We start from the raw sequence: 45,168 nt of genomic DNA on the forward strand, positions 1-45,168 counted from the left end.
AGTGCTGCGCCTCGAGGTAGCCACCGAATTCACCCGCGAGGATTCAGGTGAACTGCACACAATCTGGGTCTTGGAAGACGCCACCTGTGTTGCAGGTTTCGGCGGTCTGACTTCTTGATACTCCAAAACACATGACAGGAAAAAGCACTTTGACGCTTTTTTGAAGTTTATTTTTCAGAGTGACGAATAACCCTTGGCGTACCGCTGTCGCACCGTTAAAGTCGGAAGTCGGGTCGCACCGAATGCGAGCCAAAAAACCCACCCCGCCCAATATTTCCGGGCCTTTCCCATCCTTCAGCGAAACGCGTCCTGACATTCCTCCCAGCCGATCCCGCTCTGCGCCGTTTGCGCTACGAGCCAGGGCAGTGCGATTTTCACCGCATCCTGCTTGGCGTTGAAGTTGATCACGCCATGGCGCCACAACAGCATCAAGGTCAGCGCCCGCTGGGCACTCTGTTCGGGCTTGAGGCGGTTGGTGCTGTCCTGAGGATCGATATCCCACAGCGCCACTTGCAGGCCCTGTGCCTGGAAGAATGATTGCGCATCGCCCCGGCGCTGGCCTTGGGGCGGGCGGAACAGCGGCACGAAATTCTCCGGCAGCTTGCCCTTGACCAGGTCGACACTGCGCCGCACCGAGTCTTGCCAATCCTGCCAATAGCTGTGAGAGCGAAACTCCCAGCCCTGCACACCGACGCATTGCCTGGAATAGAGGCTCTGCAGATCATTGACCGAGCGATCCGCCAGCCGCGCCTGGATATCCTTGCCGAGAACGAAGAACGTACCGTTCATGTTCGATTTTCGCAGGTATTCGGTCAGCCACGGGGTGTTATCCGGCGCGATATTGGCCCCGCTGTCGAAGGTCAGCAAGAACAGCCGGTCGTTCATCTGCTCGCCGTTGCGCTCGTAATCGCCGAAACGCTCGATTTCACTGCTGACCTGGGGAAACAGCGCCGCCTTGCGCAACAACTCGTCCCGATAGTGGGTGTGGAAGATCCGGCTCGGCTCGGCCCACTTGATGTAGTAGGAATTATCATCGAGTTGGAACCTGCCCGCTTCTTCTCGCAGGGTCGCCATGTTTTCCACCAGATAGCAGAAGGAGGCATCCAATTCACAGCTTCGCTGGGCAAAGTTGTAACTCGATAGCAGACGCTGCCACAGCCGTGTGCGCAGCGCGTCGACCGCCGCCATATTGACCGAGCGCAGCCCAAGGTACTGCTTGAGCGCCACTTCATCCATGGCATCGACGTCCAGCAATACCCGGGCGAACATCAGGATCTCGGCGCGCGAGGCAACATCGAACAGCGTCGGATTGGTGAGTTGCTCAGGCCAGGTGCTGCGGTCCAAGGTGGCGACGTCGTTGGGTGCGGCGATCGCAGCGAAACTCAACAACCAGGCTGACAATAGAAGGGCGATACGCAAAGGGGATGTCTCCATAACGAAACCCGCGCGGCATGATAGCTGATCCTTCTTGGAGAACCTGCCTTTGTGGCGAGGGAGCTTGCTTGCTCGCCACAAAGGCACCACCACCATCCATCCCCTATCACCCCAATAGCTGGAGTCCACCCGGACAACCCCCTAGAATCGCCGCACCCTCAAAGGAGACGTCTGCATGCTGATGGTGATTTCCCCCGCCAAGACCCTCGATTTCGAAACACCGCCGGCCATCGAGCGCTTCACCCTGCCGCAATACCTTGACCACTCCCAGGAGCTGGTCGAGCAACTACGCGAACTTTCGCCGGCCCAGATCAGCGAACTGATGCACGTTTCCGACAAGATCGGCGGCCTCAACGCAGCACGGTTCGGCAGTTGGAACCCGGCGTTCACCCCCGCCAACGCCAAACAGGCATTGCTGGCCTTCAAAGGCGACGTCTATACCGGCCTCGATGCGCAAAGCCTCGGTGACGCCGATTTCGATTTCGCCCAACAGCACCTGCGCATGCTGTCCGGTTTATATGGCCTGCTGCGTCCCCTGGACCTGATGCAACCTTATCGCCTGGAGATGGGCACGAAACTGGCCAATGCCCGGGGCAAGGATCTTTACGCCTTCTGGGGCACCCGCATCAGCGAATGGTTGAACAAAGCCTTGGCCGAACAGGGTGACGACGTGTTGTTGAACCTCGCCTCCAATGAATACTTCTCGGCGGTTAAACGCAGTGTCCTGAAGGCACGGGTGATCGATACCGAATTCAAGGACCTCAAGAACGGCCAGTACAAGATCATCAGCTTCTACGCGAAAAAAGCCCGGGGCCTGATGAGCCGATTTGTCATCGAACAACGCATTAATAATCCCACTGCACTAAGGGAGTTTGATGTGCAGGGTTATCGCTACAACCCCGAACAATCCACCCCGGAAAAACTGGTCTTCTTGCGCGACCACGCCCCGCAATAACGCAATACCTCTTTCAGGCCCCGATAAGGGGCCTCGATCACTTCGCTGGATGTCATCCCGATTCCCCTCCCTACTTGCCACTTTCTTGGCGCCAATAAAACAAACACACACCGCGCTAACTTTTCTTTCACTCGACAAATGTCAGATTTTTCCGTAGTGGCACGGAAATTTTTCATCAGTAGTGGCACAAAACTATCTACCCCCCTCAACTCCCCGAAACTAAAGGCTAAAAACGTGAGTGCTATCACTATGAGGGCAGTGCCATCTAGGCAGATATTTCGAAAAATTTCGAAAATGGCGATGAGCGGATCGGAACTATGTCAAAACGCACGGCTCATACCACCCGTAACGATTCTCGCCGAGGATGTACGAGATAACTTACGTGGCACGTCGTCCGGAGTAACAGAGTTGTAACGACAACTTAGCGAAACGGTCGTCTAATTGGATCCACCCTGAAGGACGGGAGATAATGCACCATTAGTATCCCCTACAAGGCCAAGGCCGCGCCCCTATTAACGTGCTCCCCCGAGCACACAAGCTTCTGATTTTGTGGGCTTTTTGCCAGGAGTCTGAAGTGAAGGATCTTTTGCACCGACGTCCCGCCAACGAGGACTGGCTGCATAACAGGGCAGGTCATAACAACTAGGCCGCTTTGCGCACAACTTGAGTGCAATTATTTAGACACTCGGAACTTTGTATGCCTGCACACGGCACTGTGGCGCCTGCATTCCACACTTCCGAGTGCACGATGACCGCTGAACACTATTAACTCCGGCCATTTAATGGCGTGAAAACAGAGGTAAATGCGATGCGCATTAGCATATTTGGTTTGGGTTACGTCGGTGCAGTATGTGCCGGTTGCCTGTCTGCACGGGGCCATGACGTAGTTGGCGTAGATGTCGCCAAAGACAAAATCGACATGATCAACGCGGGTAAATCCCCGATCGTTGAACCGGGTCTTGGCGAGCTGTTGGCGCAAGGCATTCAAACAGGTCGGTTGCGTGGTACTACCAACTTCGCCGAAGCAATTCGTGATACCGATCTGTCGATGATTTGCGTCGGCACGCCAAGTAAGAAGAATGGCGACCTGGAACTGAACTACATCGAAGCAGTGTGCCGTGAAATCGGTTTTGTACTGCGCGAGAAGACCACCCGCCATACCATCGTGGTCCGCAGTACCGTACTGCCAGGCACCGTGGCCAACGTCGTTATCCCGATCCTCGAAGATTGCTCCGGCAAGAAAGCCGGCGTTGATTTCGGCGTTGCGGTAAACCCTGAGTTCCTGCGCGAAAGCACCGCGATCAAGGATTACGACCAGCCGCCAATGACCGTCATCGGCGAGTTCGACAAAGCCTCGGGCGACGTCCTGCAATCGCTGTACGAAGAACTCGATGCGCCGATCATCCGCAAGGACATCGCCGTCGCCGAGATGATCAAGTACACCTGCAACGTGTGGCACGCCACCAAGGTCACCTTCGCCAACGAGATCGGCAACATCGCCAAGGCTGTCGGCGTTGATGGCCGTGAAGTAATGGACGTGGTCTGCCAGGACAAGGCCCTGAACCTGTCCCAGTACTACATGCGCCCAGGCTTCGCCTTCGGCGGCTCGTGCCTGCCCAAGGACGTGCGCGCCCTGACCTACCGTGCAGGCTCCCTGGACGTGGAAGCACCGCTGCTGAACTCGCTGATGCGCAGCAACGAATCCCAGGTGCAGAACGCATTCAACATCGTATCCAGCCATGACAAGCGCAAAGTCGCCCTGCTGGGCCTGAGCTTCAAGGCCGGCACCGATGACCTGCGTGAGAGCCCGCTGGTAGAGCTGGCGGAAATGCTGATCGGCAAGGGCTACGACCTGCGCATCTACGACAGCAACGTCGAATACGCCCGTGTCCACGGTGCGAACAAGGATTACATCGAGTCGAAGATCCCTCACGTCTCGTCCTTGCTCAACTCCGACTTCGACGCGGTGATCGACAGCTCCGACATCATCATCCTCGGCAACCGCGACGAGAAGTTCCGCACGCTGACCGAGAACGTACCGGAAGGCAAGCAGGTCATCGACCTGGTTGGGTTCATGTCCAAGGCCACCTCTGCGAATGGCCGGACCGAAGGCATCTGCTGGTAAGTCTGTTAGCCGGCCGGGGCTCGCCCCGGCCGGCATTTCGCCTGCCTTAACCCATCGGGCCGCCCCCAGGGCCCGCCCGAGATAGAGACGGATGCAGATTATGCACAGGCTAAAGCACGGCCTGCTTCAGGCCGCCGGTTGGCTGTTTTACTTGAGTTTACTGATGGGCATCGCCACGGCGTTGCCCACGTCCACGTTCGACGCCGAATCCAAGGACTTCATCTTCCTGATCGGCGCCGTGGGCATCTGGCGTTACTCCATGGGAGCAACGCATTTCGTGCGCGGCATGATCTTCCTGTACATCGTCTACCCACACCTGCGCCGCAAGGTTCGCAAGTTGGGCAAGGCGGCGGACCCGTCCCATGTGTACCTGATGGTGACCAGCTTTCGCATCGATGCGCTGACCACCGCCCAGGTCTATGGCTCGGTAATTCGCGAAGCCATCGAGTGCGGGCTGCCCACCACCGTGGTCTGCTCCATCGTGGAAATGTCCGACGAGTTGCTGGTCAAGAGCCTCTGGGCCCGCATGAACCCGCCCGAGCACGTCAAGCTGGACTTCGTGCGCATCCCTGGCACCGGCAAGCGTGACGGCCTGGCCTACGGCTTTCGCGCCATCTCCCGCCACCTGCCAGACGATCGCGCGGTGGTCGCGGTGATCGATGGCGACACCGTCCTCGCCGAGGGCGTGGTGCGCAAGACCGTGCCGTGGTTCCAACTGTTCGGCAATGTCGGCGGCCTGACCACCAACGAATATTGCGAAGTACGCGGCGGCTACATCATGAGCGAGTGGCACAAGCTGCGTTTCGCCCAGCGTCACATCAACATGTGCTCCATGGCCCTGTCCAAGCGCGTGTTGACCATGACCGGACGCATGTCCGTATTCCGCGCGACCGTGGTCACCAACCCGGACTTCATCGCCGACGTGGAAAGCGACTCGCTGCAACACTGGCGCCTGGGCCGCTTCAAGTTCCTCACCGGCGATGACAAATCGAGTTGGTTCAGCCTGATGCGCCTGGGCTACGACACGTTCTACGTGCCAGACGCGGCCATCAACACGGTTGAGCATCCGCCGGAAAAAAGCTTCATCAAGGCGAGTCGCAAGTTGATGTTCCGTTGGTACGGCAACAACCTGCGGCAGAACTCCCGGGCCCTGGGCCTGGGTCTGCGGCGTCTGGGCCTGTTCACGTCGGTGGTGCTGTTCGACCAGCGCGTCTCGATGTGGACTTCGCTGCTGGGCTTGACCGTGGCGATCATCGCCAGCATCAAGTACGGCACCGCGTTCATCCTGGTGTACCTGCTGTGGATCGGCATCACGCGGCTGCTACTGACCCTGTTGCTGTCGTGCTCCGGACACCGGATCGGCCCGGCCTACCCGGCGATTCTCTATTACAACCAGATCGTCGGCGCGATGGTGAAGATCTATGTGTTCTTCCGCCTCGATCAACAGTCCTGGACCCGCCAGCCCACCCACCTGACCCGTGATCTCGCCAGCTTTCAACGTTGGTTCAACACCTGGTCGTCTCGGACCATGACCTTCTCCGCCGGCAGCATCTTTGTCGCCGTGCTGCTGACGATGGTCTGACCGAACTTGCCTGAATTAACTAGGAAATCGCCCCTATGAACACCGCCGTGAATGTCAACGTAGTGCATGAATCCGAAGCCCAACGCCAACACGCCCGGGTCAAAATCCCGGCCAAGTTGCGCTTCTTCGGCCCAGACCGTACGCCCATGGAAGTCAAGGTCCTGGACCTGTCGGCCGGTGGGCTGTGCTTCAACGCCGGCCAGATGCCGCTCAAGGTTGGCGAGACGTACAAGGCCCGCCTGCAGTTCGTGATCGACAACCTTGGCCTGGCCATGGACGTGGAGCTGCAAATCCGTTCCCACGACCGCCAGACCGGCCGCACCGGTTGCCAGTTCCAGAACCTGGAGCCGCGTGACATCTCGACACTGCGCCATATCATCACCTCGCACCTGGCCGGCGACATCGTAGGCGTCGGCGACGTGCTGGCGACGTTGCAACGCGACAACTTCACCAAGGCCCGCAAACAGAAAGATGACAACGGTGGCATGAGCGCCTTCGGCCGCCTGCGCGCCGTGACCTTCAGCCTGGGCATCTTCATTGTCGGCCTGGCGGCGTTCGGTTTCATCTTCAAGTCGGTATACGGCATGTACTTCGTCAGCCACGCCCAGGCCGGCATCGTCAACGTACCGGGCATGGCCATCACCATGCCGCGCGACGGCACCGTGCAGAGCCTGGTCAAGGCCGACGGCCTGGCCGCCAAAGGCGCTCCGCTGGCGACTTTCAGCACCAGCATGCTGGACGTACTCAAGGGTCACCTGGACGACAACCAGCTGCAGCCGGCCAAGGTTGAAGAGCTGTTCGGCAAGCAAATGACCGGCACCCTCACCTCGCCATGCGACTGCATCGTGGCCCAGCAACTGGTTTCCAACGGCCAGTACGCCAGCAAGGGCGACGTGATCTTCCAACTGGTTCCACGTGGCGCCGAAGCCAACGTTGAAGCGCGTTTCTCCTATCGCCAGTTCGGCGACGTGCGCCCAGGTACACCGGTCAGCTTCCAGGTGGCCGGCGAAGACACCACCCGTACCGGCAAGATCGTCAGCAGCACCAGCCTGAAAAGCGCCGACCTGTCTTCCGATATCCGCGTGCTGATCCAGCCCGACGAAGCCCTCGACAGCGCACTGGCCGGCCGTCCCGTGGAAGTCGTCAGCGATCGTGGCCCAAGCCTGAACTGGCTGATCGACAAAGCCATGGCCGTTGGTCTTTAAGTCGAGGATATGCCCGTGATCACTCCACAAAACAACAATGCGCCGCGTTCCCTGTGGGAGCGAGCTTGCTCGCGATGGGATCGACGCGGTCTGTCTGAGACTCCGAGCAGCCTGCATCGCGAGCAGGCTCGCTCCCACACAGGCTATGCGTTGTGTGCCTTGGCACTGGCCGTCAGCCTGGCCGGTTGCGCCGGCCTGCCCGACCAGCGCCTGGCCAACGAAGCCCTCAAGCGCGGCGACACGGCGTTGGCGCAGCAGAACTATCAGCAACTGGCAGATCTGGGCTACAGCGAGGCCCAGGTGGGCCTGGCCGATATCCAGGTGGACAGCCGCGACCCCGAGCAGATGAGAAAGGCCGAGGCGACCTACCGCGCCGCCGCCGATATCTCGCCGCGCGCCCAGGCTCGCCTGGGTCGCCTGCTGGTGGCCAAGCCCGGATCCACCGAGGCTGAAAGACACGAAGCCGAAGGCCTGTTGAAAAAAGCCTTCGCCAACGGTGAAGGCAATACCTTGATCCCGCTGGCGATGCTGTACCTGCAATACCCCCACAGCTTCCCGAACGTCAACGCCCAGCAGCAGATCAGCCAATGGCGCAGCGCCGGCTACCCGGAAGCCGGCCTGGCGCAGATCCTGCTCTACCGCACCCAGGGCACGTACGACCAGCACCTGGACGAAGTGGAAAAGGTCTGCAAGGCCGCCCTGGCGACCACCGATATCTGCTACGTCGAATTGGCCACGGTCTACCAGAAACGCGGCCAGCCGGAACAACAGGCCGAGCTGATCAAGCAGATGCAAGCCGGTCACGCCCGCGGTGTGGTCTCGGCCCAGCGTGTAGACAGCGTCGCCCGCGTCCTGGCCGATCAGAGCCTGGGCAAGACCGACGAGAAAACCGCCCAGTCGTTGCTCGAAGGCATCGCCCCCGGCTACCCCGCTTCCTGGGTCAGCCTGGCGCAGCTGCTTTACGATTTCCCCGAGCTGGGTGACGTCGACAAGATGATGCAGTACCTGGAAAACGGCCGCGCCGCCGACCAGCCGCGCGCCGAGCTGTTGCTGGGCAAGCTGTATTACGAAGGCAAGTGGGTGCCCGCCGACGCCAAGGTCGCCGAGGCGCACTTCCAGAAAGCCGTGGGCCGTGAAGTGGCGGCCGATTATTACCTCGGCCAGATCTATCGCCGTGGTTATCTGGGCCAGGTGTACTCGCAAAAGGCTCTGGACCACCTGCTCAAGGCCGCCCGCAACGGCCAGAACAGCGCCGACTACGCCATTGCCCAGCTGTTCTCCCAAGGCAAGGGCACCAAGCCCAACCCGGTCAACGCTTACGTGTTCAGCCAGTTGGCTAAGGCACAAAACACCCCGCAGGCCACCGAGCTTGCCCAGACCCTCGAAGCACAATTACCGCCGGAACAACTTGCACAAGCGCAACGCCTGCTACAACAAGAGCAGGCCATTCGCGGCGCCATGAGCCCCGATACGCTGGAACTGCAAGCCCTAAAAGAAGATGACGGCGAGGAACCTCTATGAAGCTTTTGAAGCTCAACCCTTTTGTACAGGCTGGTATTGGCCTGTCGTTTGCCCTGCTGTGGTCCTGCCCGACCCTGGCGGCGCTGACCGAAAGCAAGAATTTCGGCCTGGAAGTGAAGATCACCGGCCAGTCCGAAGATGACCGCGACCTCGGCACCCAGAGCGGTGGCGACGTCAACGGTATCGGCCTGGACCTGCGCCCTTGGATCTATGGCGAAAGCGGTAACTGGAGCGGCTACGCCATGGCCCAGGCCGTGACATCCACCGACATCATCGAGACCGACACGCTGCAGCAGTCGGATGACGCGCCCCAGCAAACCGACAGCGGTGATCGCGAAGCCGAAAAAAGCTACCTGGCAATGCGCGAATTCTGGATTGGCTACAGCGGCCTCACGCCTTATCCGGGCGAACTGTTGAAGTTCGGTCGCCAGCGCCTGCGCAACGACGACGGGCAATGGCGCGACACCAACATCGAAGCCCTGAACTGGACCTTCGACACCACCCTGCTGCGCGCCAACCTGGGCGTGGCCGAGCGTTTCAGCGAATACCGCACCGACCTCAAGGAACTGTCGCCCCAAGACGAGGATCGCCTGCACGTCTACGGTGACGTGGCGTACCAATGGATGCCAGGCCAATGGGCCGGGATCCGCGCGCACCACACCCATGACAACGGCAGCCTGGACTACCCGACCCCGGGCGAAGCCACCGACACCCTGGACAAGACCCAGAATGGTGACCTGACCTGGCTCGGCCTGGAAGCCAACAGCGATGCCTACAACTGGCGCAACACCAACACCGTCAATTACTGGGCAAGCATCACCGGCATGACCGGCGACCGCGACACCGTCAACCCGCTCGACGCCGACGGCACCCGCCCCGCGCAGCTCAAGCGCAGCGACGACGTTGACGGCTGGGCCACCGACCTGGGTATCCGCCTGCGTCTGGATCCGCAATGGCAAGTCGGTGCGGCCTACGCCCGCGCCAGCGAGGACTACGAGCAGAACGGCCTGCAGAGTAACCGCTCGAACTTCACCGGCACCCGCTCGCGCGTCCACCGTTTCGGCGAGGCCTTCCGTGGCGAAATGGCCAACACCCAGAGCGCCAGCCTGTTCGGCTCCTGGCAACTGCGCGACGAATACGACGCCAGCCTCGTGTACCACAAGTTCTGGCGCGTGGACGGCAACCAGGCGGTGGGCAGCAACGGCATCAATGCCGTGCAAAACAACACCGACGACGTGACCGGCGCCATCTTGTCCACCTCGACCCTGCCGCTGCGCGACGGCGAGAAGGACCTGGGCCAGGAAGTCGATCTGGTGGTCACCAAGTACTTCAAGCAAGGCCTGTTGCCGGCTGCGCTGAGTCAATCCATAGATGAGCCGTCGGCGCTGGTGCGCTTGCGTGGCGGCGTGTTCAAGCCAGGCGACGCCTACGGCAAAGAGGTCGATTCGTACATGCATCGTGCCTTTGTCGACGTGATCTGGCGCTTCTGATGCGAACGGCCATGGGAGTGCCCGATATGAACCGCTACCTCAGGAACAGCCAGGCGATGAAGGGTTCGATCAGCCTGTTGGCCGCAGCGATGCTGCTGGCCGGCTCATCGGCGTTCGCCAACGTTGAACCGGCGGTCAAGCCGGGCAACGTGGTCAAGGAGCTGCAACGAGCCAAGACCTACACCGTCAGCAGCGCGCCGACCGCGCCGCTGGAACTGGCCGCGCCAACCCTGCCCGACCTCAAGGGTTATACCGCCGAAGCGGTCGCGGCGAAGATTGTGCGCAGCAAGCCCGGCAAAGTCAGCGTGCGCCGGATGATGCAGGAAAACGCCTTGAAGGACTTCATCGGCGGCGACAACAAGATGGCCGAGTGGGTGGTGCGTCAGCACGGCATCCCGCAGGCCATCTTCATCGACGACGGTTACATGAACCTCAAGGACCTGGTCAAGAAAGTGCCCAAGCAGTACCTCAAGGAAACGTCGCCAGGGGTGTTCCTGGCGCGGATCCCGATTGTCGTGGGCGAAAAAGGCATCCTGGAAATCGACAAGCAGACCCAGGAACTGCGCCTGTCCCAGGAGGGCGGCTCGTTCCTGGTCAACGATGGGCACATGTTCATCCGCGACACCAAGGTCACCGGCTGGCGCGAAAAGGACAACGGCCCCGCCACGTTCCGTTCGCCCAACGAGTTCCGTCCGTTCCTGCTGTCCTGGGGTGGTACCGAGACCTACATCGTCAATACCAAGATGGCCAGCTTCGGCTACGCCAACAGTAAGTCGTACGGCGTGAGTATTTCCCAGTACACGCCGAACATGGCCAAGGTCCTCAAGCGCCCGGAACCGACCGGCTGGATCATCGGTTCCGAGTTCTCGGACATGTGGTACGGCTTCTACTGCTACGAAACGGAAGACTTTGTGATCAAGGGCAACACCTACAAAGACAACATCGTCTACGGCATCGACCCCCACGACCGTTCCCATCGGCTGATCATTGCCGACAACACCGTTTACGGAACCAAGAAGAAGCACGGGATCATTATTTCCCGTGAGGTCAATGACAGCTTCATCTTCAACAACCGCAGCTACGACAACAAGCTCTCGGGCGTGGTGATCGACCGCAACAGTGTGAACAACGTGATCGCCTACAACGAGATCTACAAGAACCACACCGACGGCATCACGCTTTATGAGAGTGGTGACAACCTGTTGTGGGGCAACAAGGTGATCAGCAACCAGCGCCACGGCATCCGGATTCGTAACAGCGTAAACATCCGACTGTACGAAAACCTGTCCATGGCCAACGGCCTGACGGGTCTGTATGGCCACATCAAAGACCTGTCCGACACCGACCGCGACATCAAGCTCGACCCGTTCGACACCGAGGTGTCGCTGATCGTGGTCGGCGGCGAACTGGCCGGCAACGGCAGCGGCCCGCTGTCCATCGACTCGCCGTTGAGCGTCGAGCTGTACCGCGTGTCCATGCTTGCGCCGACCAAATCCAGCGGCATCAGCTTCACGGGGATCCTGGGCGAACGCCAGGACGAAATCCTCGACCTGCTGGTGCGCCAGCAAAAAGCCGTGCTGATCGACCCTGTTGAAAGCCAGACCGAATTGCGGGACTGAGGAATGACCTTTATGAACCCACGCATGATCAAACTTCTGGGCCTGTCCGCCCTGACCGCCGGCATTCTCGCCGCCGCAAGCGGCGCGCGCGCCGATGAAGTCAAAGCACCGACCTTTACCGCCGAACCTTGCTGCAACCTGTGCCCGGCTGCCCATGACGCGAAAAACTACACCACGCGCTACCAGCAGAACTTCACCACGCTGGTCCAGGCCCAGGGCGATTGGCTGTTCCGTACCCAGGAAGACCTGCGCACGGAGTTCAACACCACGCCGGCCGGCTACAAGCGCATGCAGCAGTTGCACGATGCGTTCAAGAAAAAAGGCGTAGAACTGGTGCTTGTCTACCAGCCGACCCGGGGCCTGGTGAACCGCAACAAGCTCAACCCGCAGGAAAAGGCCGCCTTCGACTACGAGAAGGCGCTGACCAACTACAAAACCATGCTCGGCCGTTTCGCCCAGATGGGTTACGTGGTGCCGGACCTGTCGCCGCTGACCAACGAAAACCTGCCCGAAACCCTGCCGGCCCATGATTTCTACTTCCGTGGCGACCAGCACTGGACCCCGTACGGCGCCCAGCGCACGGCGAAGATCGTGGCCGAGAAGGTCAAGCAGATCCCGGCATTCGCTGACATTCCCAAGCGTGAATTCGAGACCAAGAAGTCCGGCCGCATGGGCAAGACCGGCACCCTGCACAACATGGCCGGGCAACTGTGTGGCACCAGCTATGCGATCCAGTACATGGACCAGTTCACCACCGAGCCCAAGGGCGAGGCGGGCGATGGCGACCTGTTCGGCGATGCGGGCGACCCGCAAATCACGCTGGTGGGCACCAGTCACAGCGGCAAGAACTACAACTTCGCCGGGTTCCTGCAAGAAGCCATCGGCGCCGACATCCTCAACGTAGCCTTCCCGGGCGGCGGTTTCGAGGGTGCGATGATCCAGTACCTGGGCAGCGAAGAGTTCCAGAAGAACCCACCGAAGATCCTCATCTGGGAATTCTCGCCGCTGTATCGCCTGGACCAGGAAACCATCTACCGCCAGATGATGGCGCTGCTGGACAACAACGGTTGCGAAGGCAAGCCGGCATTGATGAGCAGCAAAGCCAAGCTCAAGCCGGGCAAGAATGAATTGATGGTCAACAGCAAGAATATGGACCTGCGTAACGGCAGTCACCAGATCGATATCCGCTTCGCCGACACCTCGGTGAAAACCTTGCAAGCCACCCTCTGGTACATGAATGGGCGCCACGAGGACATCAAGATCGAAAAACCGAACACCTCCGAAACCGACGGACGTTTCGCCTTCCAATTGCGCACCGACGAAGACTGGGCCTCGCAGAACCTGCTGGCTGTCGAAGTCCAGGGACCCGAAGCCGGTAAAGAACCACTGCAAATCGAAGCGAAAGTCTGCAAACGCAATGCATCTCCGCAAGCCGAGCAACAAACGGCTCAAATCGGACAATGAGGTCTCGTCTCATGACCAGAACCATGCGCACCCGAACGTTGAAAACGCTGTTGGCTCCGTCCCTGCTGACCCTGGCGATGTTCGCCGGGGCCACGCAGGCCGCGGCGCCACTGCGCCCGCCACAGGGCTACTTCGCACCGATTGAAAAGGTCAAGGAAGGCGACGGCGGCAAGGGCTGCGAGGCAGTGCCGACGCCATACACGGGCTCGCTGCAGTTTCGCAGCAAATACGAGGGCTCCGACAAAGCTCGCGCAACGCTGAACCTGCAATCGGAAAAAGCCTTCCGCGACAGCACCGCCGACATCACCAGGATCGAGCGCGGCGTGAGCAAACAAGTCATGCAGTTCATGCGCGACGGTCGTCCCGAGCAGCTTGAATGCACGCTGAACTGGCTGACCGCCTGGGCCAAGGCCGATGCGCTGATGTCCAAGGACTTCAACCACACCGGCAAGTCCATGCGCAAATGGGCCTTGGGCAGCATGGCTTCGGCCTATGTGCGCCTGAAGTTCTCCGAGTCGCGCCCGCTGGCGAACCATCAAGAACAGGCGCAACTGATCGAAGCCTGGTTCAGCAAGATGGCCGACCAGGTGGTCAGCGATTGGGACAACCTGCCGCTGGAGAAAATCAACAACCATTCGTACTGGGCCGCCTGGTCGGTCATGGCCACGTCCGTGGCGACCAACCGTCGCGACCTGTTCGACTGGGCCGTCAAGGAATACAAGGTCGGCGCCAACCAGGTTGATGCCGAGGGCTATCTGCCCAACGAACTCAAGCGCAAGCAACGCGCCCTGTCCTACCACAACTACGCCCTGCCACCGCTGGCGATGATCGCCAGCTTCGCCCAGGTCAACGGCGTGGACCTGCGCCAGGAAAACAACGGTGCCCTCAAGCGACTGGGTGAACGAGTGCTCGCCGGGGTGAAAGACCCGGACATCTTCGAAGAGAAAAACGGCGAAGAACAGGACATGAAGGATCTGAAGATCGATTCGAAATTCGCCTGGCTCGAACCGTTCTGCAGCCTCTACACCTGCTCCGAGGACGTGCTGGAACGCAAGCACGAAATGCAACCGTTCAAGACCTTCCGCCTCGGCGGGGACCTGACCCGGGTGTATGACCCTTCGCGGGAGAAAGGCGAGAAAGGAAGCTGACACTGGTCTCCCTGCCTGAAAGGGAACCCTGTGGGAGCGAGCTTGCTCGCGATGACGGCGGCACATGCGACTGCGATGCAAGCTGAACCACTGCTATCGCGAGCAAGCTCGCTCCCACAAGGGAAAGTGGTCTGTTTCAAATGCAATGACCCCCCGGTTTTCATGGGGGGGTTTGGGGGGGCTCTGGCCCTTGACTGTTGATTCAACAAGGAGAGATCGGGATGGTATTTTCATCCAATGTGTTCCTGTTCCTGTTCCTGCCGATCTTTCTCGGCTTGTACTACCTGAGCGGGCAACGCTATCGCAACCTGCTGCTGCTCATCGCCAGCTATGTGTTCTATGCGTGGTGGCGCGTGGACTTCCTGGCCCTTTTCGCCGGTGTCACCCTGTGGAACTACTGGATCGGCCTGAAAGTCGGTGCCGCCGGCGTGCGCACCAAGCCGGCCCAGCGCTGGCTGCTGCTCGGCGTGGGCGTGGACTTGGCCATCCTGGGCTACTTCAAGTACGCCAACTTCGGCGTGGACAGCCTCAACGCGATCATCACCAGCTTCGGGCTCAACCCGTTCATCCTGACTCACGTGCTGCTGCCGATCGGCATCTCGTTCTACATTTTCGAGTCCATCAGCTACATCATCGACGTGTATCGCGGTGATACGCCGGCCACGCGCAACCTGATCGACTTCGCGGCATTCGTGGCGATCTTCCCGCACTTGATCGCAGGCCCCGTGCTGCGTTTCCGTGACCTGGCCGATCAGTTCAACAACCGCACCCATACGCTGGACAAATTCTCCGAAGGCTGCACGCGCTTCATGCAGGGCTTCATCAAGAAAGTCTTCATCGCCGATACCCTGGCGGTGGTGGCGGACCACTGCTTCGCTCTGCAGAACCCGACCACGGGCGATGCCTGGCTTGGCGCCCTGGCGTACACGGCGCAGCTGTACTTCGACTTCTCCGGCTACAGCGACATGGCCATCGGCCTGGGCCTGATGATGGGTTTCCGCTTCATGGAAAACTTCAAGCAGCCCTACATCAGCCAATCGATCACCGAGTTCTGGCGTCGCTGGCACATCAGCCTGTCGACCTGGCTTCGCGATTACCTCTACATCACCCTGGGCGGTAACCGCAAAGGCACGCTGATGACCTATCGCAACCTGTTCCTGACCATGCTGCTCGGTGGTCTGTGGCACGGCGCGAACATCACCTACGTGATCTGGGGCGCGTGGCACGGGATCTGGCTGGCGATCGAAAAAGCCGTGGGCATCGACACCAACCCGCGCAGCATCAACCCGATCCGCTGGGCACTGACGTTCCTGCTGGTGGTGATGGGCTGGGTGATCTTCCGCGCCGAGAACCTGCACGTCGCCGGCCGCATGTACGGCGCGATGTTCAGCTTCAACGACTGGTCGCTGTCGGAACTGACCCGCGCCAACCTCACCGGTTTGCAGATCGCCACGCTGGCGGTGGCCTACATCACCCTCGCCTTCTTCGGCCTGCGGGACTTCTACACCAACCGTCCGCCGGTCAAGGCCAAGCCTGAGGTGAGCGCCGAAGCCAATGGCCCGGCCACCGCGCAACCGGGGCTGATCAAAGCCGTACCGGGCGACAACCCGTCGACCATCCATGAACCCGGCTACACCGTGGGCGTCGAAGCCCAGGTGCAACCGGCCTACTGGACCGTGGACTGGTCACGCTATGTGATGCGCGCCCTGGTACTGCTGTTGTTCATCGCCTCGATTCTCAAACTGTCGGCGCAAAGCTTCTCGCCGTTCCTTTACTTCCAGTTCTGAGGGATCCGGACATGACCCGCTCATTACGCATCTTCTACGTCGCGCTGTTTATGTTGATCCTGACGGCGCTGGGTATCTGGTCGATGCGCAGCTTCCTAGGCTTCAGCACCAACCCCGATGCGACCGTGCTCAACGGTCGCTGGGCCAAGGCCGTGGAAACGCACTACGACGATGAATTCCCGATCAAGCGTCTGGGCACCAACATCTGGGCCGCGCTGGACTACAAGCTGTTCAACGAAGGCCGCAAGGGCGTGGTCCTGGGCCGCGACCAGTGGCTGTTCAGCGACGAAGAGTTCAACCCGATCGTCAACGAAGAGCAGAACCTGCAAGGCAACTACGCGCTGATCGAAGGCGTGCGCCAGAAGCTCAAGGAACAAGGCATCACCCTGGTCATGGCGATCGTGCCCGCCAAGGCCCGGCTGTATCCCGAGCACCTGGGTGAAGTGAAGCCGTCGAGCATCCACGCCAACCTGTACCAGGACTTCCACGCCCGCGTGGCGACGGACAAGATCCTCGCTCCTGATCTGCTCGGCCCGCTGCAACAGGCCAAGCAGAGCGGCCAGCAAGTGTTCCTGCGCACCGACACTCACTGGACGCCGGAAGGCGCGCAAATTGCCGCGGAACATCTGGCCAAAGCCATTGCCGAACGCACACCACTGAATGGCGAACCACAGCGTTTTATCACCGAGCCTGCGGAGAAGATCATCCACAAGGGCGACCTGCGTCAGTTCCTGCCGCTCGATCCCCTGTTCGAAAACCTGATGCCGGCCCAGGAGCCGCTGGTCAAGCGCAACACCCGCGAAGCCGACGACCAGCCGGCCAGCGATGACGCGTTGTTCGCCGATGCCCAGGTGCCCGTGGCCCTGATCGGCACCAGCTACAGCGCCAACCCCAACTGGAACTTCGTCGGTGCTCTCAAGCAAGCGCTGCACAGCGACGTCGTCAACTACGCCGAAGACGGCCATGGCCCGATTCTGCCGATGCTCAGCTACCTCAAGAGCGACGCCTTCAAGAACAGCCCGCCACAGGTGCTGATCTGGGAGTTTCCTGAACGTTATCTGCCCGTGAACAACGAGATCGGCGACGCCGATCCGCAATGGGTCGCCGAACTCAAGCAAGCCGGCACCCGCCAACAGAACGTAGCTGCTAACACACAATCCGAGACGCCCGACCGGGCGCAAAACTGAAAGAGAGGTCCATCATGACTTTCAACACTACTCCTCGTCGTCTCGCTGCTCGCTCCTTCAAGGCCGTTGCCCTGGTCGCCAGCATGAGCGCCCTTTCCTTCTCAGCCTTCGCCGGTGACTCGGCCCTGTATGGCCCTGTCGCGCCGAAAGGCTCGAGCTTCGTGCGGGTCTACAACGCCAGCAACGCCGAAGTCAGCGCCACCGTCGGCAGCACCAACATCAGCGACGTGGCCCCCTTGGCCAGCAGTGACTTCAGCTTCATGCCTGGCGGCGACTACAGCGCCAAGGTAGGGAGCCAGACCGTACCGGTTAAACTGGCCTCCGATCACTATTACACCCTGGTCAACAACGCCAGCGGCCAGCCACAACTGATCGAAGAACCACCGTTCAAGAACAAGCAGAAATCCCTGGTCCGCGTACAGAACCTCAGCGACAAGAAGCTGACCCTCAAGACCGCCGACGGCAAGACCGACGTGGTTAAGGAGGTAGCGGCCAAGGGCCGTGGCGAACGTGAAATCAACCCGGTGAAAGTGTCTCTGGCTCTGTACGAAGGCGACAAGAAAGTCGGCGATGTGAAGCCAGTAGCCCTTGAGCGCGGCGAAGCGGCCGTACTGTACGTGACGGGTTCCGGCAGCAGCCTGTCGCCGGTCTGGGTCAAGCGCCCGGTGTCCACCCGCTGATGAGTTTTTCTGACTGACGCTTCACCTGTGGGAACGAGCAAGCTCGCTCCCACAGGACACAGGTGTCATTCGGATACGGAACAAAAACAAGAGAGTGAAACGACAGAACGCAGTAGCTCTAAAACCATTTTTGCTTCAAAGGAGTAACAAACATGATTCCGGTGATCTTGTCAGGTGGTAGTGGCTCACGTCTTTGGCCGCTTTCGCGCAAGCAATTCCCTAAACAGTTCCTGGCCCTGACCGGCGAACACACCCTGTTCCAACAGACCCTCGAGCGCCTGGTGTTCGAAGGCATGGACACGCCGATCGTGGTCTGCAACAAAGAGCACCGTTTCATCGTCAACGAGCAGCTGTCCGCCCAGAATCTGGAAGCCCAGCGCATCCTGATGGAACCGTTCGGTCGCAACACCGCGCCGGCCGTGGCCCTGACCGCGATGATGCTGGTCAACGAAGGCCGCGACGAACTGATGCTGGTACTGCCGGCGGACCACGTCATCGAGGATCAGAAAGCCCTGCAACGCGCATTGGCCCTGGCCACCGTGGCGGCCGAGCGTGGCGAAATGGTGCTGTTCGGCGTCCCGGCCACCAAGCCGGAAACCGGCTACGGCTACATCAAGTCGACCAACGACGCCTTGCTGCCTGAAGGCGTGAGCCGCGTGTCCCACTTCGTCGAAAAACCCGACGTCAAGCGCGCTACCGAGTTCGTCCAAGCCGGCGGTTACTTCTGGAACAGCGGCATGTTCCTGTTCCGCGCCAGTCGCTTCCTCGAAGAGCTGAAGAAACACGATCCGGACATCTACGACACCTGCCTGCTGACCCTTGAGCGCAGCGAGCAGACCGCCGACACCATCACCTTCGACGACGCCACCTTCGCCTGCTGCCCAGACAACTCCATCGACTACGCGGTGATGGAAAAAACCCAGCGCGCCTGCGTGGTGCCGCTGTCGGCGGGCTGGAGCGACGTCGGTTGCTGGGCATCGCTGTGGGAAGTCAATGCCAAAGACACCAACGGCAACGTCACCAAGGGCGACGTCGTGGTCCAGGACAGCCGCAACTGCATGATCCACGGCAACGGCAAGCTGGTGTCGGTGATCGGGCTGGACAACATCGTCGTGGTCGAGACCAAGGACGCCATGATGATCGCCCACAAGGACAAGGTCCAAGGCGTCAAGCAACTGGTCAACACCCTCAATGCCCAGGGCCGCACCGAAACCCAGAACCACTGCGAGGTCTATCGTCCGTGGGGTTCCTATGACTCGGTGGACATGGGCGGTCGCTTCCAGGTCAAGCACATCTCGGTCAAGCCGGGCGCGTGCCTGTCGCTGCAGATGCACCACCATCGCGCCGAACACTGGATCGTGGTCAGCGGCACCGCCGAAGTGACCTGCGACGAGAACGTGTTCCTGCTGACCGAAAACCAGTCGACCTACATCCCGATCGCGTCGGTTCACCGCCTGCGCAACCCGGGCAAGATCCCGCTGGAAATCATCGAAGTGCAGTCTGGTAGCTACCTGGGCGAAGACGACATCGAGCGCTTCGAAGATATCTACGGTCGTTCCACCCCACTGGAGCGCGGCGTGTCGGTGAAGACTATCGCCCAATAAGATCAGCAACGACCAGCCAGACAAGAAGCCCTCATCCAGCCCACTGCGTCCCCTATCCGCAGTGGGTTGGGTGGGGGCTTTTTTTGCCTGGTCACATTCTCAGAGGTCTTTGATTCTGCTTCGCGAAGGTTTTCCATTTTGATAACGACGAAGCTGGTAAAGCGTTTAGTTTACCGGTTCGAAAATATGCATGTTTCAGTTCGTTAGAGGTTACATGACCAGAATCGATCATATATTTAGCCATATTGCCCCCCCAATGCATGAATTTTCCGCCCAAAATCTTTGTAAAATATCCCGTTTTATAAGTCGCCCCTGGAAATATTTCGGTGAAAACCTGATAAGCAAAATAATCAGTCACGTACTCATCATAATTACTATTTTCTTCGTTCAGATGAGCGTCATGTTGAAAACCAACATACGCATGCGAAGAATGATGCAAGCTTTCGTGAATAATGGTCGAGCGAATCTTACTCACATCCAGCTGACCATTTTCCGAATAATCTGGAGCGGTCACCCCCATATAAACAACCCCTTCCGGTGACGTCCATGCGGCCGGATTGACACTAAGGTTATCCTGATCAAACTGCATTGTTTCATTACCCGGAACCGCTCGGATCCGCGCGAACAGTTCCTCATGGGAAACGTCTTTTATTACGAGTGATCGCTCGGGAGAGCCGGACAATTTACTGATTGTTTGGGCAAGTAAAACAATGTCCACGTAGTCTTTTGTCTCCCATGAAACCGACGGAGTATTTCCTGGTAAGTTCGGAGGTGCCAACCCAATAGGTTCGAATACCTTCTCGACTAAATTAGGTACCGGCGTCGGTAGCAGAATGGGGCCTGCAAGTCCTGGTGGCGGGGGAGGAGGCCCCGGCGCAGAAGGCGGTTGGGGAATAAATGGCAGCGGCCTGAACGGCGGAGCACTGGGTATAAACGACGTTTTACTTCCTTTATCACTCGTCGCCTCTTCCTTTATGCGCCCATCCGTATCCACAAAAGTAAGCGGATTGTTTCCCACCATCGCGTATAGATTCAAACCGTCTATGCTCCCAGCCGGATCCGGATTCATCCACCGCTGCAGCCCAGGGCTGTAATAACGAAAACCATAATAATAAAGCCCCGTCGCATCCCGCTCCTTGCCCGAATAACGAACCGTCTTGTACCCCACCTCGATCGCATTTTCTCCCGCCAGATAAGCCGTCTCGCCAAAAGGATAAAAATGCTCACGGCTGATAATCCGCCCATCAAGGGCGACCTCCAGGCCGACCGAGCCCAGATGATCGGCAACGCTGAACCGGTAAGCGTCGTTGTCTCCGGTCGGCGGCGTACTTTCCCAATGCAGGACCCGAACCTCGCTGAGCCCGCCCTGGGCGACGATCACTTGCAATGCCTCGCCCGTGCCGCCGTCGGCACGCAGTTCCAGCCCCGGCAGATAACGCACCTCGGAGGCCAGCGTGCGGGTGCCGGTCTGCAAGGTGCGCAGCTTGCGGGCTCGTTGCCCGCCGCCGTCGTAGCGATACGTCTCGCTGTCGTTGAGCCCCGAGTCGCGCTCGATGGGCGTGACCGACCTCAACTGGTTGCGCAGATCCCAGGCCAGGAACCGACCGGCGTCCAGTTCCAGGCAATTGCCCCGTGCATCGAACGCGGCGGCGATTTCATCCTCGGTGGGCGGCACGCCGTTGCGGTAAGGCAGGCAGCGATTGCTGTGGCGAGCCGCTTTGATTTCCCGGCCATGCCTTTGGGCGCCGACGTGAGTCAGCTCCAACAGGTTGCCAGCCTCGTCGTAGCGGTAAGCCTGTCGGTAGTTGCTGACCGCCGCCGGGTCGTTGCGTCCTAGCGAGTCGGGGCCTTGGTTGACCGTTCCCGCCTCCCACCCCGTGGCTTCGATCAGTTGATAAAGACTGTCGTACGTGAAGTGGCTGATCGGATCGATGCGTTGGTTGGCGAAGTAGCGGATCGCCTGGGCCTGGTCTTCGATGCTCAGCACATTGCCCATGGGGTCGTAGTCGTAGCGCAAGTGTTGCAGCACCTGGTCGGCACGCTTGGCTTGGCGTTCGGACAAGCGTCCGTCCTCTGGGTCATACGTGAGTGAAGTCAGCACGCCGTTGCCGGCTGTTTCCTGCTCGATTTGTCCTTGGGCGTCGTAGCGAATGTCGCTCACCAACGCCTGCCAATCGTCTTGCCCCTCCAACAGCAATTGGCTGCCTGACAGCCGGCCATCGAGCGTAAGGCCTTGTCGGTGTCGATTGCCCCTGGCATCGACACGCTCCAGTACATCGCCCAACGGCCCAACGCGCCACGTCGAAACGGCGCCGTCTCCAGGCTCCAGCAGGTGCTCGCGATCGCCCTCGGCCTCCGGCCAATCGGGGAGAGCCGCATCGAGGATGAAGCGGCGATCCTGCATGAGGTTATGCCCGGTCAAGGCAAAGGATGCCAGCGACAAGGTGCCCGCCGTGTCGTCGTGGCGGATCAATTGCCCGTACTGGTTGTGGTCCTGATCGCCCTGGCCCGGATAGCCATACGTCAGGCGTTCGGTACACCGGCGCGGCTGCCCGCTGCCTTGTTCGAACACCGCCACGGGGCGAAGCAGTTCGTCATGGAGCAGGTCGCGCTGCGTCCCTCGGCTGTCCCAACCCAGCAGAACTTCACCGGCGAAACCCGGCAGATCGGCCTGCCGACCGGCATCAACGCTGTCTGCCCGCAGCGTCGTGCCGGACAGTGAATAAAGCATGGAGAGATTGGCGGGCGTCGATTCGTCGTTTTCCTGCAAGATCCATAAACGCGGATCCCACTGTTTCACCGCGTGCCCAGCCACGTCAAAGAGGCTGCGGTTGATGCGCCGCTGCGCGGGAGCAATCTCCTGGCTGCGGCAGTAGCCCACCGAGCGAACCGGCAAGCTTCGCGGGTCGACAGCGATTAACGTCGGCGTTCGATGATCCATGCCCATCAGTGGAGCTCCGCGTGTCCAGGCTATCGCAGCACATCTAACCAACGGTGGCTCAAGGCTGCCTACTGTCAGATATGACAGTCACGACCGACGGTATACGAAGAAGAACTCCCAGGCTGCCGAAATGCGTCAATGCGGACTTCATCGCCCGCGCAACCCCGGCAAGATCCCGCTGGAAATCATTGAAGTGCAGTCTGGTAGCTACCTGGGCGAAGACGACATCGAGCGCTTCGAAGATATCTACGGTCGTTCCACCCCACTGGAGCGCGGCGTGTCGGTGAAGACTATCGCCCAATAAGATCAGCAACGATCAGCCAGACAAGAAGCCCTCATCCAGCCCACTGCGTCCCCTATCCGCAGCGGGCTGGGTGGGGGCTTTTTTATGTTCCTGTCAATCAAGACGAACCCCAATATCATCCAGGGAAGGGAATCCATTCTTTAGTGCCTCTTTTCCGGTAAGAAACTATATAAGCGGCCGGAATTGGCGTGATGAAAGTGAGTTCTACTGTTACAGGCGGAATCATCGCAACAAAGTCGGCGTTCTCAAGCGAGTCATCGCTCATCAGAAGGCGAGCACTCAGCCGTCCTTTCGGTTTGAACTCAAACGGTTGTTGAAGACCTAAGGTCCGATTGTTGATCTCGCGCTCTTTTAGCCCAGGAATTTCCATTCGATACAGATAATTTCTGGTGTCGCCATACCCGCCAGAATCCTCGTCCATTCCCAAAGACACATAACCTGGGACCGGACTTCTTACATGTTCACTGGCGAGCGTATTGAAACCTTTGCTCACCACTGCGTTCCGAAAATCCTTCTTGATTTCCAGGCCTCGGTTATCTCTGGGATAAAAGCCGCCGGCTTTCAATATTTGTTCAGGAGAACGGTCATCGCCTCTCATTGCCAAAACTTTGCCGGACGGGGTAAGTGTTAGGGTATGCGGGCCGACCAGCATCTTTCCTCCCTCAATCGAGGGAGTTTGCGCAGCCTCATACATCTCTGCCGAACTGGTGCTTTCTAGTGGCGGTCTCACCGACCGCTCAGACACTAGCCCCAGCGTAAAGGGAGGCGGATTTTGTTTCGCCGTAAATGCGCGGTTCTCGGTCCCTCCCTTGGCAAGGGTCGTTGGAGCGTCTCGAGTCGTGCGGGCAGGTTCAAACAGACTTCTTATTTTACTGACATCTCCTCTGTTCTGCTTCTCAGGCATGAGCCCGTCACCGTCAACGAAAGTCACGGGAGTGTTTTTGACCATACGATACATATTCAAACCATCGACCGCGCCAGCCGGGTCCGGATTCAGCCAGCGCTGCAACCATGGGATGTAATAACGAAAGCCATAGTAATAAAGCCCCGTTGCATCCCGTTCCTTGCCCGAATAACGCACCGTCTTGTAACCCACCTCGATTGCATTTTCCCCAACCAGATACGCGGTTTCGCCAAACGGATAAAAATGCTCCTGGCTGATGATCCGCCCGTCCTCGGCCAGCTCCAGGCTCACCGAACCCAGATGATCGGCGACGCTGTATCGGTAGCAATCATTCTTCCCGGTGGGCGGCGTGCTTTCCCAATGCAACACCCGAACCTCGCTGAGCCCGCCCTGGGCGACGATCACTTGCAATGCCTCGCCCGTGCCGCTCTCGGCACGCAACTCCAGCCCCGGCAGATATCGCACCTCGGCAGCCAGCGTGCGGGTGCCAGTCTGCAAGGTGCGAAGTTTGCGCGCCCGTTGTCCGCCGCCGTCGTAGACATACGCTTCGCTGTCGTTGAGCCCCGAGTCGCGCTCGATGGGCATGATCGAATTCAGCTGATTACGCAGGTTCCAAGTCAGGAACCGGCCCGTGTCCAGCTCCAGGCAATTGCCCCGTGCATCGAACGCGGCGGCGATTTCATCCTCGGTGGGCGGCACGCCGTTGCGGTAAGGCAGGCAGCGATTGCTGTGGCGAGCCGCTTTGATTTCCCGGCCATGGCTTTGGGCGCCGACGTGAGTCAGCTCCAACAGGTTGCCAGCCTCGTCGTAGCGGTAGGCCTGTCGGTAATTGCTGACCGCCGCCGGGTCGCTGCGTCCTAGCGAGTCGGGGCCTTGGTTGACCGTTCCCGCCTCCCACCCCGTGGCTTCGATCAGTTGATAAAGACTGTCGTACGTGAAGCGGCTGATCGGATCGATGCGTTGGTTGGCGAAGTAGCGGATCGCCTGGGCCTGGTCTTCGATGCTCAGCACATTGCCCATCGGGTCGTAGTCGTAGCGCAAATGTTGCAGCACATGGTCGGCACGCATGGCTTGGCGTTCGGACAAGCGTCCGTCCTCTGGGTCATACGTGAGTGAAGTCAGCACGCCGTTGCCGGCTGTTTCCTGCTCGATTTGTCCTTGGGCGTCGTAGCGAATGTCGCTCACCAACGCCTGCCAATCGTCTTGCCCCTCCAACAGCAATTGGCTGCCTGACAGCCGGCCATCGAGCGTAAGGCCTTGCCGTTGTCGATTGCCCCTGGCGTCGACACGCTCCAGTACATCGCCCAACGGCCCAACGCGCCACGTCGAAACGGCGCCGTCTCCCGGCTCCAGCAGGTGCTCGCGATCGCCCTCGGCTTCCGGCCAATCGGGCAGAGCCGCATCGAGGATGAAGCGGCGATCCTGCATGAGGTTTTGCCCGGTCAAGGCAAAGGATGCCAGCGACAAGGTGCCCGCCATGTCGTCGTGGCGGATCAATTGCCCGTACTGGTTGTGGTCTTGATCGCCCTGGCCCGGATAGCCATACGTCAGGCGTTCGGTACACCGGCGCGGCTGCCCGCTGCCTTGCTCGAATACCGCGACAGGGCGAAGCGAGTCGTCATAACGAATATCGCGCTGTGTTCCTCGACTGTCCCACCCCAGTAGAACTTCACCGGCGAGACCCGACAGATCGGTTTGCCGGCCGGCATCGACGCTGTCTGCCTGCAGCGTAGTGCCGGACAGCGAATAAACCGCTGAAAGATTGGCGGGCGTCGATTCGCCCGTTTCCTGCAAGGCCCACAAGCGTGGATCCCACTGTTTCAACGTGTGCCCAGCCACGTCAAAGAGGCTGCGGTTGATGCGCCGCTGCGCGGGGCTATCCGCACGGCTGCGGCAATAGCCAATCGAACGAACCGGCAAGCTTCGCGAGTCGACAGCGATTAACGTCGGCGTTCGATGATCCATGCCCATCAGCAGCAGCTCCGTAAAGTGCCAGGTAACCCGGCACATCTAACCAACGGTCGCGCAAGGCTGCCTACTGTCATGTATGACAGTGACGACGGACGGTGCAGGGCAGATGAATATCCATCGCCCGCGCCCTTCGGTAGGATGTGGCGATAGGAACGGAGGCTTCAACATGCTTATCGGCGTCGCGCTGGTCATCACCTGGCTCATCCTGCTATTGCGCTACCCGGCCAAGGCCTTGCCGGTTTCCCTGGCGGCGTTCGTCGGGCTGGGGCTGGTCGCGGCGTGGGTGCTTTGGCAGGAAAACCGCGAAACCCGGCAACTGGATCGCCTGGATCTGCGCATTGCCTATGCGCCTGAGCGCTGCCCTGCTGATCGTCCGCTGTCGTTGAGCCTGAAAAATGGCAACGACGTGCCGTTGACCGAGCTGCACTGGCGTATAGCGGCCTACGCGCCCGGCGACACCATCAACCTGGCCGAAAACGTCTACAGCTCACCCCGCTATCGCGGCCCTGGCGAACTGCAACCTGGCGCCGGCTGGCAAGACTGCCTGCCGTTGCCGCCGTTGCGCCCCGGCTATCGCCCGCAAACCTTGGAGTTTCGTGCCGAGCGGTTGCAGGGTAGTTTTTCCAACTGATTCCATCACAACGTTACCCAAGGAAAGCGCCATGCCCGTTGCGTTGATCACCGGATGTTCCAGCGGCATCGGCCGCGCCCTCGCCGACGCGTTCAAGGCCGGCGGTTACCAGGTCTGGGCCAGCGCGCGCAAACCCGAAGACGTGGCGCAGCTAAGCGCTGCCGGTTTCACAGCGGTGCAACTGGACGTCAACGACGGCCAGGCATTGGAGCAGTTGAGCGAGCGGATCAACCAGCAACACGGCGGCCTCGACGTGCTGGTGAACAATGCCGGCTATGGCGCCATGGGCCCGCTGCTGGACGGCGGCGTGCCGGCCATGCAGCGCCAGTTCGAAACCAACGTGTTCGCCATCGTCGGCGTGACCCGCGCATTGTTCCCCGTGCTGCGCCAGGCCAAGGGGTTGGTGGTCAATATCGGCAGCGTGTCCGGTGTGCTGGTCACTCCATTCGCCGGCGCCTACTGCGCCTCCAAGGCAGCGGTACACGCCCTGAGCGATGCGTTGCGCATGGAACTGGCGCCGTTCGGCATCCGCGTGATGGAAGTCCAGCCCGGCGCCATCGCATCCAGCTTCGCCAAGAACGCCGGGCACGAGGCCGAACAGTTAATCAGTGAGCAATCGCCCTGGTGGCCGCTGCGCGACGGCATTCGTGCCCGCGCCAAGGCATCCCAGGACAACCCGACCCCGGCCAGCGAATTCGCCGCCGCGCTGCTCAAGGCTATCCAACAGCCCAAGCCACCCCGCCTGCTGCGCCTGGGCAATGGCAGTCGTGCATTGCCGCTGATGGCGGGTTTATTACCCAAGGCGCTGCTGGAGAAGGGATTGATGAGACGGTTTGGGTTGGGTCGGGCGCTTTAATCATAAAGGGGCAACGAGGAGCGTTCTTTGTGGCGAGGGGATTTATCCCCGCTCGGCTGCGCAGCAGTCGCGATTGACAGCGGTTTCGACCGGAATGCCGTGGTGTCTGGTTTAGGGCTGCTGTGCAGCCCAACGGGGATAAATCCCCTCGCCACAGAAGATTTATGCAGCCTCAGCGCTTAGGTTCTACCACCACCGTACACGTCATCCCCGCCGCCAGCAGCACGTCATCCGGCACTTCGTCCAGATGAATGCGCACCGGCACCCGTTGGGCCAGGCGTACCCAGTTGAACGTGGGGTTCACGTCGGCGATCAACTCACGGCTCTGGGGATTGTCACGGTCGTAGATCCCCCGGGAAATACTTTCCACGTGGCCCTTGAGCACCTCGCCACTCATCAACTGCAATTGCGCGGAATCCCCGACCCGCACCTTGGGCAGCTTGGTCTCTTCGAAAAAGCCATAGACCCAGAACGAATTCATATCCACCACGGCCATTTTTGCCTCGCCGATGCGCGCGTAGTCGCCACGGTGCACGTTGAGGTTGGTGACGTATCCGTCCACCGCCGCGCGAACCTCGGTGCGGGCCAGGTTCAGCTCGGCCGCCTCCAGCTGCGCCTGGGCGTGCTGGTAGTCAGCCTGGGCTGAATCGGCGATGTTGCTGGCGTCGTCACGGTTCTCCCTTGAGATCACCAGGCTGTCCAGATCGGCGCGCCGATGGGCATTGATCTTGCGCATCTCCCAGGTGGCCTTGCGTGACGCCACCAGGGAGCGCGCCTGCTTCACCGCGATGCGGTAGTGCTCGGGGTCGATGCGCATCAACAGGTCGCCTTTTTTCACCAACTGATTGTCGCGCACCGGCACCTCGACCACCTCCCCGCTGACATCGGCAGCGACATTGATGATGTCGGCCCGTACCCGGCCGTCGCGGGTCCAGGGCGTGTTCATGTAATGCACCCACAATGTCCGGCCGATCCACAGCGCCAGGGCCACGATCAACAACGTCGCCAGCAGGCTGAAAAACTTTTTCATCGCATCGATCTCAACGGTAGACCGTCAGCGCCAGCGCGCCGAACAGACAAGTAAACAGACTCAGGCGCAGCAGCGCCGGGTGCCAGAAAAAACGGTACAGGTCCAACCCCGACAGGAACCGATCCAACGCCCAGGCCAGGCCGGCGGCGATAAAGAACATCAAGGTCATGGTGGGCATGTAGACGCCGTGGAAGGCGATTTCACGGGGCATGTTCAGGTTCCTGGGAAAGCGGCATGGCATGGCCGGCCAATGGCGATTGCGGGTCGAGCAAAGAGGTACGGATGAAGTGCAGGTAGCTTTTCACCCGGCGCAGGGCCGAGGTGTCGAAATGCGGGGCGAAAGGTTCGTCGGTGGCCTGCACGCGGCTGATGGCGTGATCCACCGCCACCAGGGCACGCTCCAGATTGTTCTGGCCGGGCTGGCGGAATAGCCGCACCAGCGCACGCCCCATCCCCCGAATCGCCTGGCGCCATGGCTGGCTCTCGGCGTAGGCCGGATGCACCGGTAGCGTCGCCTGCTCCTTGCGCAACTCGATGATGGCGTGGCCGATTTCCAGCACTACGAACATCCAGCGCAGCAAATCCCGTTGCACCCGGGGTTGCCCCGCCGCCAGTCCGTAGGCTTGGTGCAGCAAGTCCCGGCTGCGGCTCTCGAAACCCGAGGCCAAGCCCTTGAGCTTGCCGCTGATGGCGAACACCACCTGTTCGCGCAGGTCCTGTTCAAGCCGACGCCACAGCCAGCGGCTGTTGGGCGGCAGGATAATCGCGCCGGCGGCGGCACATACGAGCATGCCGAGGATCATCGCAATGTAATCGTTGATGAAGGTGTACGGGTTGTAGACCGTCAGGTTGTCCGGCACCGAGCCGGTGCAGAAAAAGATCAGCAACCCCAGCCCGACTCCGGCGTATTGCGGGCGGGAACTGAGGAACGAGCCCACGACGATCACTGGCGTCAGCATCACGCAGAGCAAGGGAAAACCGTCGATCAATGGAAAGACGAAAAACATTTCGACGAAGCCGATCAGCGCCCCTAACAACGTGCCGCAGGCCATCTGGAACGCCATGCGCTTGGGGTTCGGCGTGGCGGCGGACAGCCCGACGGTGGCAGCGGCAATCATCGTCATGGTCGCGCCGCTCGGCCAGGCGGTGGCGACCCAATAGCTGCCCAGCACCAAGAGGATGAACGCAGCGCGAAAACCGGAAGCGGCTGCCGCCAACCCGTTGGTCTGCGACACGAAGGGCTCGTCCCAGCGTTCGCGTTCGTGGCGGTCGTCGGCCAGGGATGCGTGGGTCTGGGCGTAGCCGTGCAGGTCTTCGACAAACCGATATAACAGCTCGTAGGCGGTATGAAAATCCAACTGCTGCGCGTCACTGGGATCCGTCTCCAAAAACTGCGCGCGCAATCGACGGACCTGGGCCGGCAAGTCGGCCTTGTAGTCTGCCAACGCGGCCGCCAAGCGCGCCGCATCAGCATCAATCAAGGGCCGTGCGCTGAAACCATCGAGCAGTTCGGCGAGGGTTTGCAATCCGGGCTCGATGGCGCTCGCCACCGAGTCCGCCGTGCCAGTGCGCAATCTTTCGAGCAATTGGTGCAAGGCGTTGAATCGGGTAGTGATGCCCATGAATTCGCTGTTCAAGCGACTGAGTCGGCCGTTGCGCCGGCGCATGTGCGGGTCTTCGAACACCGTCACGCTGCGCAGGCCCTCCAGGCCCACCGCTTCGGCGATGAAACCGACGTTACGCGCCTCGAATGCCTCGGGTTGGCTGCGCCCGCGCAAGCCGTCGGTGACGAACAAGGCGAACACACCAAAGCGCTGGTAAAGCGCGTTGCGCATGGCGGCACTGGCGGTTTGCGGCAGGATCGCGGCGCTGACCGCGGTGGAACAGAGGATCCCCAGGGAAATTTCCAACACCCGCCAGACCGCCGCCATGAAGGCACCCTCGGGATGGGCCAGGGCCGGCAGGCCGATCATCGCCGCGGTGTAGCCGGCCAGCACGAAACCATAGGCGCGAAAGTTGCGATAACGCGCCGCCCCCGCCGAACAGATGCCCACCCAGATCGCCAGGCACCCGAGGAACAGCTCGGTGTGCTGGGCGAACAAGGCGATCAACGCAACCATCACCGCCGAGCCGGCCAACGTGCCGAGCAAGCGATAGAAACTTTTGGCGAACACCTGCCCGCTCTGCGGTTGCATGACGATGAACACCGTGATCATCGCCGTGCGCGGCTGCGGCAGCTCCAGGCGCATCGCCAGCCACAACGTGAGGAACGCGGCCAGCAAGACCTTGAAGATGTAGACCCAGGTCACGCCGTCGCTGCGGGCCCAGTCGAAGAAACCACGGCGCCATTCGAGGCGATACAGCATGAGTAAATACGTCACGGAGGGAGCACTCAGCATCGTGGCGAGGGAGCTTGCTCGCGCTTGGGTGTGCAACACCCATGGGCGGAAACCGGGGCCGCTTCGCAGCCCAGCGGGAGCAAGCTCCCTCGCCATGGGCCATTGCTTGCAACAGGCATGTCACTGCCAGCCTCCAGCCCGCCGCCCAACGCGGTGACCAGATCGGCATGGGCACTCAGGCGCGCCGCCTCCACCCGTTGTTGCACCTGTTGTCGCTTGAACAACAGGCTTTGGGCATTGAGCACGTTGAGGTAATCGGTGAGCCCACGCTGGAACGCGACCAGCGCAATGTCATAGGTGCGCTGTGCCGCGGCAACGGACTCGGCGGCGAAAGCCTGTTGTTTGTCCATCGACTCGCGGCGGATCAACTGGTCGGAAATGCTCTTGAGTGCGTTCACCAACGTCTGGTTGTAGTGCGCCACGGCAATATCGTAGCCGGCGGTCGCCTCGCCCAATTGCGAACGCAGGCGACCGCCGTCGAAGATTGGCAACGAGATCGCCGGGCCGACGTTGTAGGTGAGTTTCTTGCCGGTCAGAAACTCCAGCGCCCCGCCGCCGGTGGCCATGTAGCCCAGGCTGCCTACCAGATCGACGTTGGGGTAAAAGCCGGCCCGGGCCACATCGATACCCCGTGCCTGGGCTGCCACTTGCCAGCGTCCGGCAACCACATCCGGGCGTTGGCCGAGCAGTTCGGCGGGCAACGTGGACGGCAGCTTCAAGGCAGCACCCAAGGCCAGGGTCGGACGGTGCAAGCGCGCACCGTCTCCCGGTCCCTTTCCCGCCAGCGCGGCCAGTTGATTGCGGCTCAAGGCGATGGCTTCGTCGAGGGCGTCGAGTTGACGATGGGTTTCGGGCAATGGCCCTTGGGCCTGGCTGACTTCGAAGTGCGTGCCGATGCCTCCATCCAGGCGTTTCTGTGCGAGTTCGAGGATCTGCTCTTGCTGACCTAGGGTCGCAGCGACGATGTCGCGCTGGGCATAGTGCAGCGATAACTGGATATAGGCGCGCACGATGTTGTTCTGCAATTCCAACTGCGCCTGGCGCGCCTCGGCGACGCTGACATGGGCCAGGTCGACGGCCCGCTCGCTGGCATTGCGCTCGCGACCCCACAAGTCCAGGGCGTAGCTCAACCCCAGGGCGGCGTTATTGTCCCAAGTAGTGGTATCGGCCAGTTCGCCAGGGCCGTAGAACTGGTCGGTGGGCCAGTTGTGGCGCTTGAGTGTGGACTCGCCATTGATCTGCAGTGACTCGGCGGCCTCGGCGACTCCGGCCATGGCCCTGGCCTGGCGGACCCGCGCGGCGGCCATGGCCAGGCTCGGGTTGTCTGGCACGGCCAAATCGATCCAACGATCGAGTTGCGGGTCGCCATAGGCTTTCCACCACTGGCGGTTGGGCCAATGAGCGTCGTGGGCAGCCTCGCGAATCGCCTCGTCGGTCGCCAATTGGTCGGGCGATAACGCCTTGCCTTGCGGCGCAATTGCTCCCGTGCCGATGCAACCACTGATGGTTAACGTCAAAACCCAAACACTGAGAGTCTTCAGCTCTCTGCTGATGCAACGCGGCACGGGCGCAATATTCCTAAAAGAAGGGGCTGACGACGGTCTGCGGATGACTGCAAGGCCTGTGGGAGCGAGCTTGCTCGCGATGGGGTCCTCGCATACAACACTGAAGTGAATGCCCAGACGCCATCGCGAGCAAGCTCGCTCCCACAGGTCCTTGACACCAGATCGCTCTGCATTGGCAGCAATTCTAGGGACCGCCCCCGATAGCGATAAGCCGACCTTTCTGTGAATCTTTGTTACCGTAAACGCGATAATCAATAAGTCGGGTCCCGTCACGCTGTAACTTCATGTCACAATTTGACACCTCCCAAGAGAGCCCTCCATGGACACCTTGCAAAACATGCGTGCGTTCAGCTGTGTTGCCGAAGCCGGCAGCTTCACCGCCGCCGCCGCGCAGCTCGACACCACCACGGCCAATGTCTCGCGTGCGGTTTCCAACCTGGAAGCCCATCTGCAAACCCGCCTGCTCAATCGCACCACCCGACGCATCGCCCTGACCGAGGCCGGCAAGCGCTACTTGCTGCGTTGCGAGCAGATCCTGGCGTACGTCGAAGAAGCGGAAGCGGAGGCCAGCGACGCCCATGCGCGTCCGGCCGGGCAATTGAAAGTGCACACCATGACCGGCATCGGCCAGCATTTCGTGATCGACGCCATCGCCCGATATCGCAAGACCCATCCGGATGTCACCTTCGACCTGACCCTGGCCAACCGGGTGCCGGACATCCTCGACGAGGGCTACGACGTCTCGATCGTGCTCGCCAGCGAACTGCCCGATTCAGGCTTCGTCTCCCAGCGCCTGGGAATCACCTACAGCATCGTCTGCGCATCGCCCGCCTACGTGAAGGCCAGCGGCTGCCCGCAGAAACCCGCCGACCTGCTCAACCATGCCTGCCTGCGCCTGGTCAGTCCGGTCATTCCGCTGGAGAAATGGGTGTTCGACGGCCCGGAAGGCCAGGAAATGGTCACCGTCAACAATTCACCGTTCCTGGTGAATTCCGCCGATGCCATGAAAACCGCCATCACCAGCGGCATGGGCGTGGGTGTACTGCCGGTGTATGCCGCCATCGAGGGTCTGCGCAACGGCACGCTGGTGCGGGTCATGCCCAACTACCGTTCCCAGGAACTGAACCTCTACGCCATCTACCCATCGCGCCAGTACCTGGATGCGAAGATCAAGACGTGGGTCGAGTACCTGAGGGGATCGTTGCCGGAGATTCTGGCGGCGCACCAGGCCGAATTGACGGCTTATGAATTGAGTGGAAGCCTGACGGGGCCACGGGTCGCGAACTGAATCCGCGACCGGCGCCGGGGACAATATCAGCGTTTGCCCATCGAGCGGCGCGTACCGGGAGGCGCGGCGCCGGGGGTCTTGGTATGGCCGTTCTTTGCGCCATTCTTGTACCAAGGCTGTTGCCCGGCCCCCTTGGCGGCCGCCAGTTCGCCGGGCTTGAAGGGAAACTTGAACGCCGGGATCGCCGGTTTTTCTTCAGCGCTGGAAACATCGCTGTCCGTCTGGGCAGACGGCTCGCCTTGCAAGCGTTCGTCCGCGGACGATGGTGTCGGGGAAGTCATGTAAGGCTCCGGGCGGGTATGCCGGGCTCGCTAGGTGAGCCGCGAAACGCAGCAGTATACCCGCCCGGAATCGCGGTGCCACGAAGCAGATTCCATGGCGGCGCTCCGTCCGACGGAAAACCGGGACGAAACTGACAGCCCTGACAGCTAGCCGTCACCTTCCTGACCGCCTCGCAACGCTATATAAGACAGATAGAAATCCCACCGTCCCGAACCGGCTCTTCGCATCCATGCTCATTCAGAAAAAAACCGTCCTGCTCGTCGCGCTGTTGGTCGCCTTGGGCGCACTGGTCCTGTGGTTCTCTATGAAACCCGCCGCCACCAAACCCAGTGCCGCCAGCGCCGTACCGGTAAAGGTCGTGACCGTGGTGGAAAAGGACGTGCCGCGCTTTGCCAGTGGGATCGGCACGGTGTTGTCGCTGCACAGCGTGGTGATCCGTCCGCAGGTCGACGGCATCCTTACCAAGCTGCTGGTCAAGGAAGGACAATTGGTCAAGAAAGGCGATCTGCTGGCAACCATCGACGACCGCTCCATCCGCGCCAGCCTCGACCAGGCCCGCGCCCAACTCGGCGAAAGCCAGGCACAACTGGCGGTGGCCCAGGTCAACCTCAAGCGCTACAAAGTGCTGAGTGTCGATGATGGCGTATCCAGGCAGACCTACGACCAGCAACAGGCGCTGGTCAACCAACTCAAGGCCACCGCCCAGGGTAACCAGGCGGCCATCGACTCGGCGCAGGTGCAACTGTCCTACACCCAAATCCGCTCGCCGGTGACTGGCCGTGTCGGCATTCGCAATGTGGATGAAGGCAATTTCCTGCGCACCAGCGACACCGAAGGGTTGTTCACCGTAACCCAGATCGACCCGATCGCCGTGGAGTTTTCCCTCCCGCAACAGATGCTTCCGACGCTGCAGCGACTGATCGCTGCCCCGGACCAGGCATTGGTCAAGGCGTACATCGGCGCCGACGGGGCCACCGGGCAATTGCTCGGCGAAGGCCGACTCAGCCTCATCGACAACCAGGTCAATACCAGCACCGGAACCCTGCGGGCCAAGGCCGAATTCAATAACGCCGCACAACGGTTGTGGCCGGGGCAGTTGGTCACGCTGAAAATCCAGACCGCCGTCGACAAGGGTGCGCTGGTGGTGCCGCCGACCGTCGTTCAGCGTGGGCTGGAGCAACCTTTCGTCTACCGGGTCAACGGAGACAAGGTGGAGAGCGTGCCGGTTGAAATGGTTTACCAGGACAGCGACATGCACATCATCAACGGCGTGAACGCGGGTGACCAATTGGTGAGCGACGGCCAGTCACGGCTCAAGCCAGGCGCCAGCATCCAGGTGATCGGCGACCCGCCCGCCGTGGCGAAGACCGGGCAGGCGCAACCATGAAGGGGCGTGGTTCGGTATCGGCGTGGTGCATCGACCATCCCATCGCCACGGTGCTGTTGACGTTCGCCCTGGTGCTGCTGGGGCTCATCGCCTTTCCTCGCTTGCCTGTCGCGCCCTTGCCCGAAGCGGAATTCCCGACCATCCAGGTCAATGCGCAACTGCCCGGTGCCAGCCCCGAGACCATGGCTTCGTCGGTGGCGACCCCGCTGGAGGTGCAATTCAGCGCCATCCCCGGCATTACCCAAATGACCTCCAGCAGCGCGTTGGGCTCGACCAACCTGACCCTGCAATTCAGTCTCGACAAGAGCATCGACACCGCCGCCCAGGAAGTCCAGGCCGCCATCAACACCGCCGCTGGCAAGCTGCCCAACGACATGCCGAACCTGCCGACCTGGCGCAAGGTCAACCCGGCGGACAGCCCGGTGCTGATTTACAGCATCAGCTCCAACCTGATGCCCGGCACCGAACTGAGTGACTACGTCGAGACCCTGCTCGCCCGCCAGATCAGCCAGATCGATGGCGTCGGGCAAATCTACATCACCGGCCAGCAGCGCCCGGCGATCCGGGTCCAGGCCTCGGCCGACCGACTCGCGGCCATCGGCCTGACCTTGGCCGACGTTCGCCTATCCCTCCAGCAGGCCAGCCTCAACCTGGCCAAGGGTGCGCTGTACGGCGAGTCGAGCATCTCTACGCTGTCCACGAACGATCAGTTGTTCAAGCCCGAGGAATACGGTGAGCTGATCGTGGCCTACCGGGACGGGGCGCCGGTTCATCTCAACGACATCGCCAAAGTCGTCAACGGTTCGGAAAATGCCTACGTCCAGGCCTGGTCCGAGGATCAGCCCGGGGTCAACCTGGTCATCTTCCGCCAACCGGGGGCGAACATCGTCGAGACCGTCGACCGCATCCAGGCGGCGCTGCCCACCCTGGAGGCCATGCTCCCCGCCGCAGTGCAGGTCAAGGTCATGATCGATCGCACCCAGACCATCCGCGCCTCGTTGCATGAAGTGGAAATCACCCTGCTCATCGCGGTGCTGCTGGTGGTGGCGGTGATGGCGCTGTTCCTGCGCCAGCTCTCGGCGACCCTGATCGTCTCGGCGGTGCTCGGGGTGTCGTTGATCGCCAGTTTCGCCCTGATGTACGTGATGGGCTTCAGCCTGAACAACCTGACCCTGGTGGCGATTGTCATCTCGGTGGGATTCGTGGTGGACGATGCCATCGTGGTGGTGGAGAACATCCACCGGCACCTGGAAGCCGGCAGGGGCATGCGCGAGGCGGCCATCAAGGGCGCCGGGGAAATCGGCTTCACCGTGGTGTCCATCAGCTTCTCGCTGGTGGCGGCATTCATTCCGCTCTTGTTCATGGGCGGCGTGGTCGGGCGCCTGTTCAAGGAGTTTGCCTTGACGGCTACCTCGACCATCCTGATTTCGGTGGTGGTGTCCTTGACCCTGGCGCCGACCCTGGCCGCCTTGTTCATGCGCGCGCCAAAGCACCCCGCTCACGCCCAACCGGGCTTCGGCGAACGCCTGCTGGGCTGGTATGAACGAGGCCTGCGCCGGGCCCTGGCTCACCAGAAGCTGATGATCGGTGTGTTCGGCCTGACCCTGGCGCTGGCGGTGGTGGGCTACGTGTTCATCCCCAAGGGCTTCTTTCCGGTACAGGACACGGGCCTGGTGCTCGGCACCAGCGAAGCCGCCGCCGACATCTCATTCCCGGACATGGTGGCCAAGCACAAGGCCCTGGCCGAGATCGTTGCCGCCGACCCGGCGGTGCAGACCTTCTCTCACTCCGTCGGTGTCTCGGGCAACAACCAGACCATCGCCAACGGCCGTTTCTGGATCGCCCTGAAGCCTCGGGGCGAGCGCGATGTATCAGCCAGCGGCTTCATCGATCGGATCCGACCCAAGTTGCTGAAGATTCCCGGCGTGGTGCTGTACCTGCGGGCCGGGCAGGACATCAACCTCAGTTCCGGCCCCAGTCGAGCCCAGTATCAGTACGTGCTCAAGAGCAACGACGGGCCGACCCTCAATGCCTGGACGCAGAAACTCACCGACAAGCTACGCAGCATTCCGGCGTTCCGCGACATCTCCAATGACCTGCAACTGGGCGGCAGCATCACCCACATCAACATCGACCGCAGTGCAGCGTCGCGCTTCGGCCTCACCGCCACGGATGTCGACCAGGCGCTGTATGACGCGTTCGGCCAGCGGCAGATCAACGAGTTCCAGACCGAGACCAACCAGTACAACGTGATTCTCGAACTCGACACACAACAGCGTGGCAAAGCCGAAAGCCTGGCGTATTTCTACCTGCGCTCGCCCCTGACCGGGGAGATGGTGCCGCTCTCCGCCCTCGCCCGCTTCGACGCTCCGACCAACGGCCCGTTGTCGATTGCCCACGATGGCATGTTCCCGGCCGCCAACCTGTCGTTCAACCTGGCACCAGGCGTGGCATTGGGGGATGCGGTGCGGCTGCTCGACCAGGCGAAGAACGAAATCGGCATGCCTGCGGCCATCACCGGCAATTTCCAGGGTGCGGCCCAAGCCTTCCAGAGTTCGCTGAAAAGCCAGCCATGGCTGATCCTCGCCGCCCTGGTGGCCGTCTATATCATCCTCGGCGTGCTCTACGAGAGTTTCGTGCATCCGTTGACCATTATCTCCACGCTGCCCTCGGCCGGCCTTGGCGCGCTGATCATGCTTTGGCTGCTGGGTCAGGATTTCTCGATCATGGCGTTGATTGGGCTGGTGCTGCTGATCGGGATCGTCAAGAAGAACGGGATCCTGATGATCGACTTCGCCATCGACGCCCAGCGAAACGGCGGGATGACGCCCCAGGATGCGATCTTCCAGGCCTGTATGACACGGTTCCGTCCCATCATCATGACCACCCTCGCCGCGCTGCTCGGTGCGCTGCCGCTGATGCTCGGCTATGGCGCCGGCGCAGAGCTGCGCCAGCCGTTGGGCATTGCCGTGGTCGGTGGCTTGCTGGTGAGCCAGGCGCTGACGTTGTTCACCACACCGGTCATATACTTGTGGCTTGAACGACTGTTACATCGACCCGCCCCTCGAAACGGCCCTGCGCCGACGGCGGCGCTGGCGAATACAGACTGAGGCCGGGCCATGCGCGTTCTGATCATCGAAGACGAAGAAAAAACCGCCGACTACCTGCACCGCGGCCTGACCGAACAAGGCTACATCGTGGACGTGGCGCGCGATGGCGTCGAAGGGCTGCACTTGGCCCTGGAAAGCGATTACGCAGTGATCGTGCTCGACGTCATGCTGCCAGGCCTGGACGGTTTTGGCGTGCTGCGTGCGCTGCGCGCCCGCAAGCAGACACCGGTCATCATGCTCACCGCCCGCGAACGGGTGGAGGACCGTATCAAGGGCCTGCGCGACGGGGCCGACGATTACTTGGGCAAACCGTTTTCCTTCCTCGAACTGGTGGCGCGCCTGCAAGCGCTGACCCGCCGCAGCAGCGCCCACGAGCCGGTGCAGGTGAGCATCGCCGATTTGTGGATCGACCTGATCAGCCGCAAGGCTACCCGGGCCGGGCAGCGCCTGGACCTCACCGCCAAGGAGTTTTCGCTGCTCAGCGTCCTCGCCCGTCGCCAGGGCGAAATCCTTTCGAAGACCGCCATTGCCGAGATGGTCTGGGACATCAACTTCGACAGCGACGCCAACGTGGTGGAAGTTGCGATCAAGCGCCTGCGGGCCAAGCTGGACGGTCCTTTCGAGCACAAGCTTCTGCACACCATCCGTGGGATGGGGTATGTGCTGGAGAATCGAGGTGAGTAACAGCATCGCGCTGCGCCTGAGCGGCCTCTTCACGCTGGTGGCGGCGCTGGTGTTCCTGTTGATTGGCGGTGCACTGTACCAGCAGGTCGACAAAGGCCTGGGCCTGCTGCCGGAAGCGGAGCTCGACGCCCGCTACAGCGTGCTTGAATCCACCGTGGGTCGGTATGGCACGCCCGAGCATTGGGTGAAGATCAACAACAAGCTGCGGTTACTGGGGGAGGAAGACAAGCGCATCCATTTCTGGATCGTCAGCGGCGACCCGCGCTTTGAATATGGCAGCCCCGATCCTCGGATTCGCGCCGTCGCCCAGGGCCCCTTGGGCAAGCATGACCTGATGTTGCCCGACCGGCACTATCCAATGAAAGTCCTGGTGAGCCAGTTCCCCGCCAAGGACCAGCGCCCTCCCCTGCGATTCATGATCGGCATCGATACCGAGACGTTCTACCAGACCCAACACCACCTGCTGGTGGCCCTGGTGAGCCTGGCCTGTATCGGTGTGCTGCTGGCCTCGTTGCTGGGTTATTGGGTGGCGCGCATCGGGCTCAAGCCGCTCATCAAGTTATCGGACGAAGCCCAACGCCTGGCGCCACCGCGCCTTTGCGGGCGGCTTCGATTGTCTCCATTGCCACCGGAGCTCGGCCAGTTCGTCAGCTCGTTCAATGCCACTCTCGACCGGGTCGAGCAGGCTTACTCCCGGCTGGAATCATTCAACGCCGACGTTGCCCATGAACTGCGTTCGCCGTTGACCAACCTGATCGGCCAGACGCAAGTGGCGCTGACCCGAGGGCGCTCGGCGGAGCATTACTTCGAAGTGCTGCAATCGAACCTCGAAGAGCTGGAACGCTTGCGCTCCATCATCAACGACATGCTGTTCCTGGCCAGTGCTGACCAGGGCAGCAAGGCCACCAAGCTGATCACGACCTCCCTGGCCGACGAAGTGGCAACCACCCTCGACTACCTGGACTTCATCCTGGAAGACGCCCAGGTCGAGGTTCACGTCAGTGGCGACGCCCAGGCCACCATCGAAATCGCCCACCTGCGAAGGGCCTTGATCAACCTGCTCAGCAACGCCGTCCAGCACACCGCGCCCGGCCAGGTGATCGCCGTGCGCATCGAAGCCATCGGCGATCAGATCACCCTCGCCGTCACCAACCCCGGCGCGCCCATCGATGGAGAGCACTTGCCGCGCCTGTTCGAGCGCTTCTATCGCGTCGACGCCTCCCGCAGCAACAGCGGCGCCAACCATGGATTGGGCCTGGCCATCGTCAAGGCCATTGCGCTGATGCATGGCGGCGACGTTTTCGTACACAGCGAGCGGGGCGCAAACACCTTCGGGATCCGTTTGCCGGCTTGAAATAAGCCACGATGTGGATTGCTCAATTCCGGTGTCACAAGCACAATCTTGCAAAAGGCCAGCATTGTTTGATGCCAGTCATCCGCGGCTGTGGATGAGCAGCCTATGGGAAGGATCCCAGCCATATGACAATGCAGATCGGAATCATGAGCGCGAGCACTGCAACACCCGCCAATATCCAACTTCCAATACGTTCGGAACGGGTACTCGTCTTGGCCAGCTCGCTGGCTGTGATTGCCATCCTGAGTATCGTGACGTTCCTGCTGATCCGTGAACACGCCAGCGCCCAGCAGGCCGCGACCCGTGCGGCGAGCAACATCGTGCAACTGATCGACGCCGACGTGCTGCGCAATGTCGAACTCTATGACTTGTCATTGCAAGGTCTTGTCGCTGCCGCAAAGCGCGACGACCTGAATGATGTATCACCCACGATCCGTCATCTCGCCCTCTTCGACCGCGCCACCGCCGCGCCTTATAAAGGCGACATACTGCTGCTCGACAAGCGTGGTGATGTGATCGCCGATTCCGCCTCGATCCAGCCACGCAAAGGTAATTACGCCGACCGGGAGTATTTCCAGTCTCATCTCCAGGATCCACGCCCGGGCATGATGATCAGCCGGCCCTTCCGCGCCCGTAGCGAACCCCACGACTGGCGCATCAGCTTCAGTTATCGCTTGAACGACGAACGTGGCGAGTTCATGGGCGTGGCCGAAGCCGCGATGCGCTTGAATTACTTCAACCAACTGTTCAAGAGCCTGAACATCGGTCACGGCGGGACGGTCAACCTGGTCAGCCGCGACGGTATCCTGCTGGCGCAAGAACCGCAGTTGGCCGAAGACGTGATCGGCAAGGATTTCAGCAAACGGCCAAACTTCGTACGCATCCTGCGCGAAGGCGACGGCAGCTTCACAGGCCTATCCAGCGTTGACCAGACCCAGCGTCTGTATACCTTTTCCCAGGTGGGTGACTTGCCGCTGATCGTGGTGGTCGCGCTCTCTTCCCAAGAAGTCTTCGCCTCGTGGCAACGCACGGCGCTTCTGGTCAGTGGCGCCACTGGCGCGCTGTGCATCAGCCTGCTCTGGCTCACCTGGCTGCTGCGCCGGGAATTGAAACGCCGCCGCAACGCCGAATGGGAGCTGGCCCAGTTGGCGTCTGTCGATCCGCTGACCGGCCTGGCCAATCGTCGAACCCTGGACCACATGCTGCAACTGGAATGGTTGCGCGCCCAACGTTCCGGCCAGCCGTTGTCAGTCCTGATGATCGACGCGGACCACTTCAAGACATTCAACGATCGCCTCGGCCATCAACGCGGTGACGAGGCGTTGCGAAGCCTGGCTCAGTTGATTGGCGAGCATGTCCGTCGCCCCGCTGACCTGGCGGCGCGTTACGGTGGCGAGGAATTCTCGGTGGTACTGCCGGAAACCACGACGGCCGGGGCATTCACGACGGCGCAGAACATTCGCGAGGCCGTGGAACAGATGCCTGGCGAGATGCCCATGACCGTCAGTATCGGCATCGCCACCTGGGTCCAGGGGCCTTACAGCGAGTTGGAAGAATTGCTGTTCGCCGCCGACAAGGCGCTTTACCAGGCCAAGGCCAGCGGACGCAATCGGGTCGTCTGCGCGATGTAGATCTATCCTTCCGCCGCCCCGCGCCCATCCAAAAATATCCGCCCCGGCAACGTAAACCCTCGCAACTTCAAAAGCGCCATCGGTCCGGCATCCAGTTCGGTGCGCAGGTGCCACGTCAGGCCCAGGCCATCGGGCGCCTTGAGCACCATGCGGTAGCGGCTGTCGCCATCGTCCAGCGCGGTGAACGTGGCCTGTTCCAGCAAGCGGATCAGCCCCCAGGCGCCGGCGTAGTCGGCGAACAACCGTTCGCCGGTGTGGACGCTGGTCCACGTCAGGCTGACGCCGGGGTAGTCGCTGCGTCCCGGCCAGCCGAAGCGCTGCCAGCGCTCCTTCTGGTTGAAGTAGTGGTGTTTCTCTCCGTTGAGGATGAAGGTGGTTTGCACCACATCGCGCACGCCTTTGCCGCTCAGTTCAAAACTCAAGCCCAGGCCGCCGTCGGTGTAGAGCACGTCGGCCAGATCGCTCAGTTGATTGACCGCCTCCAGGAATTGGGGATTGACGCGCAAACCGCGACCGTGGCGGGGATCGGCCACCCAGCGGTTGCCTTCCTTGCGCAACACGCCGCTCAACTGGCTGTGGAGAAAACGTTCGATGCGCCCCGTGTCGGCGCGGATCATTTGCCCCAGCATCGGCAACGAAGCATCGCTGGCCGTCGCGGCGAAGGGATAACGCCCGGTAAAGGCCGCGTTCCAATGCTCGACGATCGAACGCCGCCATTGGCTGTTGAGGCCCGCCGCCGACGGTTGCAGCACTCGCTGCCAGGCCTGTTCCAGCGGTTGCACGAACAGCGTTTCGCCCACGCCGCCCCATTGCGCACCGAGGCTGGCGGCCATCAGACGGCCATAGGACTGGGTATCGGTGAGGTCGATGCCCCGGCCCTGGAACACCGTCTGCGCCAGGGCCTGGGTCATTTCCATGGGGTCGCTGGCCGTGTTGATCTGTTGCAGTTTCAGGCGCACGCGGGTCACTTGGGTGAGGTAGGCCTGGAGGCTCAAATGGTCAGCGCCACCCTTGCCCAGCAAGGCCAACAACGGGCCGAACGTCGGATCCAGCGGGCCGCTCGGCAGGTCGGCCAGCGGGTCTATGGGCGGGGCCTTGTCCGGGCCGATGAGCTTGTGCGCGGACCTCATCAGCGAGTCGCCCAGGGCCGGGACGCGGGTGCCCGCTTGCCCTTGATAGGCCAGGGTATTGATCAACGCGAGCAACGGCGATTGGCGCACGTCGCTCATCAGCGTCAACTGGTCGATGACCTGTTCCAGGCTTTTGGGTTGATTGCCCCGCAGGCTGTTGAGAAACACCAGCCAGGCGCCCGCGTAGTCCTTGAAATAACGTTCGGTCAGGCGCGCCTTGAGCTCGCCGGGCGTCAAGCGCACATCGATGTCACCGGGGCGATCACTGAGCACCCAATCGATTTCTTCGCGGCGCGCCTGGGTGATGTCATCGATGGCCTGGCGCACCTGGCCCTCCCAGGCCTGGCGCGTGAACACTCCCGGCACGCTGGCCTTGCTGGAAAACAACCCAGCGGCTTTGGTGTCGCCCACCATCTGTTGCAGGCCCAGGGCTGGATAGTGCTGGGTGGCGTCGTCCAGCACCCGTTGATACAGGCTGGCCTCGGCGTTGCGTTGGCCCAATTGGTCGAGCAGCACCTGGCGCACCTGCGCCACCAACCGCGGGTCGGCCTCGATGCGCCAGTCCGGGTGCGCGGCCAGTTGCTCGGCGTAGAACTGCCACAGGTTCGGTGCGAGGGTCTGCCAGAGCCCTGACGAAATTCCGTCACGCGTGGGTTCGGCGTGGCCCAGGGTCTTGACCAACAAGGGCGCCTCGGCTTTGTCCGGGCGCGCCATCATCAGGTAAGCCTTGAGCTGATCGTAGGCCATACGCGTGCGCTCAACGCGCTCGGGGCTGCCCGGCGCCAGCTTGACCAGCGCCTCCAGTTGCCCGCGCAACCTCGCCGCCGCCGGGTCGCGCACCAGGCGGTTATTGGCCTCGACATACCGGGGCCACAACAGTTCGAGCAAGGTTTCATTGCGGTTCAAGCCAAAGCGCTGGTACCACGGCGCACCGGACACGACACGGTGATCCAGGCGAGCCAGCACATGGACGAGCGCTTCGAGCGCCAACAGTTGCTCCTCTTGGGTGGATGACTGTTGCAACGCCGTCGACAAGGCCTGCGCCTCGACGATCTGCGCCCGATTGCTCACAAAGGACAGCGCCATCCCCGCGCCCCACACCAGCGCCAGGCCCATGAACAGCCCATAGACGACTCGCGGCGCGCCCCACCCCAACCGCGCGCCGACGGCCTTGTCGCGCTGCACGCCGTGCCACGCCGGGTCCGGCCACCAGAAATGCTCGCCGTCAGCGCTTTGCGTCACGCGCAGTGGCAGGCTGAACCACAACCCTCGCAGCATCACCCCCGGGTTGAACCCACTCAACGACGGCGCCAGCGCCTGCCGCCAACGGGCAATGCCCTCGGCCTGCAAATCTCGGGACAGGCGCAGCAGGAAATCGTGGTGCATCCGCTTCTTGATCTTCATCTGGGCAAAGCCCTGGCAACGCAACGGCTCGACCAGATCCTCCAGGCACGCCTCCAACAGCGACGGCGTCACCTTGGCCGGCAACAGACAACCCACCGGCTGGCTCTCGCGCCCGTCCTGGGACCAGCCGCTCTCGCACACCTGCCACAAGTGCAACGGCAACCGTCGGCGTAGCCGCCGAGCCAGCCCCTGCAAGTGCCGCATGCCCTTGGCCAGCGTCACCGCATCGGTGCTTTGCGGTTTGTCCAGCGCCCAGACCACCCCATCCAGCGCCCGCCAACGGCGTAGGGTGAGCCATGGGTTCAACAGTGGGGTTTGCAATTCTTCCTGGACGCTGCCGCCCCATAGCAGCACGGTGCGTTCGCCTTCGAGCCATTTCTTTTTCGCCAGCTCCGGGGCGATGGCGGCGATCTGGGTGGGCTCGCCGACGATGAGCAGCAGACGGACCTTGTGGCGCCAGAGGGGGCCGTATTGGAAGCGGAGGTTTTCGCGTAGC

30 protein-coding genes and 1 pseudogene are annotated in these 45,168 nt (G+C 61.3%); 22 read left to right on the forward strand and 9 right to left on the reverse strand.

The genetic code is table 11. The features are described from left to right. Window positions 1–294: 294 nt before the first annotated feature. Window positions 295–1,419, reverse strand: coding sequence for a polysaccharide deacetylase family protein (locus tag ACLK1G_RS10545; RefSeq protein ID WP_420765415.1), 1,125 nt, complete (start codon window positions 1,417–1,419; stop codon window positions 295–297). A gap of 190 nt (window positions 1,420–1,609) precedes the next feature. Between ACLK1G_RS10545 and yaaA the strand changes: the two genes are divergently transcribed. The 13 genes from yaaA (at window position 1,610) to ACLK1G_RS10610 (ending at window position 19,801) form a co-directional block, all read left to right on the forward strand. Next, window positions 1,610–2,389 (forward strand): peroxide stress protein YaaA, encoded by a 780-nt coding sequence (yaaA, locus tag ACLK1G_RS10550; RefSeq protein WP_420765388.1) that lies wholly within the window; start codon window positions 1,610–1,612, stop codon window positions 2,387–2,389. A gap of 808 nt (window positions 2,390–3,197) precedes the next feature. Beyond that, window positions 3,198–4,514: a nucleotide sugar dehydrogenase gene (locus ACLK1G_RS10555; RefSeq protein WP_420765389.1), complete on the forward strand. Its 1,317-nt coding sequence runs from the start codon at window positions 3,198–3,200 to the stop codon at window positions 4,512–4,514. Window positions 4,515–4,614: 100 nt separating this feature from the next. Beyond that, complete coding sequence (gene alg8, locus ACLK1G_RS10560) at window positions 4,615–6,096, forward strand: mannuronan synthase (RefSeq protein WP_420765390.1); 1,482 nt, start codon at window positions 4,615–4,617, stop codon at window positions 6,094–6,096. Between the two features lie 35 nt (window positions 6,097–6,131). After that, window positions 6,132–7,301 (forward strand): PilZ domain-containing protein, encoded by a 1,170-nt coding sequence (locus tag ACLK1G_RS10565; protein WP_420765391.1) that lies wholly within the window; start codon window positions 6,132–6,134, stop codon window positions 7,299–7,301. A 15-nt stretch (window positions 7,302–7,316) separates the two neighbouring features. After that, window positions 7,317–8,822: an alginate biosynthesis TPR repeat lipoprotein AlgK gene (algK, locus tag ACLK1G_RS10570; protein ID WP_420765392.1), complete on the forward strand. Its 1,506-nt coding sequence runs from the start codon at window positions 7,317–7,319 to the stop codon at window positions 8,820–8,822. A gap of 5 nt (window positions 8,823–8,827) precedes the next feature. Beyond that, entirely contained in the window at window positions 8,828–10,312 is a 1,485-nt protein-coding gene (locus ACLK1G_RS10575) for an alginate export family protein (RefSeq protein WP_420765416.1), read from the forward strand. Between the two features lie 26 nt (window positions 10,313–10,338). Further along, entirely contained in the window at window positions 10,339–11,931 is a 1,593-nt protein-coding gene (gene algG, locus ACLK1G_RS10580) for a mannuronan 5-epimerase AlgG (RefSeq protein ID WP_420765393.1), read from the forward strand. A gap of 12 nt (window positions 11,932–11,943) precedes the next feature. Beyond that, window positions 11,944–13,395, forward strand: coding sequence for an alginate O-acetyltransferase (locus ACLK1G_RS10585; protein WP_420765394.1), 1,452 nt, complete (start codon window positions 11,944–11,946; stop codon window positions 13,393–13,395). 23 nt (window positions 13,396–13,418) lie between these two features. Beyond that, window positions 13,419–14,543: a mannuronate-specific alginate lyase gene (locus ACLK1G_RS10590; RefSeq protein ID WP_420765417.1), complete on the forward strand. Its 1,125-nt coding sequence runs from the start codon at window positions 13,419–13,421 to the stop codon at window positions 14,541–14,543. A gap of 221 nt (window positions 14,544–14,764) precedes the next feature. Continuing rightward, the gene (locus ACLK1G_RS10595; RefSeq protein WP_420765395.1) at window positions 14,765–16,330 is read left to right on the forward strand and encodes an MBOAT family O-acyltransferase; all 1,566 of its coding nucleotides are present in this window, start codon (window positions 14,765–14,767) and stop codon (window positions 16,328–16,330) included. Between the two features lie 11 nt (window positions 16,331–16,341). Beyond that, entirely contained in the window at window positions 16,342–17,517 is a 1,176-nt protein-coding gene (locus ACLK1G_RS10600) for an alginate O-acetyltransferase (RefSeq protein ID WP_420765396.1), read from the forward strand. Between the two features lie 14 nt (window positions 17,518–17,531). Then, window positions 17,532–18,197, forward strand: coding sequence for an alginate O-acetyltransferase AlgF (locus ACLK1G_RS10605; RefSeq protein ID WP_420765397.1), 666 nt, complete (start codon window positions 17,532–17,534; stop codon window positions 18,195–18,197). Between the two features lie 152 nt (window positions 18,198–18,349). Then, window positions 18,350–19,801, forward strand: a complete 1,452-nt coding sequence (locus ACLK1G_RS10610) for a mannose-1-phosphate guanylyltransferase/mannose-6-phosphate isomerase (RefSeq protein WP_420765398.1) — start codon at window positions 18,350–18,352, stop codon at window positions 19,799–19,801. A gap of 91 nt (window positions 19,802–19,892) precedes the next feature. Here ACLK1G_RS10610 and ACLK1G_RS10615 read toward each other — a convergent pair whose 3' ends face one another. Further along, window positions 19,893–22,748 carry an RHS repeat domain-containing protein gene (locus ACLK1G_RS10615; protein WP_420765399.1) on the reverse strand — a complete coding sequence of 952 codons (2,856 nt, stop codon included), beginning with the start codon at window positions 22,746–22,748 and terminating at the stop codon, window positions 19,893–19,895. Between the two features lie 142 nt (window positions 22,749–22,890). Between ACLK1G_RS10615 and ACLK1G_RS10620 the strand changes: the two are divergent. Next, a pseudogene (locus ACLK1G_RS10620) lies at window positions 22,891–23,046 on the forward strand (mannose-1-phosphate guanylyltransferase/mannose-6-phosphate isomerase); the annotation flags it as partial. 115 nt (window positions 23,047–23,161) lie between these two features. On the opposite strand, the gene ACLK1G_RS10625 reads toward ACLK1G_RS10620, so the two are convergent. Continuing rightward, a complete protein-coding gene (locus tag ACLK1G_RS10625) occupies window positions 23,162–25,921 on the reverse strand; it encodes an RHS repeat domain-containing protein (RefSeq protein ID WP_420765400.1) in 2,760 nt (919 codons plus the stop codon). Window positions 25,922–26,087: 166 nt separating this feature from the next. On the opposite strand from ACLK1G_RS10625, the gene ACLK1G_RS10630 reads away from it, so the two are divergent. Next, a complete protein-coding gene (locus ACLK1G_RS10630; RefSeq protein ID WP_420765401.1) occupies window positions 26,088–26,552 on the forward strand; it encodes a multidrug transporter in 465 nt (154 codons plus the stop codon). A gap of 31 nt (window positions 26,553–26,583) precedes the next feature. Next, on the forward strand, window positions 26,584–27,408 hold the full coding sequence (locus ACLK1G_RS10635; RefSeq protein ID WP_420765402.1) for an SDR family oxidoreductase: 825 nt from the start codon (window positions 26,584–26,586) through the stop codon (window positions 27,406–27,408). Window positions 27,409–27,580: 172 nt separating this feature from the next. On the opposite strand, the gene ACLK1G_RS10640 is transcribed toward ACLK1G_RS10635, so the two are convergent. From ACLK1G_RS10640 to ACLK1G_RS10655, 4 genes are read right to left on the reverse strand one after another with little or no spacing between them, the layout of a single operon-like run. Next, window positions 27,581–28,438 (reverse strand): efflux RND transporter periplasmic adaptor subunit, encoded by an 858-nt coding sequence (locus ACLK1G_RS10640; RefSeq protein ID WP_420765403.1) that lies wholly within the window; start codon window positions 28,436–28,438, stop codon window positions 27,581–27,583. A gap of 10 nt (window positions 28,439–28,448) precedes the next feature. Next, a complete protein-coding gene (locus ACLK1G_RS10645; RefSeq protein WP_003205331.1) occupies window positions 28,449–28,649 on the reverse strand; it encodes a DUF1656 domain-containing protein in 201 nt (66 codons plus the stop codon). Next, the gene (locus tag ACLK1G_RS10650) at window positions 28,639–30,837 is read right to left on the reverse strand and encodes an FUSC family protein (RefSeq protein ID WP_420765404.1); all 2,199 of its coding nucleotides are present in this window, start codon (window positions 30,835–30,837) and stop codon (window positions 28,639–28,641) included. The genes ACLK1G_RS10645 and ACLK1G_RS10650 overlap by 11 nt, the downstream gene beginning before the upstream one ends. Beyond that, window positions 30,831–32,402, reverse strand: a complete 1,572-nt coding sequence (locus ACLK1G_RS10655; protein WP_420765405.1) for an efflux transporter outer membrane subunit — start codon at window positions 32,400–32,402, stop codon at window positions 30,831–30,833. The genes ACLK1G_RS10650 and ACLK1G_RS10655 overlap by 7 nt, the downstream gene beginning before the upstream one ends. 319 nt (window positions 32,403–32,721) lie before the next feature. Here ACLK1G_RS10655 and ACLK1G_RS10660 point away from each other — a divergent pair, with 319 nt between their 5' ends. Continuing rightward, entirely contained in the window at window positions 32,722–33,690 is a 969-nt protein-coding gene (locus ACLK1G_RS10660) for a LysR family transcriptional regulator (protein ID WP_420765406.1), read from the forward strand. A gap of 26 nt (window positions 33,691–33,716) precedes the next feature. Here the strand turns inward: ACLK1G_RS10660 and ACLK1G_RS10665 are convergent, their stop codons facing one another. Next, entirely contained in the window at window positions 33,717–33,971 is a 255-nt protein-coding gene (locus tag ACLK1G_RS10665) for a hypothetical protein (protein ID WP_420765407.1), read from the reverse strand. A 230-nt stretch (window positions 33,972–34,201) separates the two neighbouring features. Between ACLK1G_RS10665 and ACLK1G_RS10670 the strand changes: the two genes are divergently transcribed. The 5 genes from ACLK1G_RS10670 (at window position 34,202) to ACLK1G_RS10690 (ending at window position 42,138) form a co-directional block, all read left to right on the forward strand. Next, window positions 34,202–35,359, forward strand: a complete 1,158-nt coding sequence (locus tag ACLK1G_RS10670; RefSeq protein WP_420765408.1) for an efflux RND transporter periplasmic adaptor subunit — start codon at window positions 34,202–34,204, stop codon at window positions 35,357–35,359. After that, the gene (locus tag ACLK1G_RS10675) at window positions 35,356–38,469 is read left to right on the forward strand and encodes a multidrug efflux RND transporter permease subunit (protein WP_420765409.1); all 3,114 of its coding nucleotides are present in this window, start codon (window positions 35,356–35,358) and stop codon (window positions 38,467–38,469) included. The genes ACLK1G_RS10670 and ACLK1G_RS10675 overlap by 4 nt, the downstream gene beginning before the upstream one ends. 9 nt (window positions 38,470–38,478) lie before the next feature. Then, window positions 38,479–39,153, forward strand: a complete 675-nt coding sequence (locus tag ACLK1G_RS10680; RefSeq protein ID WP_420765410.1) for a heavy metal response regulator transcription factor — start codon at window positions 38,479–38,481, stop codon at window positions 39,151–39,153. Next, window positions 39,128–40,507, forward strand: a complete 1,380-nt coding sequence (locus tag ACLK1G_RS10685) for a heavy metal sensor histidine kinase (RefSeq protein WP_420765411.1) — start codon at window positions 39,128–39,130, stop codon at window positions 40,505–40,507. Before ACLK1G_RS10680 ends, ACLK1G_RS10685 begins: the two co-directional genes overlap by 26 nt. Before the next feature lie 146 nt (window positions 40,508–40,653). Beyond that, complete coding sequence (locus ACLK1G_RS10690; RefSeq protein WP_420765418.1) at window positions 40,654–42,138, forward strand: GGDEF domain-containing protein; 1,485 nt, start codon at window positions 40,654–40,656, stop codon at window positions 42,136–42,138. A gap of 2 nt (window positions 42,139–42,140) precedes the next feature. Here the strand turns inward: ACLK1G_RS10690 and ACLK1G_RS10695 are convergent. Further along, a partial coding sequence (locus ACLK1G_RS10695) for an ImcF-related family protein (RefSeq protein ID WP_420765412.1) occupies window positions 42,141–45,168 on the reverse strand: 3,028 nt, incomplete at its 5' end.

This window comes from Pseudomonas algeriensis (assembly GCF_048847255.1).
GTDB lineage: Bacteria > Pseudomonadota > Gammaproteobacteria > Pseudomonadales > Pseudomonadaceae > Aquipseudomonas.

What these genes read in the sequence shown, in the direction of transcription:
- yaaA (WP_420765388.1), top strand. Translation starts at nt 1,610, where the DNA reads ATGCTGATGGTGATTTCCCCCGCCAAGACCCTCGATTTCGAAACACCG.
- ACLK1G_RS10555 (WP_420765389.1), top strand. Translation starts at nt 3,198, where the DNA reads ATGCGCATTAGCATATTTGGTTTGGGTTACGTCGGTGCAGTATGTGCC.
- alg8 (WP_420765390.1), top strand. Translation starts at nt 4,615, where the DNA reads ATGCACAGGCTAAAGCACGGCCTGCTTCAGGCCGCCGGTTGGCTGTTT.
- ACLK1G_RS10565 (WP_420765391.1), top strand. Translation starts at nt 6,132, where the DNA reads ATGAACACCGCCGTGAATGTCAACGTAGTGCATGAATCCGAAGCCCAA.
- algG (WP_420765393.1), top strand. Translation starts at nt 10,339, where the DNA reads ATGAACCGCTACCTCAGGAACAGCCAGGCGATGAAGGGTTCGATCAGC.
- ACLK1G_RS10585 (WP_420765394.1), top strand. Translation starts at nt 11,944, where the DNA reads ATGAACCCACGCATGATCAAACTTCTGGGCCTGTCCGCCCTGACCGCC.
- ACLK1G_RS10590 (WP_420765417.1), top strand. Translation starts at nt 13,419, where the DNA reads ATGCGCACCCGAACGTTGAAAACGCTGTTGGCTCCGTCCCTGCTGACC.
- ACLK1G_RS10595 (WP_420765395.1), top strand. Translation starts at nt 14,765, where the DNA reads ATGGTATTTTCATCCAATGTGTTCCTGTTCCTGTTCCTGCCGATCTTT.
- ACLK1G_RS10600 (WP_420765396.1), top strand. Translation starts at nt 16,342, where the DNA reads ATGACCCGCTCATTACGCATCTTCTACGTCGCGCTGTTTATGTTGATC.
- ACLK1G_RS10605 (WP_420765397.1), top strand. Translation starts at nt 17,532, where the DNA reads ATGACTTTCAACACTACTCCTCGTCGTCTCGCTGCTCGCTCCTTCAAG.
- ACLK1G_RS10610 (WP_420765398.1), top strand. Translation starts at nt 18,350, where the DNA reads ATGATTCCGGTGATCTTGTCAGGTGGTAGTGGCTCACGTCTTTGGCCG.
- ACLK1G_RS10615 (WP_420765399.1), bottom strand. Translation starts at nt 22,748, where the DNA reads ATGGGCATGGATCATCGAACGCCGACGTTAATCGCTGTCGACCCGCGA.
- ACLK1G_RS10625 (WP_420765400.1), bottom strand. Translation starts at nt 25,921, where the DNA reads ATGGGCATGGATCATCGAACGCCGACGTTAATCGCTGTCGACTCGCGA.
- ACLK1G_RS10630 (WP_420765401.1), top strand. Translation starts at nt 26,088, where the DNA reads ATGCTTATCGGCGTCGCGCTGGTCATCACCTGGCTCATCCTGCTATTG.
- ACLK1G_RS10635 (WP_420765402.1), top strand. Translation starts at nt 26,584, where the DNA reads ATGCCCGTTGCGTTGATCACCGGATGTTCCAGCGGCATCGGCCGCGCC.
- ACLK1G_RS10640 (WP_420765403.1), bottom strand. Translation starts at nt 28,438, where the DNA reads ATGAAAAAGTTTTTCAGCCTGCTGGCGACGTTGTTGATCGTGGCCCTG.
- ACLK1G_RS10645 (WP_003205331.1), bottom strand. Translation starts at nt 28,649, where the DNA reads ATGCCCCGTGAAATCGCCTTCCACGGCGTCTACATGCCCACCATGACC.
- ACLK1G_RS10650 (WP_420765404.1), bottom strand. Translation starts at nt 30,837, where the DNA reads ATGCTGAGTGCTCCCTCCGTGACGTATTTACTCATGCTGTATCGCCTC.
- ACLK1G_RS10660 (WP_420765406.1), top strand. Translation starts at nt 32,722, where the DNA reads ATGGACACCTTGCAAAACATGCGTGCGTTCAGCTGTGTTGCCGAAGCC.
- ACLK1G_RS10665 (WP_420765407.1), bottom strand. Translation starts at nt 33,971, where the DNA reads ATGACTTCCCCGACACCATCGTCCGCGGACGAACGCTTGCAAGGCGAG.
- ACLK1G_RS10670 (WP_420765408.1), top strand. Translation starts at nt 34,202, where the DNA reads ATGCTCATTCAGAAAAAAACCGTCCTGCTCGTCGCGCTGTTGGTCGCC.
- ACLK1G_RS10675 (WP_420765409.1), top strand. Translation starts at nt 35,356, where the DNA reads ATGAAGGGGCGTGGTTCGGTATCGGCGTGGTGCATCGACCATCCCATC.
- ACLK1G_RS10680 (WP_420765410.1), top strand. Translation starts at nt 38,479, where the DNA reads ATGCGCGTTCTGATCATCGAAGACGAAGAAAAAACCGCCGACTACCTG.
- ACLK1G_RS10685 (WP_420765411.1), top strand. Translation starts at nt 39,128, where the DNA reads ATGTGCTGGAGAATCGAGGTGAGTAACAGCATCGCGCTGCGCCTGAGC.
- ACLK1G_RS10690 (WP_420765418.1), top strand. Translation starts at nt 40,654, where the DNA reads ATGAGCGCGAGCACTGCAACACCCGCCAATATCCAACTTCCAATACGT.